42 protein-coding genes (1 of these 42 cut by a window edge) are annotated in these 55,547 nt (G+C 55.6%); 23 read left to right on the top strand and 19 right to left on the bottom strand.

Annotated elements, in window-relative coordinates; translation table 11 throughout:
* Positions 1-168: 168 nt before the first annotated feature.
* Both ACYVC2_RS13510 and topA read right to left on the bottom strand, forming a co-directional pair.
* Positions 169-2,454 carry a glycoside hydrolase family 20 protein gene (locus tag ACYVC2_RS13510; RefSeq protein WP_461102958.1) on the bottom strand — a complete coding sequence of 762 codons (2,286 nt, stop codon included), beginning with the start codon at positions 2,452-2,454 and terminating at the stop codon, positions 169-171.
* A 120-nt stretch (positions 2,455-2,574) separates the two neighbouring features.
* The gene (gene topA / locus ACYVC2_RS13505; protein WP_461102957.1) at positions 2,575-5,277 is read right to left on the bottom strand and encodes a type I DNA topoisomerase; all 2,703 of its coding nucleotides are present in this window, start codon (positions 5,275-5,277) and stop codon (positions 2,575-2,577) included.
* Between the two features lie 479 nt (positions 5,278-5,756).
* Here topA and ACYVC2_RS13500 point away from each other — a divergent pair, with 479 nt between their 5' ends.
* On the top strand, positions 5,757-6,236 hold the full coding sequence (locus ACYVC2_RS13500) for a GNAT family N-acetyltransferase (RefSeq protein ID WP_461102956.1): 480 nt from the start codon (positions 5,757-5,759) through the stop codon (positions 6,234-6,236).
* Positions 6,237-6,326: 90 nt separating this feature from the next.
* Here ACYVC2_RS13500 and ACYVC2_RS13495 read toward each other — a convergent pair whose 3' ends face one another.
* The 5 genes from ACYVC2_RS13495 to ACYVC2_RS13475 all read right to left on the bottom strand — a co-directional run bounded on the left by ACYVC2_RS13495 (position 6,327) and on the right by ACYVC2_RS13475 (position 13,675).
* Complete coding sequence (locus ACYVC2_RS13495) at positions 6,327-6,932, bottom strand: hypothetical protein (protein WP_461102955.1); 606 nt, start codon at positions 6,930-6,932, stop codon at positions 6,327-6,329.
* A 103-nt stretch (positions 6,933-7,035) separates the two neighbouring features.
* Complete coding sequence (locus tag ACYVC2_RS13490) at positions 7,036-8,505, bottom strand: TolC family protein (protein WP_461102954.1); 1,470 nt, start codon at positions 8,503-8,505, stop codon at positions 7,036-7,038.
* Positions 8,480-11,674, bottom strand: coding sequence for an efflux RND transporter permease subunit (locus ACYVC2_RS13485; RefSeq protein ID WP_461102953.1), 3,195 nt, complete (start codon positions 11,672-11,674; stop codon positions 8,480-8,482). The genes ACYVC2_RS13490 and ACYVC2_RS13485 overlap by 26 nt, the downstream gene beginning before the upstream one ends.
* Positions 11,675-11,807: 133 nt before the next feature.
* The gene (locus ACYVC2_RS13480; RefSeq protein ID WP_461102952.1) at positions 11,808-12,953 is read right to left on the bottom strand and encodes an efflux RND transporter periplasmic adaptor subunit; all 1,146 of its coding nucleotides are present in this window, start codon (positions 12,951-12,953) and stop codon (positions 11,808-11,810) included.
* A 314-nt stretch (positions 12,954-13,267) separates the two neighbouring features.
* Complete coding sequence (locus ACYVC2_RS13475) at positions 13,268-13,675, bottom strand: hypothetical protein (RefSeq protein ID WP_461102951.1); 408 nt, start codon at positions 13,673-13,675, stop codon at positions 13,268-13,270.
* 134 nt (positions 13,676-13,809) lie between these two features.
* On the opposite strand from ACYVC2_RS13475, the gene ACYVC2_RS13470 reads away from it, so the two are divergent.
* Entirely contained in the window at positions 13,810-14,346 is a 537-nt protein-coding gene (locus ACYVC2_RS13470; protein WP_461102950.1) for a GNAT family N-acetyltransferase, read from the top strand.
* Positions 14,347-14,355: 9 nt separating this feature from the next.
* On the opposite strand, the gene lepB is transcribed toward ACYVC2_RS13470, so the two are convergent.
* Both lepB and ACYVC2_RS13460 read right to left on the bottom strand, forming a co-directional pair.
* Positions 14,356-15,198 (bottom strand): signal peptidase I, encoded by an 843-nt coding sequence (gene lepB, locus ACYVC2_RS13465; protein WP_461102949.1) that lies wholly within the window; start codon positions 15,196-15,198, stop codon positions 14,356-14,358.
* Positions 15,199-15,585: 387 nt separating this feature from the next.
* The gene (locus tag ACYVC2_RS13460) at positions 15,586-17,853 is read right to left on the bottom strand and encodes an aconitate hydratase (RefSeq protein ID WP_461102948.1); all 2,268 of its coding nucleotides are present in this window, start codon (positions 17,851-17,853) and stop codon (positions 15,586-15,588) included.
* Between the two features lie 285 nt (positions 17,854-18,138).
* Here ACYVC2_RS13460 and ACYVC2_RS13455 point away from each other — a divergent pair, with 285 nt between their 5' ends.
* On the top strand, positions 18,139-18,615 hold the full coding sequence (locus ACYVC2_RS13455; protein WP_461102947.1) for a CHRD domain-containing protein: 477 nt from the start codon (positions 18,139-18,141) through the stop codon (positions 18,613-18,615).
* Between the two features lie 93 nt (positions 18,616-18,708).
* On the opposite strand, the gene ACYVC2_RS13450 is transcribed toward ACYVC2_RS13455, so the two are convergent.
* Entirely contained in the window at positions 18,709-20,223 is a 1,515-nt protein-coding gene (locus ACYVC2_RS13450) for a helix-turn-helix domain-containing protein (protein WP_461102946.1), read from the bottom strand.
* A 15-nt stretch (positions 20,224-20,238) separates the two neighbouring features.
* Positions 20,239-21,351 carry an o-succinylbenzoate synthase gene (locus ACYVC2_RS13445; protein WP_461102945.1) on the bottom strand — a complete coding sequence of 371 codons (1,113 nt, stop codon included), beginning with the start codon at positions 21,349-21,351 and terminating at the stop codon, positions 20,239-20,241.
* Positions 21,352-21,435: 84 nt separating this feature from the next.
* Between ACYVC2_RS13445 and lpxK the strand changes: the two genes are divergently transcribed.
* The 10 genes from lpxK (at position 21,436) to ACYVC2_RS13395 (ending at position 35,954) form a co-directional block, all read left to right on the top strand.
* Positions 21,436-22,500 (top strand): tetraacyldisaccharide 4'-kinase, encoded by a 1,065-nt coding sequence (lpxK, locus tag ACYVC2_RS13440; RefSeq protein ID WP_461102944.1) that lies wholly within the window; start codon positions 21,436-21,438, stop codon positions 22,498-22,500.
* A 51-nt stretch (positions 22,501-22,551) separates the two neighbouring features.
* Positions 22,552-24,552 carry a putative porin gene (locus ACYVC2_RS13435; protein ID WP_461102943.1) on the top strand — a complete coding sequence of 667 codons (2,001 nt, stop codon included), beginning with the start codon at positions 22,552-22,554 and terminating at the stop codon, positions 24,550-24,552.
* Positions 24,553-24,668: 116 nt separating this feature from the next.
* Positions 24,669-26,414, top strand: coding sequence for a GMC family oxidoreductase (locus ACYVC2_RS13430; protein WP_461102942.1), 1,746 nt, complete (start codon positions 24,669-24,671; stop codon positions 26,412-26,414).
* A gap of 83 nt (positions 26,415-26,497) precedes the next feature.
* Entirely contained in the window at positions 26,498-27,136 is a 639-nt protein-coding gene (locus tag ACYVC2_RS13425) for a gluconate 2-dehydrogenase subunit 3 family protein (protein WP_461102941.1), read from the top strand.
* Between the two features lie 415 nt (positions 27,137-27,551).
* Entirely contained in the window at positions 27,552-29,252 is a 1,701-nt protein-coding gene (locus tag ACYVC2_RS13420) for a CTP synthase (RefSeq protein WP_461102940.1), read from the top strand.
* Positions 29,253-29,336: 84 nt separating this feature from the next.
* Positions 29,337-31,190: a membrane protein insertase YidC gene (gene yidC, locus ACYVC2_RS13415; RefSeq protein WP_461102939.1), complete on the top strand. Its 1,854-nt coding sequence runs from the start codon at positions 29,337-29,339 to the stop codon at positions 31,188-31,190.
* 76 nt (positions 31,191-31,266) lie between these two features.
* Positions 31,267-33,057 (top strand): ABC transporter substrate-binding protein, encoded by a 1,791-nt coding sequence (locus ACYVC2_RS13410; protein ID WP_461102938.1) that lies wholly within the window; start codon positions 31,267-31,269, stop codon positions 33,055-33,057.
* 68 nt (positions 33,058-33,125) lie between these two features.
* Entirely contained in the window at positions 33,126-34,418 is a 1,293-nt protein-coding gene (gene hemL, locus ACYVC2_RS13405; RefSeq protein WP_461102937.1) for a glutamate-1-semialdehyde 2,1-aminomutase, read from the top strand.
* A 92-nt stretch (positions 34,419-34,510) separates the two neighbouring features.
* Positions 34,511-35,518: a glycosyltransferase family 2 protein gene (locus ACYVC2_RS13400; protein ID WP_461102936.1), complete on the top strand. Its 1,008-nt coding sequence runs from the start codon at positions 34,511-34,513 to the stop codon at positions 35,516-35,518.
* Between the two features lie 79 nt (positions 35,519-35,597).
* Positions 35,598-35,954, top strand: coding sequence for a hypothetical protein (locus tag ACYVC2_RS13395; RefSeq protein ID WP_461102935.1), 357 nt, complete (start codon positions 35,598-35,600; stop codon positions 35,952-35,954).
* Between the two features lie 55 nt (positions 35,955-36,009).
* Here the strand turns inward: ACYVC2_RS13395 and ACYVC2_RS13390 are convergent, their stop codons facing one another.
* The gene (locus ACYVC2_RS13390) at positions 36,010-36,168 is read right to left on the bottom strand and encodes a hypothetical protein (RefSeq protein ID WP_461102934.1); all 159 of its coding nucleotides are present in this window, start codon (positions 36,166-36,168) and stop codon (positions 36,010-36,012) included.
* Between the two features lie 166 nt (positions 36,169-36,334).
* Here ACYVC2_RS13390 and hisS point away from each other — a divergent pair, with 166 nt between their 5' ends.
* Entirely contained in the window at positions 36,335-37,702 is a 1,368-nt protein-coding gene (gene hisS, locus ACYVC2_RS13385; RefSeq protein WP_461102933.1) for a histidine--tRNA ligase, read from the top strand.
* 105 nt (positions 37,703-37,807) lie between these two features.
* Positions 37,808-39,793 (top strand): KUP/HAK/KT family potassium transporter, encoded by a 1,986-nt coding sequence (locus tag ACYVC2_RS13380; RefSeq protein WP_461102932.1) that lies wholly within the window; start codon positions 37,808-37,810, stop codon positions 39,791-39,793.
* Between the two features lie 45 nt (positions 39,794-39,838).
* On the opposite strand, the gene cobA is transcribed toward ACYVC2_RS13380, so the two are convergent.
* On the bottom strand, positions 39,839-40,591 hold the full coding sequence (gene cobA, locus ACYVC2_RS13375; protein WP_461102931.1) for a uroporphyrinogen-III C-methyltransferase: 753 nt from the start codon (positions 40,589-40,591) through the stop codon (positions 39,839-39,841).
* Between the two features lie 85 nt (positions 40,592-40,676).
* A complete protein-coding gene (locus ACYVC2_RS13370; protein WP_461102930.1) occupies positions 40,677-42,827 on the bottom strand; it encodes a nitrite reductase in 2,151 nt (716 codons plus the stop codon).
* A 414-nt stretch (positions 42,828-43,241) separates the two neighbouring features.
* Here ACYVC2_RS13370 and ACYVC2_RS13365 point away from each other — a divergent pair, with 414 nt between their 5' ends.
* A complete protein-coding gene (locus ACYVC2_RS13365) occupies positions 43,242-44,003 on the top strand; it encodes a hypothetical protein (protein WP_461102929.1) in 762 nt (253 codons plus the stop codon).
* Between the two features lie 118 nt (positions 44,004-44,121).
* Here the strand turns inward: ACYVC2_RS13365 and ACYVC2_RS13360 are convergent, their stop codons facing one another.
* Positions 44,122-44,370: a hypothetical protein gene (locus ACYVC2_RS13360; RefSeq protein ID WP_461102928.1), complete on the bottom strand. Its 249-nt coding sequence runs from the start codon at positions 44,368-44,370 to the stop codon at positions 44,122-44,124.
* An 82-nt stretch (positions 44,371-44,452) separates the two neighbouring features.
* Between ACYVC2_RS13360 and ACYVC2_RS13355 the strand changes: the two genes are divergently transcribed.
* From ACYVC2_RS13355 to ACYVC2_RS13335, 5 genes are all read left to right on the top strand, one after another.
* Positions 44,453-45,496, top strand: a complete 1,044-nt coding sequence (locus ACYVC2_RS13355) for a tetratricopeptide repeat protein (protein WP_461102927.1) — start codon at positions 44,453-44,455, stop codon at positions 45,494-45,496.
* A gap of 194 nt (positions 45,497-45,690) precedes the next feature.
* Positions 45,691-46,029: a PadR family transcriptional regulator gene (locus ACYVC2_RS13350; protein ID WP_461102926.1), complete on the top strand. Its 339-nt coding sequence runs from the start codon at positions 45,691-45,693 to the stop codon at positions 46,027-46,029.
* Between the two features lie 18 nt (positions 46,030-46,047).
* Positions 46,048-46,392, top strand: a complete 345-nt coding sequence (locus ACYVC2_RS13345) for a hypothetical protein (protein WP_461102925.1) — start codon at positions 46,048-46,050, stop codon at positions 46,390-46,392.
* Positions 46,393-46,610: 218 nt separating this feature from the next.
* The gene (locus tag ACYVC2_RS13340) at positions 46,611-46,940 is read left to right on the top strand and encodes a PadR family transcriptional regulator (protein ID WP_461102924.1); all 330 of its coding nucleotides are present in this window, start codon (positions 46,611-46,613) and stop codon (positions 46,938-46,940) included.
* A gap of 2 nt (positions 46,941-46,942) precedes the next feature.
* Positions 46,943-49,600, top strand: coding sequence for an ABC transporter permease (locus ACYVC2_RS13335; RefSeq protein WP_461102923.1), 2,658 nt, complete (start codon positions 46,943-46,945; stop codon positions 49,598-49,600).
* Positions 49,601-49,673: 73 nt separating this feature from the next.
* On the opposite strand, the gene ACYVC2_RS13330 is transcribed toward ACYVC2_RS13335, so the two are convergent.
* The 4 genes from ACYVC2_RS13330 to menD form a co-directional block, all read right to left on the bottom strand.
* A complete protein-coding gene (locus ACYVC2_RS13330; RefSeq protein ID WP_461102922.1) occupies positions 49,674-50,450 on the bottom strand; it encodes a hypothetical protein in 777 nt (258 codons plus the stop codon).
* A 98-nt stretch (positions 50,451-50,548) separates the two neighbouring features.
* Complete coding sequence (locus ACYVC2_RS13325) at positions 50,549-51,706, bottom strand: acyltransferase family protein (RefSeq protein WP_461102921.1); 1,158 nt, start codon at positions 51,704-51,706, stop codon at positions 50,549-50,551.
* A gap of 213 nt (positions 51,707-51,919) precedes the next feature.
* Positions 51,920-52,303 carry a hypothetical protein gene (locus ACYVC2_RS13320; protein WP_461102920.1) on the bottom strand — a complete coding sequence of 128 codons (384 nt, stop codon included), beginning with the start codon at positions 52,301-52,303 and terminating at the stop codon, positions 51,920-51,922.
* Positions 52,304-52,390: 87 nt separating this feature from the next.
* Complete coding sequence (menD, locus tag ACYVC2_RS13315; protein ID WP_461102919.1) at positions 52,391-54,133, bottom strand: 2-succinyl-5-enolpyruvyl-6-hydroxy-3-cyclohexene-1-carboxylic-acid synthase; 1,743 nt, start codon at positions 54,131-54,133, stop codon at positions 52,391-52,393.
* A gap of 179 nt (positions 54,134-54,312) precedes the next feature.
* Between menD and ACYVC2_RS13310 the strand changes: the two genes are divergently transcribed.
* Both ACYVC2_RS13310 and ACYVC2_RS13305 read left to right on the top strand, forming a co-directional pair.
* Entirely contained in the window at positions 54,313-55,257 is a 945-nt protein-coding gene (locus tag ACYVC2_RS13310; RefSeq protein ID WP_461102918.1) for a hypothetical protein, read from the top strand.
* A protein-coding gene (locus ACYVC2_RS13305) for a bifunctional folylpolyglutamate synthase/dihydrofolate synthase (RefSeq protein WP_461102917.1) crosses the window boundary here: on the top strand, positions 55,257-55,547 show its beginning. 996 nt of this gene lie beyond the right edge of the window; the window shows 291 of its 1,287 coding nt (coding positions 1-291); the start codon lies at positions 55,257-55,259; its stop codon lies beyond the right edge, outside the window. Before ACYVC2_RS13310 ends, ACYVC2_RS13305 begins: the two co-directional genes overlap by 1 nt.

Genomic DNA, 55,547 nt, shown 5'->3' with positions numbered 1-55,547 from the left:
GGCATGGGGGTTAGGGCATAGGGGTTGGGGGCATAGGGGTTGGGGGCATAGGGGTTAGGGGCATAGGGGTTAGGGGTTAGGGGTTGGGGGCAAGGGTAAAGGGGTTAGGGGCAAGGGTAAAGGGGGTAGGGGAGTGTTTACCCTAACCCCCAACCCCTATGCCCTATGCTATTCAACCACAATCTCGTCCGTCGCGAACCAGGTTTTTTCGCCCGCGTTCGGGTGCCCGGCGGGGCAGACACCGACATTTTTCGCCCGGATGCGCACATAACGAGCCCGGGCCGTTTTGAAGTCGGCCACAACCGGCAGAATATCCCACGGACCGTTCAGGTCATACCGAATCGGCTGCGTAATGGCTTCCTTGTACTCATTCCCATCTTTCGATAAGGCAATATCGACCGACGTGGGCGGGAAGTTCTTTTCCAAAATGACTTTCAGGAAATTTAGCGAAACTTTCGTCACGCTGGTCACGTCGCCCAGATCGACGGTCACGTCCATGTCTCCGAAGAAATTGGCCCACTGGCGTCGATCACGCGGGGTTTCGCCCCGAACGCCATCAGTCAGTTTGGTCAGGCTCTTGTCGCTGTTGTTTTCGAGCAGAATGGCGTAGGTGTAGGGCTTATTCTTGCCTTTGTGAAGCGTGAACGTCTGGGTCAGACGGCCGCCAGCAGGCGTCATAGCCCGCAAGGTAGTGGTTTTGGTCAGGGTAATCGGCCCGATATACTCGGTGCTTTGCTCGTTCGGCTCTTTACCGTTCAGGGTATAAAAAATCCGGCTGTCGGCATCCAGTTTTTTCAGCACCACCTGCAATTGCCCCTGCTCACTGGGTTGGGTAACGGCGCTGATGTCGAACAGTCGTTTCGCATAATTGACGTTGGTCAGGCGGGGCAGGTGGTTTTTTAGTCGCTGGGCAAAATCCTCGAAATTATGAGGCCCGGCCTGCATCCAGCCGATTTCGGCCAGCGCAATGGCCCGCGGAAAGACCATGTATTCCACCGCTTCAGGTGTAGGCGTGTATTCCGTCCAGATGTTGCCCTGCACCCCCAGAATGTATTTCTGTTCGGCCGCCGACAATTCGGCGGGCATCGGTTCGTAGGCATAGACCTGATCGAGGGGCAGATACCCACCAATGGCCAGGGGTTCGGTCGCCGGGTTGCCCTGGTAATAATCCAGGTAGCAGGTGCCGGTGGGCGTCATCACGACGTTATGTTTCTGTTTGGCGGCCGCAATACCGCCCTCGGTGCCCCGCCAGCTCATAACCGTAGCATTCGGAGCCAGCCCACCTTCCAGAATTTCATCCCAGCCGATAATCGCCCGGCCTTTGCTGTTGACGAATTTCTCGATGCGCCGGATGAAATAACTCTGAAGCTCGTGCTCGTCTTTCAGGTTGTTTTTCTTCATCAGTTCCTGGCAGAACGCACTTTGTTTCCAGGCCGTTTTGGGGCACTCGTCCCCGCCGATATGAATGTATTTGCCCGGAAACAGCGCCATCACTTCCGTCAGTACATCCTGCAAAAAACCGAAGGTTTTGTCCGACGGGCAGAACACATCGTCGAAGACCCCCCATTTCGTCGCGACTTTATAGGCCTTGGTCGGTTCGCAGCCCAGCTCGGGATAAGCGGCCAGGGCACCCAGGGCGTGCCCTGGCATTTCGATTTCCGGAACGATGGTAACGAACCGGCTCTGGGCATAACGGATCACGTCGCGAATCTGCTCCTGGGTATAGAAACCACCGACGGGTTTACCATCGAACTGCTGGGGATAATTCTGGAAATATTGACCCACAACGGTTTCGGCCCGTTTGCTGCCAATTTGGGTAAGTTTCGGGTATTTTTTGATCTCGATCCGCCAACCCTGATCGTCGGTCAGGTGCCAGTGAAACGTATTCTGCTTGTGCATAGCCAGCAGATCGATGTATTTCTTGACGAAGGCGACGGGCATGAAATTACGCGAAACGTCCAGGTGTAGCCCCCGGTAACTAAAGCGTGGCCTGTCGGTGATGGCGCAGGCGGGCATGGTCGGAGCAGAACTCGGGGCTCCGGGGGCGGGGAGCAACTGCCGCATGGTTTGTGTCGCGTAGAAGAGGCCTTTTGGCGTGGACGCTTCGGCCAGCACCCGACCGGGCGAAACGGTTAGTTTGTAGCCTTCGTCGCCCAGAGCCAGAGTTTTGTTCAGCGACAGGAAAATATGGGCTCCTTTAGCCAGCGACGGACTGGTTGCCGCCACCGGAAGCGTTAGCCCGTTGGCCGCCTTGACCTGACCGGCGAAGGTTTGAGCCACTGCTTTTACGCCTGCGTCGGAAGCCGGGCTGACCACGATGCGCGTTGAAGCGGTCAGGGTAAACTGACCATTCTGACCCGAGAAGCGCGCAGGAAACGGAATGAGGTTATATTGGTTTTCAGGTTGAGCGAAGCTGGTTAACGAGAGAAAAAGAAAAAAAAGAATTTGTTTCATGCGTGAAAGCCGATTCGCGAATGGTTCGACCCGCAAAATAGCGAGGAATTTTTAAAGACGGGTAAAAACAAAGGCCTTCCCGGTCGGAAGGCCTCATGTATCGCGTCTGGGCTGGCGTATTTACTTTTTCGACGCCGTTTTTTTAGCGGCTGCCGGTTTTGTCGTAGCTTTTGCCTTGGCGGGAGCTTTAGTCGCCGTTGCCGTCGCTTTTTTGGCTGGCGCTTTGCCGGCTTTAGCGGGGGCGGGTTCGTCGCCGGCCAGTTTGAGGCAGTCTTCCAGGCTCAGCGAGGCCGGGTCGATGTCTTTCGGAATCTTGACGTTCCGTTTGCCCACGGCCAGATACGGTCCGTATTGGCCATTGACCACTTTCACGGCCGGATTCTCCGGAAACTCTTTGATGTATTTGGCTGCTTCAGCCTGCCGTTTGGCCAGAATCAGCTCGACGGCGCGGTCGAACGTCAGCCCGGCCGGCGATTCGTTCCGCGGAATCGAGATGTATTTGTCATCGTGCTTGACGTACGGTCCGAACCGACCTTTGCCAGTGGTGATGGGCTTTCCTTCGAATTCGCCGATGGTTTCGCTCACTGCTTCGGCCCGCTTCTGCTGAATGAGCTGAATGGCGCGGTCGGCGTCGATCGAGTACGGGTCATCCTCCCGCGTCAGCGACACATATTTGTCGTCGTGTTTGACATAGGGCCCAAATTTGCCAATCCCGATGATCATGGGTTTATCCTCGAAATAACCGACTTCCCGTGGCAACGCGAACAAGTCCAGCGCTTCCTGTAAGGTGATGGTTTCGATGAGCTGTCCGTCGCGGAGGTTGGCATATTGGGGCTTCTGCTCGTCGGTCGTTTCGCCGATCTGGGCGTAGGCCCCGTATTTACCCAGCCGGGCCGACACTTTCTTGCCGGTTCTCGGGTCGATGCCCAATTCGCGCGCGCCCGTTTTGAACGACACGATCGAGGAACCCTGAATTTCTTCGATGTTCTTATGAAAATCTCCGTAGAAGCCTTCCAGCATTTTCTGCCAGTTCATGCGTCCGTCGGCGATCTCGTCGAAATCTTTCTCCACGGTGGCCGTGAACTGATAATCAACGATATCCGGGAAATATTCGACCAGAAAATCATTCACCACAATACCGGTATTGGTCGGGAACAGCTTGGCTTTTTCGGAGCCAAAGGTTTCCTTGCCGCTCGTCTCGCTGATCTGATCCTGCTGAAGGGTGAACTCGGTATATTTCCGTTCCTGGCCGGGTTTGTCCTGCTTGACTACGTATCCGCGGTTGATGATGGTCGAAATCGTCGGAGCGTAGGTCGAGGGGCGCCCAATGCCCATTTCTTCCAGTTTCTTCACCAGCGATGCTTCGGCATAACGCGGTTGCGGGCGGGTAAATTTTTCCGTCGCTTTCATCTGGCCCAGGTTCAGGATCTGGCCGATGGTCAGCGGAGGCAGCATACCCTTGGCGTCTTCGTCGCTATCCTCGTCGTCTTTCGATTCGAGATAAACCCGCAAAAACCCGTCGAACTTGATGACCTCGCCCTGCGCAACGAGTTCGTTGGGAAAGGGAGTATTCGGAGCCGGCGCAACTGGGGGGGCAACTGCCTGATTCGCCGGGTCGAAATCCTCACCAAAAACGTCGAAGCTAAGCTCCTGGCTTCCGGCCGCAGCGCCATTCGCAAATCGAATACTGATTGTTACGGTGGTCCGTTCGAGTTGCGCATCGGCCATCTGAGAGGCAATCGACCGCTTCCAGATCAGCTCATACAGCCGTTTCTGATCCCGGTCGGCGCCCGCATCGCGGTCGTTGAAGTTAGTTGGCCGAATCGCTTCGTGCGCTTCCTGCGCCGACTCATTTTTCGTCTTGAACTGCCGGGTCTGCACATACTTCGGGCCAAAATCGGTTTCGATTTGTGCTTTGGCGTTGGTTATGGCTTCCTGCGACAGATTCGTAGAATCCGTCCGCATGTATGAGATCTTACCGGCTTCGTAGAGGTTCTGGGCAATCCGCATAGTACGGTCGACCGAGTAACCGAGTTTGCGGGAGGCTTCCTGCTGCAGCGTCGAGGTGGTAAACGGAGGAGCCGGTGATTTTTTGGCGGGGCGGGTCTCCAGGCTTTTGATCGTGAAGGTCGCGCCAATACAAGCTTCCAGAAACCGCCGGGCATCGCCCGCTGCCGGGAAATTCTTCGGTAGTTCGGCGTTGAGGACTTTATTGCCATCGACGATGAATTGAGCCGTCACTTTAAACGACGACTTCGCCGAGTGTTTATCGATTTCGCGTTCGCGTTCCACCACGAGCCGAAGCGCTACCGACTGCACCCGACCGGCGGATAGCCCCGTGCTGCCACCTTTGATCTTGCGCCAGAGCACGGGCGAAAGTTCGTACCCAACCAGCCGGTCGAGCACACGCCGGGCCTGCTGAGCGTTCACCAGGTCGACATCGATGGTGCGGGGCGACTTGATGGCGTTCTGTATGGCGTTCTTCGTTATTTCCCGAAAAACGATGCGCTTGGTGTTGTCGCGCAGCCCGAGGGCTTCTTTCAGGTGCCACGAAATGGCTTCGCCTTCGCGGTCGTCATCCGTCGCCAGCCAGACTTCCTCCGCCGACTTAGCCAAGGACTTCAATTCACTGACCAGCTTTTTTTTGTCGGGTGAAATCTCGTAGGACGGCCGAAATCCATTCGTCACGTCGACGGCGAGCCCATCTTTAGGCAGGTCGCGCACGTGGCCGAAGCTGGATTTAACGGTGAAGTCTTTACCCAGGTAGCCTTCAATGGTTTTCGCCTTCGCCGGCGACTCCACAATGACTAAGTTTTTTGACATGATACGTTGTTCAGGTTGACAACACTTCCGCTGCCGTTTGCTGCGAAGCGTCTGTATGGACAGGTCGACGGTTTTGTCTGCGCGGGCCGGACAATAGGTCGCAGCCAGTGGTTCCGGGCCAAATATAGACGCAAAAGCACTGACTTATGCAAGTCAGAACGGGTTCGCTGCAATAAAACAGGGGGATTGCCGGGTTGTTTGGAGTGCTATAAACAAGTAACAATGCCGGAGCACTCCCAGTTCGCTCCGACTGAACAAAAACCATATAAATGAGCCGGAAAGGCCATTTTTTATGGTCGGCTTAGGCCGCACAGGCTCTATGAATATCTCTTTTACGAGACTGTCGCAGCGGCAAAAAAAATACTCAAGTTGGGGCGACTATATTCTATTGGTGAACTATTTGCGGGGACCGGATGGCCGGATTGATGAAAAAATAAGTAGACTTACGGCCAGGACATTACCCCATACTAGAGTCAACTATGCCAGATGCCTTGCCTATCGATAAAGCCCTTACGTTCCGGCTGGCTACCGAAGCGGATCTGGAAGCTATCGTTCAACTGCTTGCTGATGATACGCTGGGAGCTCTGCGGGAACAGCAGACCGGGCTGTCGGAGGCTTATCGAAATGCTTTCAACGCCATCGCCACCGACCCGAATCAGGAACTGACAGTCGTGGAACGGAACGGCGAACTGGTGGCGACCTTTCAGCTCTCATTTATTCCGTATTTAACCTACCAGGGCGGACGGCGGGCGCAGATAGAAGCTGTACGGACTAAATCGACTTACCGTGGCCAGGGCATCGGGACGAACGTGTTTGAATACGCCATCCGGCGCGCTAAGGAAAAGGGGTGTCATCTGATTCAACTAACGACGGATAAGCGCCGGCCCGACGCCATTCGGTTTTATGAGTCGCTGGGGTTCGTAGCTACGCACGAAGGCATGAAACGTAAACTTGAGTAAAGAGATTGATTCAACACAGAGGCACGGAGAACACAGAGCCATATTAATCTCCGAGTTCTCCGTGCCTCTGTGTTGAATCAATCTTCTCGTTTACTTTGCCGTGGGCAGGCCGATCTGCAAACCGACGTTCAACGTAAAGAATTTGGAGGTCCTGTCGAAGTTGACGTTGCCCAGGTTGCCCACGGTGGCGCTGCCGTTTTTATTCCCAAACATAAGGTTGTAAGCTCCTTCGGCAAAAATCCCCAGGTTGCCCAGGGCCAGCACCAGGCCTACTTTGGGCGCAACACCTACGTTGGTAGAGGTCACTTTACTGGTTTCCTGACTGTTGAACTTAATTCGGTAGGCCGTCGAATACACGCCTGCTTCGGCGCCGATGTACGGGCGCAAAACACCATCCGTGAAGTAATAATCGATCATGCCCGTTACGGGTATGATTCCGGCCGAATACTCCAGCGTTTGCCCAACGGCGCTGAAACTCCGGGTTTCGCCAAAGGCTTTGACGCCGATGCCTACGTCGAACTGCGACGACAGATAGATCTTGGCGAAGAGCCCACCCCCATACAGGGTATTCGAACCTTCCACGTCGCTGGACGCCAGCGAGCCATGCGCGCCCACCGAAAATTGAGCCCGTACGGGCGTCAGGGCCAAAAGACCAATGACCAGCGTGACCGCTAAACCAAAGAAAAAACGTTTCATGATGTATGGTAATTAGGTGAGTGATACGATTATAACCCATCGGAGAATTCATTGTTTATGGCCGTGGCAAACCGTCGACAAAACAGAGAAGATCCTGCGATCGTTACCAGCCACCCCCGACGGCCCGGTACAGATCGACCAGGGCCAGAAACTGCGCCCGCTTGGTATTGATCAGCGACAGTTGCGCTTCCAGCACATTGCGCTGGGCGGTAATGACTTCCAGATAGGTTGCGTAGCCATTGGCGAACAGCTCGTTGGAGGTCGTGGCGGCCTGCCGCAATACGGCCACTTCCTGCCGTTGGACATTGGCTACATTCCGGTAGTTTTCTAACCCTTGAAGGCTGTTGACCACTTCTGAAACACCCGTCAGCATGGTCCGCTGGTAGGCGTAATACGCTTCGCGGCTCTGGGCGGTGGCAATGGCCAGGTTTCCTCTCAGCAGCCGGCGGTTGACTATCGGCGCCGTCAGCCCACCCAGTACGCCCAGGGCGAGTGATTGCGGATTGAGCAGTACTTCGGGCCGAAAGGCGTTGACGCCCACGTAAGGCACCAGGTTGAGCGACGGCAGAAACTCGGCCCTGGCCACCGCTACATCGACATGGGCGGCTTCCAGTTCGCGCTCAGCCTGCCGAATGTCGGGCCGACGACGGAGCAGCTGCACCGGAACCCCCGCGGAGACGTTGGCCGGAACGGCCTGCTTCTCGATAGAGGCCCCACGTGCAATAGGCTGCGGGTAGCGCCCCAGCAGGACATTGAGTTGGTTTTCGGCCGTGACGATGTCCTGCAGCACACGCCCTTCCAGCGCCCGGGTGTTTAGCAACTGCGCTTTGAACTGCTGCACGGCCAGTTCGGTCACCCGGCCGGCTTCTTTCTGCACCTGGACCAGTTCGAGGGCTTTCTGCTGCAAGTCTACGTTATCGCCAATGATCTCCAGCTCGGCATCCAGTGCCAGCAGGGAATAGTACAGCCGGGCCACGTCGGCCGTCAGGGCGGTCACGATCAGGTTGCGGCCTTCCTGCGAAGCCAGCATCCGCGTAAAAGCCGCGCGCCGACGGTTGCGGAGTTTACCCCAGATGTCGATTTCCCACGAGCTACGCAGTCCCAGCAAAAAATCCGGCGTTGGGTTCGGAATACGGCTGGCACCGGACACGTTTCCCGACAGGTTGGTGTCGTAGTTCCCCACGCCGTTGAGCGTATAGCGCCCGTACCGGTCGACAGCGGCCGTCGCCACTGCATCGACCCGGGGAGCCAGCGCACCCTGACTGATGGTGAAATTGGCTCTGGCCACGTCGATGCGCTGCAGGGCAATTTTCAGATCCAGATTCCGGACCAGGGCCGTATCGATGAGCGACACCAGATTCGAATCGGCAAACAGATGCTGGTGGGGCCATCGACTGATAACAGTCGTCGAATCTGTTTGGTCCGCATTTCGTTGATTCGTATACGCCTGCGGAACGGGCAGGGCAGGAATGGGGCCCGGATTATGCATGATCCGGCAACTGCTCAGGCTACTGCCCAACAACAGCCCCATCCAGACAAACGAGCGATTAAGATTCCTGAAGAATGGCACCATTGGTATTCGTTTTTGTGGGGATTGATTCCCGTTTATCGTTATCATTCGGAGACGGTTTCGGAGCAAACCGCTGCGCCAGTTTAGCAAATAGAATATACAGACCGGGCACCAGTACCAGTCCAAAGATGGTTCCGATGAGCATGCCCCCCGCAGCCGCCGTACCGATCGACCGGTTGCCCAAAGCCCCGGCGCCCGACGCAACACAAAGCGGAAGCAGTCCCGCAATGAATGCCAGCGATGTCATCAGAATCGGACGCAGCCGCGTAACGGCCCCTTCGATGGCGGCCTGGACAATGGAAAGGCCTTCCTGTTGCCGCTGGTTGGCAAATTCGACGATCAGAATGGCGTTTTTACCCAGCAATCCGATTAGCATGACCAGCGATACCTGCGCGTAAATGTTGTTCTGCAGACCCGCCAACTGGAGGCACAGGAACGAGCCGAAAATGCCGGCGGGAAGGGATAAGAGTACTGGCAACGGCAGAAACAAACTCTCGTACTGAGCCACCAGCAGCAGGTACACGAACAGCAGACAGATGCCGAAGATGAAAATAACCTGATCGCCCGACAGCACTTCCTCCCGCGACATACCCGACCAGGCAAATGTATACCCCTTCGGCAAGGTTTTATCGGCTACTTCCTGAACCGCCCGCAGGGCATCGCCACTGCTGTAACCCGCTGCGGGTTCACCGTTCATCAACGCCGACATGTACATGTTGTAGCGCGTAATCTGCTCCGGACCGTATACCCGCTCCAGGTGAACGAAATTGGAGAACGGCACCATTTCGCCGGCGTTGTTTTTGACCCGCAGACTCAGTACATCCTCAGGCTTGGTCCGGTATTCGGGGGAGGCCTGGACCATCACTTTGTACATCTGCCCAAAGCGGATAAAATTAGACGCGTAGAAACTCCCCATCAGGGTTTGCAGGGTACCCATGGCATTGTTGATCGACACACCCTTCTGAGCGGCCTTCTCCTGGTCGACCTGCAGCAGGTATTGCGGATAGCTGGGGTCGAAGCTGGTAAAGGCGTCGGCGATTTCGGGTCGTTTTTTGAGGGCGGTAATGAAATCGTCCGCCACTTTCTTTACTTTCTGCAAATCGCCGGAGCCGGTTCGGTCCAGCAGCCGTAGTTCGAACCCGCTGGAGTTGCCGAAGCCCGGAACTGTGGGGGGCGGAAAAAACTGAATGGTCGCATCCTGAATCGTCTTCGTTTTCGCTTCCAGCTCGGCGATGATGTCGGTTACGGTCTGATCCCGTTCTTCCCAGCTTTTGAGGTTGATCATGCCCATACCATACGACGCCCCGTTGCCATCGGTCATCAGGCTGTAGCCCGCCAGCGTCGACACGTTTTCAACGGCCTCCAGCGTCGAGGCTATCCGCTGGATTTTATCCATGACGTCTTCGGTCCGCTGAACGGTAGCCCCAACCGGCGTAGTGACGTTGACGTAGATCATGCCCTGGTCTTCGGTCGGAATGAAGCCACTGGGCAGGATGGAACTGAGCCCCCAGGTACCGGCCGCGAACAGCAACAGCATGGTCAGGGTGACCACGCCCCGGCTGGCGACGCGCCGGAGCAACTTCTGGTAGCGGCCCGTCAGCGCATCGAAGCCGCGGTTGAACCGGGCAAAGAGCCGCCCGAGCCACCCCGGCGATTCCTGCCCGTGGGTCGGGCGGAGCAACAGGGCGCAAAGCGCCGGGGTGAGCGTAACGGCATTGATGCCCGAGATTACGATGGAGATGGCCAGAGTCAGCGAGAACTGCCGGTAAAAGATTCCGACCGGCCCCGTCAGGAAGGCAACCGGTACAAACACCGCCGACATCACCAGCGTGATGGCGACCAGGGCTCCGCTGATTTCGTGCATGGCAGCAAACGTGGCTTCTTTGGGTGATAGATGGGCTTCGGCCATTTTAGCGTGAACGGCCTCCACCACCACAATGGCATTGTCGACCACAATCCCGATGGCCAGCACGAGCGCAAACAGGGTGAGCAGGTTGATGGAAAAGCCAATGGCGCTCATGAACGCAAAAGTCCCTACCAGGGCTACCGGTACGGCCAGCGCACAGATCAGGGTCGAGCGCCAGTCCTGCAGAAACAGAAAGACGACCAGAAATACCAGTACGAAAGCTTCCAGCAGAGTCCGGATTACTTCGTGGATCGACGCGTCCAGAAACCGCGACACGTCGTAGGCGAAATTGTAGGTCATGCCCGGCGGGAAATTCGTTTTCTTCAGCTCCGCCATCCGCTCTTTTACGTTGCCGATAACGTCCCGAGCGTTGGAGCCCGGCCGCTGTTTCAGCATGATAGAGGCCGAGGCGCGCCCGTCGGTCTTCGAGAGTACGTCGTAGTTGAGCGAACCGAATTCAACCTCCGCTACATCTTTCAGACGCAGGATCGAACCGTTGGCTTCCGCCTTGAGCACCAGGTTTTCGTACTGTTTGGGATCGAAAAACTTTCCGCTGTAGCGAAGCACGTACTGGAGCATCTGCGGACTCCGGTCGGCGCTTTCGCCCGCTTTCCCGGGGGCCGCTTCCACATTCTGGTCCTGAATGGCCTTAATGACATCGTCGGCCGACAGTCCGTAGGCCGTCATCCGGTCGGGTTTGAGCCAGACCCGCATCGAGTATTCGCGCGAGCCCATGATGTCGACAAACCCGACCCCATCGATCCGTTTCAGTTCGGCCAGTACGTTGATATCGGCGAAATTATAAATGAATTTTTCGTCGACCGCCGGGTCTTCGCTCACAATGTTGAGGTAGAGCAGCATGCTGTTTACCTCTTTTTCGGTCGACACCCCAGCCTTGATCACTTCCTGGGGCAGTTCGTCGAGCACCGTCGTTACCCGGTTCTGGACGCTCATGGCGGCCAGGTCGGGGTCGGTACCTACGTTGAATACGACCTGAATGACCGTCGTGCCGTCGTTGCCCGATACGGAGTTCATGTACACCATATTGGGTACTCCGTTGATGGCCCGTTCGAGGGGCATGGCGACGGCTTTCGTGGCTACTTCGGCATTGGCCCCCGTGTAGCGGGCGGTCACCGTTACCGAGGGCGGAACGATGTCGGGAAACTGCGTAACGGGTAAGCCCATCAACGCCAGTAACCCCAGCAGGGTGATGAACACCGAAATGACGGCCGACAGCAACGGCCGTTTGATGAATAAATCGAACATGAGAAAGAAGTTTGGTGGAAGTGAGCGAGGGGAGCCGGGCTGGCGTGGATGGCAGGGAGTGGCATGGGGCATGGGGTGGCATTACCGCGCTATCCCCGCCATCCCTGCAACCCCCTGCCACCTTGGCCTTTCGTCAATGCTGAGCCAGGGTGGTCTGGGTGGCTACGCTGTCGACGGAAATCACTTCTGGAATGATCTGATCGCCGTCGTGCACGTTCTGAATCCCTTCATAAACCACCCGTTCGCCCGGTTGCAAACCCGAGCGGACAATGTAGTTCAACCCCACCCGGGCCTGCGGTACGAAACTCCGTGACTTCACTTTGTTGGCGGCATCGACCACGTACACGTAATTCTTATCCTGCACTTCGAAAACCGCTTTCTGCGGAACCAGCAGGGCGTCGCTGACCACATTGGGCAACCGGATCTTACCCGAAGAGCCGTGTTTCAGAACCTTCTGCGGATTCGGAAACCGGGCACGGAACGCGATCGTGCCGGATTCTTCCTCAAACACACTTTCCATGGTCTCGATGCGTCCTTTCTGCGGGTAGGGGGACTCGTCGGCCAGCATCATTTCCACCTCCTGCCCGCCTTTGCCGACCAGATTCCGGTGGCGTTTCAGAAAGCCCAGGTACTCTTTCTCCGACACGTCGAAATAAGCAAACACCTCGTGAAGGTCGGAGACTTCCGTCAGCAGTGCCCCTTCTTCGATCAGGCTGCCAATCTTAAACGGAATTCGGTTGATGACCCCATCGAACGGCGCGCGGATGCTGGCATGCGCCAGCCGGAGCGCGGCCGTGGCCTGGGCCGACTGGGCTTCATCGATCTGCGCCCGGGCGGCATCGAGTTTGGCTTTCGCCAGTTCCAGTTCGGACGGGGAGACGATTTTTTTATCGACCAGCAATTTCACCCGATCCACTTCTACTTCGGCCGTTTTTGCTCCTGCTTGGGCGCTTCGTAAAGCTGCCCGCGCTTTGTCGAGCCCCACCCGGTATTCGGCTGCATTGAGGCTGAACAGCAACTGCCCCTGATGGACCGATTGCCCTTCATCGACGTATATTTTTTCGAGAAAGCCCGATACCCGCGCCCGGATTTCCACGTTGCGAACCGCTTCCAGCGTGGTCACGTAATCGCGTTGCAGGGTAGTAGGTTGCCGGGTCAGCTGAACCACGGGAATGGTCAGTTTTTCGGGCGGATCGGTACTTCTTTCGGCGTCTTTTGTCGTACAGCCAGCCAGTAGGGCACAAGCCAGCCAGGAAGACAGACTCAGGATTTTATGCATATGATTTAGGCATCGATAGCCAGTAAGTTGTGTATAGAAAAAACCGGTAGCCGTAGCTGCCGTGGAAGTGTATCGGAAGATGGCGGATTACCCAGGCGGTTGGGGTCAGCCAGGACGTCACTGGCGGGCATGCCGTCTGGTTCAGCAACAACGCGCTGACGGATCAAATCCGACGTTAACCTACCTTAGAAAGGTCTTAGTCAGCCGCAAAAGCCCGCGGAATAGCCATAGGCTTTCGACCCGGAACCGTGTGCCGGCACCGTACGGGCTTTGGAGTCGAAAAGAAGCGATGTTCGGGATCAATCAGCCCGGCTTTATAGGCCAGCCTGTGGGGGAGGGGCAATCACTTCAGCCACGGGGGCGGGAAAATGCCGGGCTGGAAAAGGAACGCTGTCGGTCAACAGAAACCGAACCGAAGGAAATAGGGGAGCAAACGCAAACAACTGAATGAACGCGACGTCCTGCTCCAGCCCGGTAGGTTCTGATTCTTCAGCGGGCCATTGTTGGTCGGGAATAAAATCGAGAATATCGAAATAATGAGTAACCCGGTGCTCATCGGGTAAGTTAACCCCGGACACCCGCTGATGAACAGACACTTTTTTGCAACCGCTCAGCTTATCCATGGGCGTCAATCGAGCAGGACTGCTCAGGCCGATGACGTATACAGTCATCAGAAAGCAGAAAAGCTGATACACAAAAAAGTGATATTGTCGGTCAATCATAGCGTTCAGAAACCAAATTTACTCTGGCTAAACAACAATTTCAATGAAATCTGAAGCAGGCTGTCGTAAAACTTGGATAAAGTAAACACATTCAGGAATAGATTAAATTTCGATTAAAATTGTTTTAATTACTGATGACTTTTTTCCGAATCAGCCAGCCGCACCCGTACCTCACCCTGATTCAAAGCTGGTATGAGTCCGCATTTCCCCCCGAAGAACGACGTACGTTTGCTGAACTGACCAGCCTGCTCACCTGCCCGGACATGCACTTCTGTGCGCTGCTCAGCGAAAACCAGCTCGTTGGGTTTATAATTTACTGGCAGTGGGAGGATATCGTCTTCATCGAGCATTTTGCCATTGATCCTGAGCTGCGGGGAAAGCAGCTTGGACAGCAGGCTTTGGCGTATTTCAAGGAGGTAAACGCCCGCTTTCTCATCCTGGAAGTGGAATTGGCTACCGACGACATCAGTCGGCGACGAATCCGGTTTTACGAACGGCAGGGATTCTGCCTGAGCCCGTTCGATTACGCGCAGCCACCCTACCGACCGGGTCAACCCGCCGTCCCGATGCATCTGATGTCGATGCCGGCCATCGATTGGGAAGAAGACCATCGTGGGTTGAGCAACCTGATCAAAGAGCGGGTATATGAGTCGAACTGGCCAGTTGATTAATCAGGGCGTTTAGCGTTGGGTTAAATCGATTCCGATTCTGGTCAATTTCTTTCCCCACCAGGTGTAAGCTATTTTCCCCGCAATATCGGCTTTGTTGACCGGCCCTATATAACGACTATCCAACGCATTGTCCCGATTATCGGAAATCAGCATGACAGAATCGGCGGGAATGATTCTGGCTGGTACATCGTGTACTCTACCTTCCAGATGGTCTATTTTGTGAATTTGAATCGTTCGCCCACCCGGAAACGTCTCTTCGAAAGTCAGATGGGGCTCGTAATCAATGTATTTAGTAGGCAGCTCCCGGATTTTACTGGCTTTTCCATTGATGAATAAAAAATCATTCTTCATCTCAAATAAATCCCCCGGTAAAGCAACGACACGGGAAATCCAGAACTCGTGAGGTTTGGGGCTGAACATGACAATATCCCCACGCTCAAGCTTGTCAGGGCGAATCGATAAATTGGCGACGATATGATCCCCCACCTGAAGAGTTGGTTCCATGGAAGGGGTCGTGATCGTAAACATATGGGTGCCGAATCTCATCCGTTCGAAGAGCGAAGGCATACTGGCATAAACCGCTAACGCCACCAGGTATAAGCCGGCGTAAACGTACCAGCGGTTGTATTTTTGCTTTATGTAAGACTGGTGTCTTTTCGCGGTAAGAAAAGCATTGCTAATGGCGTAAATCTGCACCATCAGAACCAGTAGTATGGTGGCGGCCAGCGAGTAAAACGAAAAATAAACCCCGGCCATTCTGAAGAGGATTAAGAATCCGAAAATCAGAAAGGAATAGATACACAGGCCTTTCTTCAGTTGGCCCGTGTAAATTTGTCCGAAACCGGGAGCCATAAAACTTAAAAATGCCGCCCAAAAAGGGTTACGCGAAACGACTTTAACAGTATTGCTTTGGGGTTCCATAAATAAAAAATTTCCAATCTACTTTCCATTATGACCGGAAATTGCCGGTATGGTCAGTCGGTATCTTTACCCTACGGCTCCAACGCGTAAGGTAAAGTTTAAGTCATCGGTCGGGTATCCTCGCGTTCGCGTCAACTCTTGGCCGGCTATCCTCCAGTAATTGTGCAGCTGTCGTATCTATATACGGTTGCCCGAACCTTAAACCTATCGGACGAACTGGAGAAAACAAAAAATACCCTGTAAGCCAACACGGCCTACATAAAAAAGCGGCCAGCTACCCGGAGATAGCTGGCCGCTGGAATTAATAAAAAGTTTGGATTAAGCGTTCTGCTTCATCCGGATGATGTTCAGAGCGGCCCCGGCTTTGAACCACTCGATTTGCCCCTGGTTGTAGGTGTGGTTCACCGCAAAGGTATCCGTCGTGCCATCGGCATGGTGCAACACGATTTCGAGCGGCCGGCCGGGCGCAAAGGTCGTCAGGCCATTAATGTCGATCACATCGTCTTCCTGGATCTTGTCGTAATCGGCCGGGTTGGCAAAGGTTAACGCCAGCATACCCTGCTTTTTCAGGTTCGTTTCGTGAATCCGGGCAAACGACCGGACCAGAATCGCCCGAACACCGAGGAAACGGGGTTCCATAGCCGCGTGTTCGCGGGAAGAGCCTTCCCCGTAGTTCTCGTCGCCCACAACGATAGACCCAATGCCGGCGGCTTTATACGCCCGCTGTACGGCCGGTACTTCGCCGTACTCGCCGGTCAGCTGATTTTTTACCGTGTTGGTCTTCTCGTTGTAGAAGTTCACCGCACCGATCAGCATGTTGTTCGAAATATTATCCAGGTGACCCCGGTATTTCAGCCACGGACCCGCCATAGAAATGTGGTCGGTCGTACACTTGCCTTTCGCTTTGATCAGCAGTTTCAGCCCTTTGATGTCCGTACCTTCCCAGGCCGGGAAGGGAGCCAGCAGTTGCAGGCGGTCCGACGTGGGGCTGACGATCACCTGAACCCCGGAACCGTCGGCCGCGGGGGCCTGATAACCAGCGTCGTCTACGGCATAGCCTTTGACGGGCTGCTCGATGCCCTGGGGTTCATCCAGTTTAACCTGTTCGCCGTTTTCGTTCGTCAGCGTATCGGTCATGGGATTAAACGTCAGGTCACCGGCAATGGCGAAGGCCGTTACGATTTCGGGCGAAGCCACGAAGGCGTGGGTACTGGCGTTCCCGTCGTTGCGCTTGGCGAAGTTCCGGTTGAAGGACGTGATGATCGAGTTTTTGCGCGTCGGATCGTCCATATGCCGTGCCCACTGCCCGATGCAGGGACCGCAGGCATTGGCCAGAACCACCCCGCCGATTTCTTCGAACGTATCGAGCAGACCGTCGCGCTCCGCCGTAAACCGAACCAGTTCTGAACCAGGAGTGACCGTAAACTCAGCCTTGGTTTTCAGGTGTTTGGCCGTGGCCTGAGCCGCCACCGAAGCCGAACGGGTCATGTCTTCGTAGCTGGAGTTGGTGCACGAGCCGATCAGACCAACTTCGAGTTTGGCGGGCCAGTTGTTTTCTTTCACCGCTTTGGCAAAATTCGACAGCGGCCAGGCCAGGTCGGGCGTAAACGGACCGTTGATGTGTGGTTCCAGTTCCGACAGGTTGATTTCGATCAGCTGATCGTAGTACGTTGCGGGATCCGCATACACTTCGTCGTCCGAACGCAGGTTCTGTTTGACGGCTTCGGCAGCCTGGGCAATATCGGCCCGGCTGGTAGCCCGAAGGTAGTCGGCCATTTTTTCGTCGTAGGCAAAAATTGAGGTAGTGGCCCCAATTTCAGCGCCCATGTTGCAAATGGTTCCTTTACCGGTAGCCGAGAGGCTTTCGGCGCCTTCGCCAAAATACTCGACGATGCAGCCCGTTCCCCCTTTCACCGTCAGAATACCCGCCACACGCAGGATGACGTCTTTGGCCGAGGCCCAGCCACTCAGTTTACCCGTCAGTTTAACCCCGATGAGTTTCGGCATTTTCAGTTCCCAGGCCAGTCCCGCCATCACGTCACAGGCGTCGGCACCCCCGACTCCAATGGCGATCATGCCCAGACCACCCGCGTTGGGTGTGTGCGAGTCGGTTCCGATCATCATACCTCCCGGAAATGCGTAGTTTTCGATCACTACCTGGTGAATGATGCCCGCGCCGGGTTTCCAGAAGCCGATTCCGTATTTGTTCGAGATGGACGACAGGAAGTCGTACACCTCCTTGTTTTTGTTCTTGGCGATGTCCAGATCCTGTTCGGCCCCTACTTCCGCCTGAATCAGGTGATCGCAGTGTACCGTCGATGGAACCGCCACCTTAGGCCGACCAGCCTGCATAAACTGCAACAGCGCCATTTGGGCCGTCGCATCCTGCATGGCTACCCGATCGGGGGCAAAATCCACGTAGGCTTTCCCCCGCTCAAACGCCTGACTGGGCGTTCCGGCAAAGAGGTGACTGTATAAAATTTTCTCCGACAGGGTCAGCGGTTTACCCACTGCCTTTCGGGCTGCTTCGACGCGCTCGCCAAGGGTAGCGTATACGCGCTGAATCATGTCTAAATCAAACGCCATAGCAAATGAAGATAACAGGTTACTGAAAGGATAATCTACAGAGATAACCAGGGAATGGAAAAAATGGATTCCGGTTATCGGATCAAAATTAGAAGATTCTGGTTCGTTTTGGAAATATTCAACCAAATGGCCTTGAGATACCCATCAATTTATAAACATTCAACCCAACAGTCCGTTATTTCACTACATTCACGCATTCATTCACGCTTAACCCGATTCATTGCTTCCTGCCATCCGGACAGTCGAGTCCAGACCGGGTATCTGGAAGCCCAACACGTAAACTGTATGAACACAAAAGACATCCTTAAGTCAGTGGCTGCCCTGCTGGTTATCGGTATGACACTTACCGCCTGTGGTGATGAAGAAAACCCGACGACCACCACACCTGCCACCCGATTTACGGCCGCTCTGAACGGAGCCAGTGAAAAACCCACGTCGACGACGTCGGCCGCTACCGGAAATTTCGTGGCTAACCTGAACGAGTCGACTCGCGTGCTGAGCTACACCCTGACCTACACCGGTCCTTTCTCGTCGTCGCTGACGGGCGGCCACATTCACCGGATCACAAGCACCACGGGAACCTCGGCCATGACCGGAGGGATCGAGATTCCTTTCGCGAACTTAACCTCACCCATCGTGGGTACGGCCGTGCTGGCCAATCAGAACCGGGTCGACAGTATGAAAAACGGATTCTACTACACGAACCTGCACACAACGGTTTATCCAGCCGGTGAAATCCGCGGAGACATTAAAAAGCAGTAAGTTTTAATGAATAATGGACAATGAATAATGTATAATGAGATGGAGTAGATCTCACATTATACATTATTCATTGTCCATTATTCTTACCAAGGATTACCGAAGCGCTTCCATAGCCTTTTTGACAGCGGCAAACTGACGCTTCTTCTGCAGGACCGTAGGAGCGGCCACTCGCTCGCGACAGTCGAATATGCCGCACCGCTCGCAGGTCTGGTTGACAACGCGGAAGGGAATATCTGTCAGCGCAGCAATGGAATGGGGAGCAGCCAGAAACTTCATTTTTTGCTTCAGGGTGTCATTGACGGCAAAACACATCGACACGCTCATGTTCTGCTGGAACTGCGGCTGAAACGGGTGAGCTACCGAGATGATCAGGTACTGAAGTCCCGAATCGGCGTATTCGGAGAGCTGCGCCCGACAGAGCGTTCCATCGAACCCTTTCTGCTGTTGCATAAACTGGAGTTCCTGCAGAATGGTCCAGGCAATCCATCGGCGGCAGAAATGCTCATCGACAATCCCGCGGGGGCCCTGTTGCCGCGACAGGTGCATTTCTTTCGTCAGCTGAAACGTGGTTTGGCCCGGAACGTGGTTGAAGCGGTAGAAAAACAACTGATCGATACCAAACTGACTGGGGAGTACATTGCTGAGTCGGTAAAAGAACCGTTCGGGTGTAGCCCCAAACTCGGCGATGAGTTGCAGAAACGCATCGTTGCTCCAGGTATCGCGGGCGAACAGATCCTCCAGCTTCGCTACCAGGGCATCCCGCCGAATGAGAATCGCTCCCGCAAAATAAGACGCTTTGTAATTATTTAAAATCTGTTCGAACGACTCCGCTTCGACCCAGGAGTAAGTGTAGGGCCGGTTTTTCAGGTGCATGAACTCGAACCCCACTTCCCGCGCCAGAATAAATGACCGCTGCTCGACCGATAGACCGGCGTTGAGATGCAGGGTGCGGGTTTCGGGCCGAAAGACGGACCGCAGGGAAACCAGTTCGGGCTGAGTCAGCGGGTCGAAATACTCGATATGAACCGCATACCGGGTTTTGAGCAGATTGCTTAGCAAGGTTTCCGTTACCGGCTGCGGACGGACATTGCCCGTTGCGGGAGCGAATTCGGCCAGAAACCGGTCGGCATCCGCTTCGATTTCGGGGAAATGATTGTCGAGCAGTTCCTGATACGACCGCAGCATGGTCAGGTACAATTGCTCGACGCTCATGTTGTAACTCAGCGCGATGTCCATGAAGGTGCGGATCATGGCACTGACTTTGGCCGGTGCTTCGGCCAGCAACTCCAGCAGATCGGCCGGGTCGATGCCAAACAGCTCCAGCGGGATCTCAGTCAGGAATTTAGAGCGAAGCAAGTCCGAAATGGGTTCCAGCTTTTTGCTCAGCTTCAGCGATACCAGCGTGTCATAGTCGACCTGCATGGCATTGGCCAGGGCCGAGATTTTATCCGCTTTCGGGTATTTGCGCCCTTTCTCAATCTCGGTGACATACGAAACCGACAGCCCCGATTGCTGGGCCAGTTCGCTGACGGACAACCCCCTGTCGAGCCGGAGCTGACGGAGTTTGAGGCCAAAAAGCAGGCGAATATGATCGGCAGGTAAGTTCAACGGATGCGAAATATGTTAGTGGGGCCCCGATCCGGAATCCGTCGACAGGAGCGAAGTCAGATTCCAGGGGTGAGCCAGATTATATGTAAGGTGACCGTCTTCAACAACCAGTGGACTGTCGATGTTGTTTCTGTACAACTGTCCGGTACCCAGCCCCTGGGGTAAAAGGTGCTTGAACTGCGCCGTATACTGGGCAATGGCATTCAGACCGATGTTCGACTCCAGAGCCGAGGTGATCCACCAGCCGATGTTGAGCCGCCCAGCCAGTTCGATCCACTCGTCGCAGTGCCGAAGCCCGCCCAGTAGGGTTGGTTTAAGAATAATGTACTGCGGGCTGATTTTTTTCAGCAGCCGGAATTTATGCACGTACTCCATCTGCCCGATCAGTTCTTCATCCAGGGCGATGGGCAGGGGGGAGTGCTGGCAGAGATCGGCCATCAGCTCGGGTTGCCCGGCCCGGATGGGCTGCTCGATGGAGTGCAGCCCGTAGGTCGCGAGTCGTTCGAGTTTCGCCATCGCTTCGTCGGGCCGGAAGGCCCCGTTGGCATCCACCCGCAGGGCAATCTGGTCAGCCGAAAACCGCTCCCGAATCATGGCCAGCAGCTCGCATTCCTGTTCGAAATCGATGGCTCCGATTTTCAGCTTGATGGTCGTAAACCCTGTCCGGAGCTTGTCTTCGATCTGCTGGCGCATAAACGCCGGATTGCCCATCCAGATCAGGCCGTTGATAGGCAGTGCGCGCTGGCCGGCCGTAAATTCCGATGGGTGAATGATGCGGCACCCGCCAGACAGGTAATCGAGCATGGCGGTTTCGAAGCCGAAGAGAATACTCGGAAACTGCGGGCTGATGAGCTGATTCAGCACTATGGGTATGTTCCAGCGAAACAGCTGTAGGTCCAGGTCGGTAAACTCCTGACAATATTGCCGAAGCTGAGCTTCGAAATCGGGTCGGTCGTCGTAACTAAGGCCGGGAAGCACGCCACATTCGCCGTACCCGACCACGGTTGGATTATCGGTGTCGACCAGACGAATGAAGTAGGAGGGTTTTTCCGTTAGGGTGCCGCGCGACGTTCCCGCTTCGAAGCGAAACTGCAACGTGTATTTCAGAAAGTCGGCTTTTAAACTCATTGCGGAGAACGGCGGAGACGGGTATTCCCAATCCTAAAAATACTACTTTTGGCGGCTTAAGCGGGCAATATTACGAAATTATTAATGAACCAGATACTCCTTAAATGGTTACTCATGCCATTCGGTGGACTTTATGGACTAGTTGTCCGTTGCCGTAATTGGCTCTATGATAGTCACTTATTTCAATCGGTTCGGCCTCAGGTGTACAGCATCGGCATCGGGAATCTTACCGTTGGGGGAACGGGGAAAACGCCAATGATCGAATTTTTGATTAAACGGTCCTTAAAATCGGAAACGGGAGCCGATGGGGCGACGGCCACGCTGAGCCGGGGATACGGACGAAAAACCCGGGGCTTTCGGATCGCCACGGCCGCCGATACTGCCGAAACCATTGGCGACGAACCCCGGCAGCTATACCGAAAATTTGCCCCGATGGTGCGGGTGTGCGTGGGCGAACGGCGGGTAAAAGCCATTGGGGCCCTGCTGCAGGCGCATCCGGAAACCCAACAGGTGCTGCTGGACGATGCTTTTCAGCACCGCGCGGTCCGGCCGCACCTGACTATTCTGCTGATGGATTATAACCGGCCCTTTTACAACGACCATCCGTTTCCGGCCGGTCGCCTGCGCGAACCCCGAATCGGTGCTCGTCGGGCCGACGCAGTCGTGGTAACCAAATGCCCGGCCAACCTCTGGGCAACGGAACAGCAGCGGATAAAAGACCAGATTCAGCGGTATACGCGCCTGGAAACCCCCATTTTTTTTGCCAGCCTGCAATACGGTCGCCCCGTATCCTTCGCGACCGGGCAACCGCTGCCCGAGCTGCGGGAGGTGGTCCTGCTGTCGGGACTGGCCAATGCCGATCCGCTGGAACAGTACGTACGCCAGGCGTATACCCTGCATCGGCATTACCGTTTCGCCGACCACTACCCCTACACCCGGCCGGAGCTGGCCCAGCTTGTCGGGACCCTGCCGCCCGGAACAAGCGTGCTGACCACGGAAAAAGACTGGGTGAAACTCGACGCCCTGCTCACCCCGGCCGAACGGATGGCCTGGCCGCTGGCGTACCTGCCCATTGCGACGCAGTTTCTGCCCGATCAGGCGTCGGCATTTGACCAGTTTCTGGCCATGAATTCCCTTAAAAATCGTTAACTGAACCGGTCGGATTTCGGCTGTCCGGGGTTTTGGTGTACTTTTGATCTGATGAATCGGTGTTTTTTCCTCTTCCTGAGTTTAATGGCCCTCGCCCTGTCGGGTCGGGCGCAGCAGTTTCCGGGTAACACGCAGTTTCCGGGGGGAACTCCCGGCGGGTTTGGCGGGCGGCAGGCCATGCCCAGTTCTACCACCGGTACGAGCGGTATCGACGATTCGACTAAAGTGATTTACGGGCCGAAGTCTACGCGCTACAGGCTCGAAGAGGACGTGTTCAACAACCGGCAGAGACTGTACACCATGGACACGACCATGGACGACGTACACCGGTTCACGTACGTGCAGCGGAGCCAGAACATGTACCAGGATCTGGGCACCCTCGGAACGCCCATTCACCCCGTGTTCGTGCAGGCTCCCGACCAGTTGGGCGCGCAGCCGGGCTATACGGTCTTTGCTCCCTATAATTACCAGACCATGGGGGTGAAGTACTTCGATACCAAGTCGCCGTTTACGGATATGTACGTAGCCCTGGGGGGAAACAACCAGAATATCCTGCGTTTCGACATGGCGCAGAACATCAACCCCCGCTGGAACGTCGGCTTTGACGTACAGCGGTTTACGGCGCAGAAGCATTTCGGGACCACCGGCAATTCGGATCCGTTCAAACTGCTGGCCCAGAACTGGTCCGTGTTATTGCACACCAACTACCGGTCTAAAAACGATAAATATACCCTGCTGGCTCATTTCAACAACATGAACCACAGCGTCGATGAGCAGGGCGGGCTGGTACCGGGTACGATCGTTACGGGTACGCCCATTATCGGCGATGCCCAGCTGCGAAGCGGCAGTACCACCACCCAGGGACCACAGGGGCCGCATGGCTGGGAAATCCGCAATGGCCTCCATGCCTACCAGCAGTACGTACTGGACAAAGGGTTTCAGTTTTACCACCGCTTCGACTACCGCATCCAGAAGAATTTTTACCAGGACGATACCCTGCGGCTAAACCAGTCGTACCCCGTTGGCGACAGCTTCCGGCAGTTCTATCCGTCGATACTGGGCGATACCTCGCGGGTATTTCAGCTTTCGCGCTTCCGGCTCTTCGAGAACCAGTTCGGCCTCAAGGGTATCGCGCAGTACAAAGGGGCATCGTTCAATTACCGGGCTTACCTGCGCATCCGGAACTACCGGCAGCATACCTTATATAATACCTCGCGGACCAATTTTAATGAGTACGATATTCCGCGGACCGAAACCTTCGTGGGGGGCTGGCTGGGGTATTATTTTCCGGATAGCCTGTCGCAGGTTACGGCCGAGCTGGAGTACCAGGTCGGGGGCGGCTACCGGTTGCAGGGCCAGTTCGACAGCAAATTCCTGACGGCTGGTTATTCCTCGATCTTTACCGATCCGACGCTGTTGCAGGAACGCTACCAGAGCATGATTTTTATCTGGCGGAACAACTTCAGCCTGCGGGGCTACAATCATGCCTGGGGGAAACTGAACCTGCACTACAAGAACCTGCGGCTCGAACCCCAGGTGAATTATTACCTGCTAAGCAACTACATTTATTTCGACGAGAAAGCCATGCCGCAGCAGGCTGCGGGTTCATTCAGCGTACTGCGGACCGGACTGGATTATCACCTGCCTTTCGGGAAGTTTCTGCTGGCCGGACAAGCCTATTATACCGTTCAGTCGCGGACGGATATTCTGCGGAGCCCCCCGCTTTTCCTGAATGCCCGCCTGCAGTACGAATTTCTGTACGCCAAAGTGCTGTATATCCAGACCGGCATCGACCTGCATTACAAGTCACCGTATTATGCCGATGCCTACATGCCCGTTACGCAGCAGTTTTACCTGCAGAATCGCCAGCAGGTGGAAGGCTACGTGCTGGCCGACGTGTACGCCAACCTGCGCGTGAACCGAACCCGGCTGTTCGTCAAACTGACCCACGCCAACCAGGGCCTGTTTGCCCCCGGCTACTACGTCGCCCCCGACTACCTGATGGTGAGCCGGGGCTTTGCCTTCGGGGTTGACTGGTATTTATTTGACTAAATCAGGTAGAGGAACGCCTTTTTATGCTTATTTAGAGGTGCGAAATCCGGTTTGTTTCGCATACGATCCGTAGCGTCTATTTTCTTACTCACAACAATCAATCGATTACGTTCTGCATGGACCCATTTCACATTCAAAAAGCACCCACTCAATACGACGTAGCCATTGTCGGTTCTGGCGCGGGGGGCGGTATGGCCGCCTACATGCTGGCCAAAGCCGGTGCAAAGGTCGTTCTGCTTGAAGCAGGTGGCTATTTTGACCCGGCCGACCCTAAATACATCACCCAACTGAAATGGCCCTGGGAGTCGCCCCGACGCGGAGCGGGTACGACCCGTGCCTTCGGTGATTTCGATGCCGCCTGGGGAGGCTGGGACATTGAAGGTGAGCCGTATACCAATGCCCGTGGATCGGACTTTCAGTGGTTTCGGTCGCGGATGCTCGGTGGTCGAACCAACCACTGGGGACGGATTTCGCTTCGGTTTGCCCCGGACGATTTCCGCCGGAAAAGCATGACCGGGGTCGGTGAAGACTGGCCCATCAGTTACGACGACATCAAACCCTTCTACGACCGCGTGGACCGGATGATCGGCGTGTTTGGGTCGGTGGAAAATATGCCCTCCGAACCCGACGGGATTTTCCTGCCCCCACCCAAACCGCGGCTGCACGAGCTGATGATCCGGAAAGGAGCCCGTAGCATCGGTATTCCAGTGATCCCTTCCCGGCTGTCGATCCTGACCAAACCCATCAACAACGAACGCGGGCAGTGTTTTTACTGCAGCCAGTGCGGACGGGCCTGCCAGGCGTATGCCGACTTCTCCTCGTCGTCGGTGCTGGTCAAGCCCGCCATGAAAACGGGCAACGTGACCCTGATCAACGGGGCCATGGTGCGTGAGGTGATGACCGACCCGGCCACGGGGCTGGCGACGGGAGTTAGCTACGTCGATACGCAAAGCCTCCAGGAAATCACCATCAAGGCAAAATCGGTGGTACTGGCCGCCAGCGCCGGTGAAACCGCACGTCTGCTGCTGAACTCGAAATCGAGCCGTTTCCCGACGGGGCTGGCCAACAGCAGCAACGTCGTCGGAAAATACATCAACGATTCGACGGGTGCCTCGCGGTCGGCGTTTATCCCGGCCCTGATGGACCGGAAGCGCTACAACGAAGACGGAGTAGGAGGGATGCACGTCTTTACCCCCTGGTGGCTCGACAACAAAAAGCTGGATTTCCCGCGCGGTTACCACATCGAGTACTGGGGCGGCATGGGCATGCCCGCCTACGGGTTCGGCTGGGGCGTGGAAGAGCTGAACAGCATGATTCCCGGCCGCGACGGCAAGATGAAACCCGGCGGTGGCTACGGTGCCGCGCTGAAAGATGATTACCGCCGATTCTATGGTGCGTATGTCGGGATGGCCGGTCGGGGCGAACCCGTTCCGCTGGAAAGCAACTACTGCGAAATCGATCCGAACGTGGTCGACAAGTACGGTATTCCGGTGCTGCGGTTCAACTACAAGTGGTCGGACTACGAAATCAAGCAGGCCAAGCACATGCAGGAAACCTTCGAGCAGATCATCCACTCGATGGGCGGGATCGCACTGGGCCGTAAACCCGATGCCTCGAACAACTACGGGCTGGCGGCTCCGGGACAGATCATTCACGAAGTCGGAACGGCCCGGATGGGCAATGACCCCAAAACGTCGGTGCTGAACAAATACCAGCAGGCCCACGACGTGAAGAATCTGTTCGTGGTCGATGCGGCTCCGTTCCCGTCGCAGGGCGATAAGAACGTGACATGGACGATCCTGGCCTCATCGATGCGGACCAGTGAATACCTGATCGATCAGGTTAAACAAAAGAACATCTAAACCCAATCCTCTCCGTGCTCTCCGTGTCTCCGTGTTTAATCTTTTAACACAGAGGCACGGAGGACACGGAGGAATAGACGACTATGAAACGCAGAGATTCGCTAAAAGCCCTTTCGCTGACCGGTTTTGGTCTGGCAGTTAGTCCCGTTGAAGCGGCCGTTCCGGCGCCACCCGATCAGAAACCTCTGAAAATTCCGGGCGGTCGCCAGAAGTTCGAAGCCGAGCGCGATGCGAAGCTGATGGCCGAGAAGTTTTTTACCCCCCACGAGCTGCAAACCGTCACGGTACTGTCGGACATCATCATCCCCGCCGACGAACGGTCGGGGAGCGCTTCGCAGGCGGGTGTTCCCGCTTTCATCGAATTCATGATGAAAGACCAGCCCCGCAACCAGACGCCCATGCGCGGGGGGATTCGCTGGCTGGATAACACCTGCACCAAGCGCTACGGCAAGCCGTTCGTACAATGCACGAAAGCTCAGCAGATCGAGCTGGTCGACCAGATTGCGTATCCGTCGAAAGTGAAACCTGACATGAGTCAGGGCGCGTCCTTTTTCAGTCTGATGCGGAACATGACCGCAACGGGTTTTTATACCAGCCAGATGGGAATCAAAGACATTGGCTACGTCGGTAACGTCCCCAACCAGTGGGATGGTGTACCCGACGACGTACTGAAGCAGTACGGCTTGGCCTATGAAGAGCGCGAGCTAACGCAGGGGAAATAAATTTCCGGTTTGTAAAAAACGCCAGTGCGACGATCACTAAAGGATCGTCGCACTGGCGTTTTTTTAGGTTTCTGTACGTCATCGGCCTGTTGCCTGCTGAACCGATGGTATCATGCGTGTGGGGTTCGGCACTGCCGGTCATGGACTCGATAGCTGACCGCAAGTCGTTGAGTAGGTTCATTTTGGCCACGATCGACTGGGGAAAGTGCTCTGAAAGAAGACTGCCGATTACCGATCAGGAGAGCTGGCGAAAGGCAAATCGATCCACAAGCGATTCGTCGGGCTAATCACCATCAGATCAGGCCGATTGTTACCTTTTCGTAAAAACTCCTAAACTTTTCCCGGAGAAGGGTGCCCGTTCCTGGTAAAGTTTCCGTACTTTTACATCCCGTAACGACCAAAACAGGTTTCACTCATGGCGGCTACGGGACCAAAATCCGCGAAATATATTTTTGTTACGGGCGGGGTAACTTCATCACTTGGCAAGGGCATTATTGCCTCTTCACTGGCCAAACTCCTGCAATCACGGGGCCTTACGGTAACGATCCAGAAATTCGATCCGTATATCAACATCGACCCCGGTACACTGAATCCGTACGAACATGGCGAGTGCTACGTCACCGACGACGGAGCCGAAACTGACCTCGACCTGGGGCACTACGAGCGGTTTCTGAACCGGCCGACGTCGCAGGCAAACAACATCACGACCGGCCGCATCTACAACAACGTCATCACCCGCGAACGCCGGGGGGATTTCCTCGGAAAAACCGTTCAGGTCGTACCGCACATCACCGACGAGATCAAACGCAACATCCGCCTGCTGGGGGATACCGGCGAGTACGATATCGTCATCACCGAAATCGGCGGCTGCGTGGGCGACATCGAATCCCTGCCGTTCGTCGAAGCGGTCCGGCAGCTCAAGTTCGAGCTGGGCGAACACGACACCCTCGTCATTCACCTGACGCTGGTGCCGTATTTGCAGTCGGCGGGCGAACTGAAAACCAAGCCTACCCAGCACTCCGTGCGGATGCTGCTGGAGAATGGGGTTCAGCCCGACATCATCGTGTGCCGCACCGAACACCCGCTGCCCCAGGAGATTCGCCGGAAAATCGCGCTGTTCTGCAACGTGCAGGTGAGTTCGGTCATCGAAGCGATCGACGCCGGGACGATCTACGATGTGCCACTGCTGATGCAGAAAGAGCGGCTCGACCAGCGCACCCTCTACATGCTCGATCTGTACAACGACAAGGACGCGGACCTGGATGCCTGGAAGGCGTTTCTGGGCCGGCTGAAAAACCCTGGTGACAGCGTCCGGATCGGGCTGGTGGGTAAATACGTAGAGTTGCACGATGCTTACAAGTCCATCGCCGAGTCGTTCATTCATGCGGGGGCCACGAACGAATGTAAAGTACAACTCGAATGGATTCAGTCCGAAACCCTGGTCGACGAACACCACTGCGCTGAAGTATTGAGCCAGCTCGACGGGGTACTCGTTGCCCCCGGCTTCGGCGAACGGGGCATCGAAGGAAAAATCAACGCGGTGCGGTACGTACGCGAACACAATATCCCGTTCCTGGGTATTTGCCTGGGCATGCAGATGGCCGTGATCGAATACGCCCGGAACGTGATGGGTATCCAGGACGCTCATTCGACCGAAATGGAGCCTCATACGCCCAACCCGGTCATCAGCATGATGGAAGCCCAGAAAACCGTTACCGACAAGGGCGGAACCATGCGGCTGGGAGCCTACGCCTGTAAGCTGAAGCGAGACTCGCTGGCGCATCAGATCTACGGAAAAAACCAGATCAGTGAGCGCCACCGCCACCGGTACGAGTTCAACAACGATTACCTGGAGGCATTTGAGAAAGCCGGGCTTCGGCCAACGGGGATCAACCCGGACACCGGGCTGGTCGAAATCGTTGAATTGAGCAGCCACCCTTGGTTCGTTGGGGTTCAGTTTCACCCCGAACTGAAAAGTACGGTGATGAATCCGCACCCGCTGTTCGTTCAGTTTGTTCGGGCTGCGCTCACGTACCGCCAGCAAAAACAGGCCGAACCGGCTTCTACATCAGACATTTCAACCGCCCGTGTAGAAACGGCCGATGTGGTTGATTAACCGGGTAGATTCCCGTAATTTTGCAAAAAAAGTCGCTGGTTGGCAGGCGTTGTCCGTCGACCAGCGACTGTGACTTACTTCTAAATGGATCGCAATCAACTTATTGGCATTGTCCTGATTCTGGCGATGCTGGTTGGCTACCAGCTACTGGTACCAAAACCCGCGCCCGATAAGGCACCGGCTCAAAAAACACAGACGACTAAACCAACCACCGAATCGGGGGCGAAGGCCGCCATCAACCAGGCTGAACAACCGCTCGACTCGGCGGCTGCTCAGGCTAAATTCGGCGATTTCGCCACCGTCGCCACTGGTGAGGCCCGCGACGTGGTCGTCGAGAATAAAGATATCAAAGTGACATTTACCACCCAGGGCGGGCGGGTCAAGGAAGTTGTTTTAAAGAACTACAAAACGTACGATCAGAAACCACTGGTCCTGATCGACAACCAGAGCAGCAGAACCCTGCTGGAGTTGCCGACGAACCGGGGAAAGGTGGATCTGCACAAATTGTATTACCAGACCAGCGCCCAGAGTGGTAGCGTGAATGGTCAGCCACAGCAGGTAGTTTTCCGGGCGGAAGTGGCGCCGGGTGAATCGGTCGAGCAGACCTACACGATTCCGGCCGAAGGGTACGTTCTCGATTATGGCCTGAAACTGAACGGGTTAACCAATACCGTCACCAACGACAACATCCGGTTTTTCTGGGAAGATAAAATGCGGCAGTACGAAAACGACCTGACCAACAACCGCCGGGCCGCTACCATCAATTACCTCACTGCCGACGAGAATTTCGAGAACCTGAAAGAAGGGGAAAGCAACGAAGAGGCCACCGTCGAAGAGCCCGTACAGTGGTTCACCATCAAGCACAAGTACTTCCTGTCGGGGTTTGTCTCGGCGCATGGCCCCTTGACCAAAGCCTCTTTCAAAACCCTGGTCAACCCGGCCGACAGCAGCGTGGTGAAAACGGCTGTTGCCGACGTAAGCCTTCCCATGGCCGATGTAAAGTCGGGCAAAGGGCAGTATAAGTTTTATTACGGACCGAACGATTTTCAATTGCTGGGCAGCGTGGCTCCCGAGTTCGACCGGAACGTTTACCTAGGGTATTCGATCCTGAAACCGATCAACAAATACTTTTTTGTGCCGGTCTTCAACTTCCTGGAGAAGTTTATTTCGAACTACGGCTTGTTGATTGTGGCACTGGTGGTGTTTGTTAAATTGATTCTAACACCGTTAACTTACAAGTCATACGTGAGTATGGCCAAGATGCGGGTGCTGCAGCCGGAGCTGAATGAGATGAAAGAGCGCGTCGGCGACGATATGACGAAGCAGCAGGCCGAGCAGATGAAGTTGTACCAGGAAGTAGGGGTCAGCCCCCTGAGCGGGTGCGTGCCCGTGCTGGCCACCATGCCGATTCTATTTGCGCTGTTCATGCTCTTCCCGAACCTGATCGAACTGCGGCAGAAGTCCTTCCTATGGGCCAACGACCTGTCGACCTACGATGCCTTTATTACCTTCCCGACGCTACCGTTTATCGGGAGTCACCTGAGTTTGTTTACGGTTCTGATGACGGCTTCCTCGATCGCCTACGCGTACTATAACAACCAGACGACGCCTACCCAGCCCGGACCGGTTAACATGAAAGCGCTGAGCTATGTGTTTCCGCTGATGTTTATGTTCGTGCTCAACTCGTACCCCGCCGGGCTGACCTTCTACTACTTCGTGTCGAACGTGGTGACCATTACCCAGCAGCAACTGATCCGGCGGTTCGTCGATGAGGCTAAAATCAAAGCCGTGCTGGACGAAAACCGGCGGAAAAACGCGACGGGTCAGGGAAAGAAACCCGGTGGTTTTCAGGCCCTGCTGCAACGGCAGCTGGCAGCCGCCGAAGAAGCCCGTAAACAGGCCGAAGAAGCACAACGGCGGGCGAAGCAGAAAAAATAATCCATTCACCTTCGAATCTGGTTTTACACAAAAGCAACGCTTGGGCGTTGCTTTTGTGTAAAACCCCTGATAGCACATGACGAGTAGGGTTAATAGGCTTATCCTGACTATGGTGATCAGCTTCGGCTGGCTGTTCGGCGAATCTGTGCGTGCCCAGGTGTCGCCCGATATGCAGAAGCGGTACCAGACAGCCGTGCGGCTGGTGCAGGCTGGCGATTACGAACGGGCAAAACCGGACCTGAACGCGGTCATCCAGCAACGCGGCCCCCTGGCCCCCTATGCCAATTATTATTATGCGCTGGCCGCTTTTCGCCAACGGAATTTCACCCAGGCCCGGATGAGTATCCGCCAACTGATGGAAGGGTTTCCGAACTGGCGCAAGATGGACGAGGCTAACTACCTCTTTGCGGCCACCTGTCTGGAAATGGGCCAGTATGAAGATGCCCTGAACGCCCTGCAAAAAATAGGTGACCCCGGCCTGCGGTCGGATGTCGCGAAACTTGAACAGGCCTTCATCCCGCGGCTGACGGACCTGAACCGACTGAAGCAGCTCAATAAAACTTACCCTAACGATCGGACCGTTGGCCTGGCCCTGATTGACCTGATTCAGCGGACGGCCAGCGATAAAGACGATCTGGAACTATCCGACCGGCTGACAAACCGCTTCGGAGTGCCAGGAAATATCCCGACACAGGGTACCTCTGCCACAACGGGCGCTCAATCGGGCAATCGGCCTGCGACGCCGACAGCCCCGGTGAACCGGTCTCCGCGGGCTAAAGGCTATTATAACGTGGCGGTAATGTTTCCGTTTCGGCTGGATGAGTTTGACCCGGCCAGAACTACCCGCTCCAATCAGTATGTATATGACCTGTACAACGGGATAAAACTGGCCAAAAGCAAGCTGCAGGAAGAAGGGATCGTCGTCAATCTGTTTGCCTACGATCTGGAAAACGACGCCAATAAAACCCTTGAACTGGTCAACAGCCCTTCGTTTGCCCAGACCGATCTGATCATCGGCCCCCTATATGTCGAACCGAACCGCATCGCTTCGGCCTACGCGAATCAGAACAACATCCTGCTACTGAACCCCATTGCGACCTCCAGCGAGCTGGTGGCCAACCAGCCCTGGTCGTTTCTGGCACAGCCCTCGCTGGCTCAGCAATCGCAGAAAGTGGCCGAATTGGTCCGGAGTTTGAACGGCGGCCGACGGGCGGCCGTTTATTTCGGTCCGTCCCGGAAAGATTCGCTGCTGGCCGCGGCTTACCTGAGCGAACTGCAACGACAAAATTACCAGATCGTCGACTTTCGAAAGCTGGTTGGTAACGCTCAGGCCATGGCCAATGCCATGCAGTTTCCGGGACTTACGGCCTCCGCTCAGCCGGGTAGTACTACGGCGGTTCCACCGATAACCCTTAGTCATGTCTTCTTTGCCAGCAGTAACGACGAGGATGGTGTCCGGTTGCTGGATGCACTCAGCCGCCGTCGGGTCATCGGCCCGCTGATAGCGTCGGCGTCGGCCTTCGATTTATATAAAACATCTATCTCGTCGCTCAATCGGCGGGATTTATACCTGCTGTACCCTGATTTTATCGATGCCTCCCGTGAACCGGTCAGCCAGTTTCAGGAGCAGTACGTGGCGAAACGCAACACGATCCCGTCGGTTTTTGCCAGTGAAGGGTACGACATGATGCTGTTTTTCGGGCGGCAGCTGGCGAAAAACAACACCCCCCTTCGGAACCGGTCGGGGCTGCGCTCCGATACCGACGATTACCTGTTATCCGGATTCGATTATACTCAAACCAACGACAACCAGATCGTGCCTATCGTAAAATACGAAGAGGGCCGGTTGGTGAAAATTACTGAGTGAATGAGTGAATAAAACGTGCGACAGTCATTCACTCATTCTTTCCTTCACTCATTCACTCATTCAACACAATGACGACGAGCGAACAACTTTTCGAAAAAGCCAAAACCCTGATTCCCGGCGGTGTCAATTCGCCGGTGCGGGCATTTCGGGCCGTGGGCGGTAGCCCCCTATTCATCAAGTCCGCCAAAGGCGCGTATCTCTACGACGAAGACGGGCGGGCGTATATCGAGCTGATCAACTCCTGGGGGCCTATGATTCTGGGGCATGCCTTCGAGCCCGTCGAGAAAGCAGTTCGCGATGCTATTCAGGACTCATTCTCGTTCGGTGCACCAACCCGCAAGGAAGTTGAGATGGCCGAGCTGATTACCGCCATGGTCCCATCGGTCGAGAAAGTGCGGATGGTCAATTCGGGTACCGAAGCGACCATGGCGGCCATTCGGGTAGCCCGCGGGTTTACGGGTCGCGACAAACTCATCAAGTTCGAAGGCTGTTACCACGGCCACGGCGACTCATTTCTGATTGCCGCGGGCAGCGGGGCCATGACCATGGGCACACCCGACAGCCCTGGGGTGACCAAAGCGACGGCTGCCGATACCCTGACGGCCCCTTATAATGACCTGGCGGCCGTGGATGCCCTGTTTGAAAACAACCACAATCAGGTGGCTGCGGTCATTCTGGAACCCGTAGTCGGAAACATGGGCTGCGTATTGCCCGAGCCGGGTTTTCTGGAAGGAATCCGGGCACTGTGCGACAAACACGGGGCACTGCTGATTTTCGATGAAGTGATGACCGGCTTCCGGCTGGCCCAGGGGGGCGCGCAGGAGCGGTTCGGTATCCGGCCGGATCTGACCACCCTGGGGAAAATCATCGGGGGCGGGATGCCGGTCGGGGCCTACGGCGGCCGGGCGGAGATCATGAACATCGTGTCGCCGGCCGGCCCGGTCTACCAGGCCGGTACATTATCGGGCAATCCGATTGCCATGTCGGCGGGACTGGCGATGCTGCGGCACCTGCAGGGGCATCCGGAGGTATATACCCGCCTGGAGACGATCGGCGAGCGGTTGACAACTGGGTTCCGGTCGACCCTGGAAAAAATGGATCTGAATTACACCATCAACCACATCGGGTCCATGTTTACCTTGTTCATGACCGAACGGCCGGTGACGAATTTCTCAGAAGCAAAAACCTGCGATCTGCCGACATTTGGGCGGTATTTTCACGCCATGCTCAAGCGGGGAGTCTATTTAGCTCCCTCTCAGTATGAAAGTTTATTCCTGTCCGTTGCCCTGACCGATGAGCTGGTCGATCAGATCATCCAGGCCAACGAAGAAAGCCTGCTGGAAATAATTAGTAATGAATAATGGACAATGAATAATGGATAATGAAGGCCTTTTCGCCCGCCAGGCATTATCCATTATTCATTGTCCATTATTCATTACCCACTACCCATACTATGTATTTTTCCGTTATCATCCCCGTTTATAACCGCCCGGACGAACTGCGCGAACTGCTGGAGAGTCTGACGAAACAAACGTACCGGAATTTCGAAGTGCTCGTGATCGAGGACGGCTCGACTCAGAAAGCCGACCGGGTGGTGACGGAATTTGCCGGTCAGCTTGCCATCCGGTATTTTTTTAAAGAAAATTCAGGGCAGGGATTTACGCGGAATTATGGTTTCGAGCGGGCGACGGGCGAGTATTTCGTTATTTTCGACTCCGACGCGCTGGTGCCCCCTCATTACTTCGCTACGGTCAACGATCACCTGACCGCCCATTGGCTCGATGCGTACGGTGGACCCGATCGGGCGCATCCTAGTTTTACCCCCGTTCAGAAAGCCATCAGTTATTCCATGACTTCGCCTTTTACGACGGGCGGCATCCGGGGCAGTAAGAAAAACCTGGGCGGCACGTATCATCCGCGCAGTTTCAACATGGGACTGTCGCGGGCCGTGTGGGAACGAACCCGTGGGTATACCCTGAGCCGAATGGGAGAGGACATCGAGTTCGCGATCCGGATCATTCAAAATGGGTTCCGAACGGGGCTGATCCCGGAAGCCTATATTTTCCACAAACGCCGAACGAGTTTCGGGCAGTTTTTTCGGCAGCTGCGTTTTTTTGGCCGCGCCCGCATCAACATCGCCCGCTATTATCCTGGTGAGCTAAAGCTGGTGCATACATTTCCGGCTCTGTTTACCCTGTTTGTCGCTTTTGTGCCGATCTGGGCCTTTGTCAGTCCGGTTTTGTTTGGCGCGTCGGTTGCGGTACTTGGGGTATTTGCCCTGCTCAATTTCATCGATGCCTGGCGTAGGGAACAAAGCCTGCAAGTGGGGTTGCTCAGTGTGGAAGCGGCCTTTGTACAACTGATCGGCTACGGCATCGGTTTTCTAAGCGAGGGCTGGAAACGCCTGCGCGAACCCCGCCATTTTCGGGAGACCGGGGCCACCATCGATTATCCGTCGTAGATAGGTCGCCGGCCCGGCCTGAACCGAATAAACCCGGATTTCTGTTCGTTATAGTAGTACGCTCCTTTCCGCTTATTCCATGGCAAAGCTTGAAAAACCGCCCGGTCAACGATTAGTCAAACGCATGAGCACCCGAACCAAGGGGCTCATCGTGGCTCCTTTGGGATTGTTGCTGTTCAGCGCGGGGCTGTGCGTGTTCAGCGAAGCCGCCGAGGTCCGGCACCAGGGGGCACCGGTTCGGCAATGGTTGTTGTGGGGGATTTACAGCCTGATCCTGATCAACGGTGGTCTGTTGCTCTTTGGGCAGGCCATTCGCTACCGGGCGCAGCTGGATTATCGTCGGTTCGTCCGCCGGGAAATGAAAAAGCGGGATCGGGAATGGGCCAGACTGCTTCAGAAACGAAAAACCTCGCCGGGAAAAGGCGAGGTTAAGTAAATTGGCGCGGGCTCCAGTCTGTTGACTCATGCCCAAATTGTCATCCGGTGGGCGCTTATTTCGAGGCCTGTTTTTCGGCAAAAGAAGCCTTGATCGCTTCTACATCCACATTTTTAATGACGGGCTTGCGCAACAGTTGCTTGATTGCGTTGGTTTTGTTGTTCGCAATGGCGCGGTTCCGCCGAGCCTTCCGTTTTAATTCAGTTACTGCCATGATGCTATCGTTTTACTAGATCGGTTCGAAATGGAGCCGCAAAAATACGGTTTTTTTTCACAGGTTCGCTGCATGAAGCAAATTTTTATAGTCTTCGGGTCACTTCCGTTGTGAAGATTCAGCCAACGCGTGTTCATCCTGTAGGCCTGTCGCTTATTTTTGCGCCATGCAAAAACCGACATTACCCAAAGGAACTCGTGATTTCGGGCCGGAGCAGATGCGCAAACGGCTTTTTATTCTCGATACCATCCGCCAGACCTTCCAGCAATTTGCCTTTCAGCCCCTCGAAACCCCGTCGATGGAAAACCTGTCGACGCTGATGGGGAAATACGGCGACGAGGGGGATCAGCTTTTGTTTAAAATCCTGAACTCCGGCGATTATGCCGCCGGCCTGACTGAACTGGACGTAGCTCAGGGATCGAAAAAACTGACCCCGAAAATTGCTGAAAAAGGGTTGCGCTATGATTTGACAGTACCTTTCGCCCGGTACGTAGTCATGAACCGGAATGCCCTCACGATGCCGTTCAAGCGGTATCAGATGCAACCCGTCTGGCGGGCCGACCGACCCCAGAAAGGCCGCTACCGGGAATTTTATCAGTGCGATGCCGATGTGGTGGGCACCGACTCGCTGCTTTGCGAAGCCGAAATCGTGCTGATGATCCACGAGGTATTCCGGAATCTGAAGGTCGACAATTTTACCCTTAAACTCAATAACCGGAAGATCCTGGCGGGTATCGCCGAGGTCATCGGTGCGCTGGGGCAGGAGGGGACGCTTTCCGTAGCGATCGATAAGCTGGATAAGATCGGTCAGGAGAAGGTACTGGATGAGCTGCGATCGCGAGGGTTTTCAGACGCATCCCTGGCGCAACTGGCGCCCCTGTTTACGGTCGAAACCAGCCACCCAAGTGGAGTCCTTGAGCAGTTACAGACCTGGCTGAAATCCTCCGAAACGGCGCAGCAGGGCATTCGCGAACTTAAAGAAACACTTTACTTAGTCGACCAGTTCGGGCTTGCCGACGCCCGGGTGGAGATCGATCCGACGCTGGCGCGTGGCCTGTCGTATTATACCGGAGCGATTTTTGAAGTGAAAGCGAATGGCGTGCAGATCGGCAGCGTCAGCGGAGGGGGGCGTTACGACAACCTGACCGGTGCATTTGGCATGCCGGGTGTGTCGGGCGTCGGGATTTCCTTTGGTGTAGATCGGATTTATGACGTAATGGATGAACTGCAACTCTTCCCGGCCAACACCAGCCAGGGGACGCAGGTACTCATCGTACCGTTCGATGCCGACGCCCGGGTGGTTGCCCTGCCCCTGGTGAGCCGGCTTCGCTCCACCCGCATCCCGGCCGAAGTGTACCCTGATATAGCGAAGGTGAAGAAAATGCTCGACTATGCCAATGCCAAAGCCATCCCGTATGTGGTACTGATTGGCTCCGAGGAGGTGCAGACCGGACAATTGACGATCAAAAATATGCTCAGTGGCGAGCAGACGAAAGGGACGACGGATGACCTCCTTCGGATCCTACAGCCCTGATTCGGTGCTCTATTGCCTTACTTTAATCGGGTTTTAATGGATGAGCCGTTCGAAAAGTGGTTTACCTAGCAGTCCACCTTCCCGTCAGCAGGCAATTCCGTAGCTATGGCCGCACATTCGATCAACAAAGTATCACCACAGGGGCTGCTGGTAGCCATCGGGATTGTTTTTGGGGATATCGGCACTTCGCCACTGTACACCCTGTCGGCCGTCATGCGGGGGCGGGAACTGTCCGAAACCCTGGTCTTGGGTACTCTTTCCTGCGTGATCTGGACGCTTACCCTGCAAACCACGATCAAATACGTAGTTATTACCCTGCGGGCCGATAACAACGGAGAAGGGGGGATTTTTTCCCTCTACGCGCTGGTGCGGAAACATGCGGGGCCGTGGCTGATGTACCCAGCCATTATTGGCGGGTCGTTTCTGCTGGCGGACGGGCTCATTACGCCCCCTATTTCCGTAGCCTCGGCGATCGAAGGACTCCTGATCTTCGAACCCAAACTCGATACGGTGCCGATCGTCATCGGGATTCTGGTGGTGCTGTTTATCGCACAGCAGTTCGGTACCCAGCAACTGGGTCGCCTGTTTGGGCCGGTGATGCTGGTCTGGTTTTCATTTATCGGGGTCATCGGTTTCCTGAGCCTGCTGCATTACCCCATGGTGCTGAAGGCCATTAATCCGTGGTACGGTGCCCGATTTCTGATCGAGTACCCCGGCGGATTCTGGCTGCTGGGTGGGGTGTTCCTCTGTACGACCGGGGCCGAAGCGCTGTATTCGGATATGGGTCACTGCGGGCGGGGAAATATTCGGATGAGCTGGGGGTACGTGAAGCTGACCCTGCTGCTGTCCTACGCCGGCCAAACGGCCTGGCTGATGCAACACCTCGGAAAATCACTCAGCGACACCAGTCCGTTCTATAGTATTGTCCCGCCGTCGCTGGTGGTGTTCAGTATTATCCTGGCCACGCTTGCGACGATCATTGCGTCGCAGGCGCTCATTAGTGGGGCATTTACCCTCGTTGGAGAAGCCATGCGGCTGAGTTTCTGGCCCCGGCAGCGGGTAGCGTACCCCTCCGACGAGCGGGGACAGCTCTACGTTCCCTTCGTCAACTGGGGACTAATGGTTGGCTGCATCCTGATCGTGCTGCATTTCCGCGAATCCAAGAATATGGAAGCCGCGTTCGGGCTGGCCGTGACGCTGACGATGCTGATGTCGACCGTTCTCATCAACGCCTATCTGCGGCATAAAAACGTCAATTCCCTGGCGACCGGGCTGATTACGGTCGTGTTTTTAATCGTCGAGACGACGTTCCTGATCGCCAACCTGGTGAAGTTTGAAGAGGGGGGCTGGATATCCATTACCCTGGGGCTGTTGCTGATGGCCATGATGTGGTTCTGGCACCAGGGCGAGACGATCGTGCAAAGCTTTATCCGGTACGACTCCCTGCCGGATAACCTGCCAATTCTGAAAGCACTAAGCAACGATTTCGAGATCCCGAAGTTTGCCACCCATCTGGTGTACATGACCACCGCCCCCGACGCCCGGGAAATCGAAGCAGAAATCCTGTACTCTATCCTGAACCGGGCCCCCAAGCGAGCGGATATCTACTGGTTCATTCACGTCGTCGTTGAGGATAAACCGTATATGATGCGGTATAAAGTCGATACGCTGGCGAAAGAAGACGTTTATTTCGTGACCTTTTACCTGGGCTTCCGCATCGAACCCCGCATCAATCTCCTCTTCCGGATGGTGGTGAAAGACCTGGTCGAGAACCAGGAAGTGACGGTGGAAAGCCGCTACCAGTCGTTGAACGTACACCGGGTGCCCGGCGATTTCCGGTTTGTGCTGTTCCAGCGGTTTCTGTCCTACGACAACGAACTGTCGGCCCGTCGGCAACTGATTATGAAAGGGTATATGGCCCTGAAACACATAGCCTTATCGACGCAGGCCACTTATGGCCTGGACACCAGCAACGTCGTGACAGAAGACGTACCGCTGGTCTTATCGGCGCCCCGCTCCATGCCGCTGGAGCGGGTCATACCCCGTACCCGGAAAGCTTCCGCTCCGGAACCCACAGATGCCGGGGAATGATCGATACGACCCATAGCCTTTAAATCCGTGCCCGGCTTACAGAGGCTATTCATTCGCCCGGATTGCCGCCTGCAGCGCCTGCCCGTTAAGCTGGGGAAGCCCGGCTACGGCACCTACCACAATGATGGCTGGGTTGCCGATTCCGGTTTCGTTTACTTTGTCGAGAATATCCCGGACCGTGCCCGATACCATCCGTTCGTCGGGTAGGGTGCCGTTCTGAATGACGGCGACGGGCGTATCGGCCTTACCATAGCCAGCGAAAACCGCCACAATGTCGGCCAGTTTATGCATACCCATCAATATGACGACCGTTGCCGACGACTGAGCGGCCAGCCTCAGATCAATCGAAAACTGGCCATCTTTGGTCGTACCCGTTACCACCCAGAAGCTTTCCGAAACGCCCCGGGTGGTCAGCGGAATCCCCGCCGAAGCCGGAACCGCGTAGCTGCTGGAGAGACCGGGAATGACGTCGGTCTCGATCCCGTGCTGCCGGGCAAAGTCGATTTCTTCGTAGCCCCGTCCGAAGACGAACGAATCCCCGCCTTTCAACCGCACGACCTGCCCATACTGCCGGGCGTAGTGCACGATCAGCGGGTTGATATCTTCCTGCATGCAGGAGTACGCGCCCCGGCGCTTGCCTACATACACTTTAAGCGTATCCGGGCGACAGTATTCCAGTAAATCGGGATGCACCAGCGCGTCATACATCACCACATCGGCCTGCTGCAACGCCCGGATTCCCTTTACCGTAATCAAATCCGGATCGCCCGGACCCGCTCCTACAAGAGTAAGTTTCATCGTTTAATGGATAATGATTAATGAATAATGGATAATGAGTGGAGTAGGCTAACTTTTCATTATTCATTATCCATTATTCATTGGTTTAGCTGTCCTGCGCTTGGGATAAGGTTTGCAGTTCGGGCAAGCCTTCCCGTTCGATCTGACCTTCCCGGTAGGCCTGAACGGCTTGCAGGAACGCTTCGGCCTGCGCCAGGAACCGACTGGCAAACGCTTCCGATGGCTCCTGCCGGTTGATGCTGAATACCAGGTTTTTAAATTCGCCTTCGGCCTGATGGAAATCCGTTTCACCCAGGAATGCCCGGTCAAAATCGCTGACGATGCCGTGTTGGGTGTTCGTGGGAATATCCCGGCTCATCAGACCCGCTTTGGCGCCGGTGATGAAAACGTTATAGGCATGGTACAACGCGTCGGCCCAGCGGCTTTCGGCGAGGGCTTCCCGCGCCCAGCCGAGTTTGTCCGAAGCTTCGGTCAGGGTCGTGGCGACCAGGTCGATGAGAACGCTGGCGCACTCACCAATTCCTACTTCCGTCACGTACTGTTCGGTATGATCCCAGTCGATGTAATCGCTGTCAACCAGGGTTTTCAGATCGGCGAGCGGTTTCAGCAACTGGTAAAAATAATTTTTCCCCTGACGACCGTAGTAGTCACTGTAATATTCTCCGTCGAAGGCATTGGCGTCGAAGTCGCGCAGCAGGAACCGCAGTGAATCGGGGCCCCGTTTGGCCGGAATCTTGATCACTTTATCCGCAATCAGCCCTTCGCCTTTACCGTTGAAACCACCACCCAGCAATACCTGAAGAGCCGGGAGCACGTAAGCCCCATTCTTCAGGGAAGAACCGTGGTAGCCGATGTTCGCGACGGAGTGCTGACCGCAACCGTTCATACAACCCGAAATCTTGATTTTGATATCGTCATTGAAGACCAGGTCCGGAAACTCGTCGTGCATCAGTTTTTCCAGCGCCCGGGTGATGCCGTAGCTGCTCGAGATGGCCAGGTTACAGGTATCCGTGCCGGGGCAGGTTGTAATGTCGGCGGTGGTATCGAAACCGGGGTCGGACAGGCCCAGGGCGGTCAGGGCTTCGTATATAGCGGGTAGATCTTCGGGCTTGACGAAGCGGAGCAGATACCCCTGATTGACGGTCACCCGGATGTCGTCGGCGGCATACCGTCTGACTACCTGGGCCAGCGCCCGGGCCGTGTCGGACGACATATCCCCCAGCAGTACCCGTAGCTGTACGGCATACCAACCCGCCTGTTTCTGCTCGAAGACGTTCGTTTTCAACCAGCGGTTGAAGGCCTCGCTGCCCGCGAGCGTATCTACCGGGGGCGCATCGGGACGGGCAGCCGGGGCAGGCGCAAAGCGGCCATTGCCAGCGTTTTCGTCGACGGACAGGGCTTTTACCCGCAGGGCAGGGGTTTCTTCCCCGATCCGGCGGAGTAATTCCTCCAGGCCAATGTCGTTGAGCAGGTATTTCATCCGGGCTTTGTGGCGTTTCTGCCGCTCGCCGTACCGGTCGAATACGCGGATCACTCCTTCGATGAACGGAATCACCCGATCTTCGTCCAGAAATTCGAAGGCCGTCTGAGCCGCGAAGGGCTGCGCACCCAAGCCACCGCCCAGCATCACCTTAAAGCCCCGTCGGCCGTCCTGCAGCCGGGCCACCAGCCCCACGTCGTGCATGTAGCCGTAAGCCGAATCTTTCTCACTCGACGAGAGGGAAATTTTGAACTTGCGACCCATGTCCTGACAGATCGGATTCCGCAGGAAATAGTCGAAGATGGTATGGGCGTAGGGGGTAATGTCGAACGGCTCGTCGGGATCGATACCGGCACGGGCCGATCCCGTCACGTTCCGGACCGTGTTGCCACAGGCTTCTTTCAGGGTGATGCCCGCGTCTTCCAGATCGGCCCAGAGCTGGGGCGAATCGGCCAGTTTGACAAAGTGGAGCTGGATGTCCTGGCGGGTAGTCGCGTGCAGGTTTCCCGTGGCGTACCGATCCGATAGATCGGCAATGCGGATCAACTGATCGGCGGTGATGCGGCCGTGGGGGAGTTTGATCCGGATCATCTGCACACCGGGTTGCCGCTGACCGTATACACCCCGCGTTAGGCGGAATTTCCGGAAAGCTTCCTCCGCCATATCCCCCTGACCGAAGGAACGGATCTTCTGCTCCAGATCGAGAATGTCGCGCCGGGCGGCCTGACTTACGGTATCGGTTAGCTGGATAGCCATAAAGGTATATTGTCTATAGAATTAATCAACTATACTGGTAAAACGAAACGCTGGCTCTAACCAGCGCATCTTCATCGTACAATACTAACTATTTATTACGCCGATTGGGTTCGGTAAATGCCCAACTTCTGGTTATGGACGATAAAGAATGGTTATGAAAAGCTGCCGTGAACGCGGCTGACGCCCAGTATTGACAGGGCCTGACTGGGGGAAATGAACCCCGGAATCCGAACAAATACATACGTTGTCTGTAAACATCTATTTGGTAATTGTAGTTTTAATTCTATAAAATAAGTTGCTGTGATTGGTAAAAAAGCACGAATTGAGCAACTTTGCCGTATATTGACGCGATTTTCGGGCGAACTCTATCTAAACTACGTTGTGTGTTCAATTCAATTTATAACTCGTAAAATTATGAAAGTACGTTTTTCTTATTTTGTTCAGACGACTGCTGGACTTTTTGCCTTATTGCTCATGCTGGTGGTTTCCTGTAAAGGTCCGGAGGGCCCGGCGGGTCCACAGGGGCCAGCGGGTCCGACAGGTGCTACCGGAGCAGCGGGGGCAACGGGCCCGGCCGGTGCCAGCGGGGTAGCCGGCGCCACCGGCCCTATGGGCAACGCCAACGTTATGTATACTGAATGGAAGACCATGGATGTATCAGGTAACGTCTTCGCGCACCCCGACCTGAGCGTAGTCGATCTGTCGCCAGCCGCTACCACCAGTTCGATTCTGTCGGCTTCCGCCATTAACCAGGGGCTGATTACGGTGTACTATAAATTCGGTGCCCTGAGCTTCGATCAAACCACCCAGAATTATGTGCTCAATGAGCGGATCGCGGCCAATACCGTTCCGTACGCCAGTGTCAAAATTCCGGGCCGAACGACCAGTAAGTTTTCGGATTATACCGATTATCAGATTACCACGGATAACCTGGGCCAGAATTATTTCGCGCCTAAAATAACCCTGACAACGGGCTATTACGACAGCAGCCGGGACGCGTATACCCCGATTGCCGACGTGGCCAACAAAACCACCGATTTTTACCGGAGTTTGTTTACCACCTTGCCGCAGTACCGGATCGTTGTCGTGATGGGGAATGTGAAAAGCGGCCGACAAGGTGCGGTTGACTTCAAGGATTACGCAGCTGTCAAACAGGCCTACAACCTGCCTAACTGATCACCAGGGCAAGCAACTGGATATAAGCAAATGGTCGGCCGGACGCATCAGCGTTTCCGGCCGACCATTTGTTTTTCCGGCCCGGTACGGCTCCGCGCGAATCCGCACCGATCTCCGGTCAGAATACGTCATTCCGGTCGCCGGTGGCCTGCCAGTCGGCTGCCATTTCCTGAAAGCGGGTAGTTACCCGCTCCAGAAATTCCGAATCGAGCATCGTCGGTACCAGGGCGGGGTCCGTCAGGTCCAGTTCCTGAATCTTATAAGTCTGTTCATAGGGCCCCGATTCGATTTTGACGATATATTTGCCATTCCAGGCATAAAGACCAATGCGGAACTGGGGGTGGGGGATTTCCTGGACAAAACGCATGAGTATGGTAATGAAAAATGTACAATGGATAATGAAAAATGGATGCCGGGCATGGCTGTGCATCCGTGAGAGAACAAAAATAATGGGTCGATTCAATCGACGGGCCATTGCCTCATTATTCATTATTCATTATTCATTAATACTGCTCTCCTGTGCCGACAACACGGACGAAGCCGCTCAGTTTTTTCTGAAGGGGAATCTGCAACTCCAGAAGCGGGAGTATACCCAGGCCATCCGGTATTATACGGAAGCGCTGGCTAAAAAGCCGGACTTCGCCGATGCCTTCAACAATCGGGGGCTGGCCCGCTTCCGAAACGACGACCACGAAGGAGCCCTGGCTGATTACAGCCGGGCGATTCAGGCCGACCCTGATTTTGGCCCCGCTTACCTGAATCGGGCGGAAGTACGACTGGAAACCGGCGACGCGGCCGGGAGCCTGACCGATCTCGAACGCATCGGAAACCAATACCAGGATTCGACCTTTTACCAGACTCGCCTGGGCGATACCTACGTACGGCTGAACAAACCGGCCCTGGCGCAGGCGGCCTACGACCGTGCCCTGCAACTCCAGCCGGATAACGTCGAGGCCCTGACCAACCGCGGAGCCTTTTTCTTCAGCCAGCAAGCGTACGAACCGGCCGAACGGGACATCCGGCGGGCGCTGCAACTGAATCCAGCTCAGGATGCCGCCCTGAACAACCTGAGCCTGCTGCTGGCCCGCACCGGCCACTTTGCCGACGCCCTGTCTTACGTCGAGCGGGCGCTGGTCCGGCAGCCCCGGCAGCCGTACTACCTGAATAACAAAGCCTACCTGCTCCTGAAACTACACCGACCGGCGGAAGCGCTCCCACTGGTCGAAGAATCCCTTCGGCGCGATGATCAGAATGCCTGGGCTCACCGAACCCTGGGGCTCTACTGGCTGGACCAGCACCAGCCCGCAAAAGCCCTGCCCGCACTCCGCCGGGCCGAACGGCTCGATGCCTCGGTCGACCAGCTTTATTACGCCATCGGTACGGCCGAATGGGCCACGGGTAACTCCGGCGGGGCCTGTGAGGCCTGGCAGCGGGGCGACCGGGCCGGAGACGAACTGGCGCGCCAAGAACGGGCGCGCCACTGCCCTCGATAGCCCCCCCGTCTGCTGTCCGTTTCTGAACGACCAGCTGTCCATTTCTGGACAGCTGGTCGTTCCGTACAGTCCTGTGTTCGCGTTCTATACGGCTGCTGGCCTGTTTTGGTCCGTTTGGATCGCTATTTGCCCGACAAACACTATACTAATGACGGCCCGGCGGGCCAGCCCGGACCAAACCAGTCTAGTCTATTATGAAACGAGCCTTTTTGGGGGAGCTGGAGGAAGTGGTGCTGCTGACGGTTGCCGCCCTGCAGGAATCAGCGTACTGTGCCTCGATTACCCAAACCATCGAGCAGCAGTTGGGTCGTAGCATCAGCTTTCCTACCGTCCACACGACCCTGCAACGGCTGGCGGAGAAAGGCTACGTTTCCTCCCGGATGGGCGGAGCCACAGCCGAGCGGGGTGGGCGCCAAAAGCGGCTGTTTACCGTCACGGTGGCCGGGCAACGGGCCCTGGTCGAGTGCCGGCAGGTGCGCAGCCAGTTGTGGGGGCAGATTCCAACCGATATCGTACTGCTATGGGGCGCCTGACAAACGTAACGAGTACGTGTGGTAAACCTGAGCCTCGGGTTTGCCTGTGCGACCCTGCTCTTTACCTTCCACGCAAACCAAGCCCGGATCTACCGGATTTATACCGAACTACACAACCATAATCTCACCCACAGCACGGGCGTCCTGAATCCGATGGGGGAGCCCTTTCAAACTGGATACCAGGTCGCCGACAAGGTCGGATCGCCGTCACGGACAAGCGGTTGGTTGCTGTGTAGCCGGCAAAAGTTTGAAAAAGACGTTGCGTTTGTCGACCCGGATTTTCTGGTCATTTTTCATTTTCCCCGGCACTGGAGAAATCCCCGAACCGCCCTGCAGGATCGCAGTGTCGCTCATCAAATTTGATTCAGATTAAATTTAACCCCCTCTACAAGTACGTAGCGCTTAGCCCAACAACCGTCCAAATCTGGACAGGATACCGTCCGGAAACGGACGAAAAAAATAATACCGAAACCCTAAAACGCGCTTTTCAGGCGTCTGGAGTCGATCAAGGCGGTTGGCCTTTGATTTGCCATGCAAAAGGGAAACATATTTAATTCTTCAGTCAGATCTTCCGTCAACTTATGAAAGGTACTCAATTAGGGGAGTTCGAAGAGATCGTGCTGCTGACGATTGCCCGGCTCTACGATGATGCCTACGGCGTAGCCGTTCTGGATGAACTGAGCGAGCGCTTAGAGCGACCTGTAAGCTTAGGTGTTGTACATCGGACTATGCAGCGCCTGGAAGAAAAAGGACTACTTCAGTCCCGCTTTAGCGAACCGACCCCTGAGCGGGGTGGCCGCAGCAAACGCTTGTTTAGAGTGACCATGGCGGGCCAACAAGCCCTGCAGGAAGCGCGACGTATCCGCAATGAACTGTGGGACAGTATTCCCAAAACCGCTTTTGATTACTGATCATGAATCGAACGAATAAACCTTATTCAGGCAGACAGCTGGCTCCGCCACGCTGGGCCGAGCGGTTGCTCACCCGACTGACGGCGTCTCACCTGCGGGACGAAGTGTTGGGGGATCTGTATGAATTATTTCAACGGCGAGTCCAGCGATATGGCGTTACCCAGGCGAGGCTACTATATGGGCTGGAAACGCTGCTGCTGTTGCATCCCCGGCTCTGGCGCAAACAAGCCCAACCTTCTTATGTACGCTCGAAACCAACTAATTATTCACCACCAAACCCTATGGTTATGCTTAGCAATGATGTGAAAATCGCGTTCAGAAAACTCAGTAAGCACAAAACCTACACGCTGATCAACCTAGTGAGCCTGAGTCTGGGGATTGGCTGTGCCATTCTGATTTTTACATTAATTACCTACCATTTGAGCTTTGATACCTTCCACCCCAACCAGGAGCGCATCTATCGCATTACGACCGAGCTGCATACCCAAAAAGTGACTTACAGCACGGGCGTGCCCAATCCCATGGGCGAAGCCTTCCGAAAGGGGTATGACGTAGCCGATCAAGTCGGGCGAATTGCCTTTCTGAACGATCGAGTCGTGACGGTAACACCCCAGAAGAAGTTTGAAGAAGATCTCGCCTTTGCCGATCCGGAGTTTCTCGCCATGTTTAATTTTCCCCTTCTCCGGGGAAATCTCCAAACCGCTTTGCAGGAACGAAATACGGCCCTGATCACCGAGCGGATCGCCAAACAATATTTTGGGGATGAAGACCCGGTGGGGCAGCTTCTGCACATCGATGCGTTGGTCGTCAAGATAACGGGCATCCTGGCCAACCTGCCGCCCAACACTTATTTTCATTCCCAGATCTACCTTCCCTTTAGCAATTTGCAGGACCACAGCCCCTGGATGGTCGAAAAAGACTGGTGGTTGGGGTTCAATAAAGAGATGCAATGTTTTATCCGGCTCAAACCGGGGGTATCAGCCGATCTGGTCAATTCCAGTATTCTGCCGGCTATTTCAGCTAAATACTACGATCAGGCGAATGCCAGGCAGTTTCGATTCAAACTACAGCCGCTCGCCGACATCCATTTTAATCCCAAACTGCGGGGACAAACCGACAAAAAAAACCTGTGGACCTTTGGCTTGATCGGCTTTTTCCTGGTTCTGACGGCCTGCGTCAATTTTATTAACTTGGCCACGGCTCAGGCCCTGGGGCGTTCCCGCGAAATCGGGGTGCGCAAAGCCTTGGGCAGTGAGCGGGGCGCGGTTTTCTGGCAGTTTATAACCGAAACCGCGCTCCTGGCTGGATTGGCGCTGGTGATCGCCCTGGGCTTAGCGTATTTGGCCCTGCCGGTTGTCAATCAGTGGTTTGAGTTACAACTTGTACTCCATCCCTTCACCGACCCGGCTCTACTGAGCTTTTTGGCCGGGCTGCTGCTGATCGTCATTTTCTGTTCGGGCGCTTATCCCGGTCTGATTCTGGCTCGTTTTCAACCCGTGCTGGCGCTGAAAGGCGGCCTCTCCCAACGAGCGGTTGGCGGCTTCTCGCTGCGAAAAGGGTTGGTGGTCGCGCAGTTTGCCATCTCGCAATTGCTTATCATCGGTACGCTCATCATTACCCATCAACTGCGCTATTCTGAGCAGGCCGATCTGGGCTTTCGCAAAGAAGCGATCGTCATTCTGCCGGTGCCTGATAATAAAACCGCGAAGCTCAATACCTTAAGGGCTCAGTTTTCAGAACTATCCGGGGTAGAAAACGTAACATTTTTCAATTCCCCACCGGCCTCCGAAGCCATAGGAAGCACCACGTTTCTGTTTGATTCCCGCCCCAAAGCCGAAGATTTTAGTATAGCCACTAAATCCGGTGATCATCACTACATCCCCGCCTTCAACATCCCCATTCTGGCGGGTCGCAACCTGAATCCTTCGGACACGATCCGGGAGTATCTGCTCAATGAAACGGCCGTCAAAGCCCTTGGACTAGCCTCCCCCAAGGCGGTGATTGGCAAATCGGCGACGATTAACAACCGGCCAGGCACCATTGTGGGGGTGATGAAGGACTTTCACTTTAAGTCGTTTCACGTCGCTATTGAACCGCTTTGTCTGACCACCTGGGGTGAGGTGTACGGGAGCTGCGGGGTAAAAGTAAATCCAGCTACGCTAGGGCCGACGCTGGTGGGTCTGGAAAAAGCCTGGAAAGCCATGTACCCGGCTTCCATGTTTAGCTACCGGTTTCTGGATGAGGACATCGAGCGGTTTTACAAACTGGACACGATACTTCTCCTGCTGATTCAGGGGTTTGCAGGGATTGCGATTTTCGTGGGCTGTCTGGGGCTTTACGGGCTGGTATCGTTTATGGCGGCCCAGAAAACAAAGGAAATCGGCGTTCGGAAAGTGCTGGGCGCGAGTACCGGCAGCATCCTCTGGCTATTTGGCAAAGAGTTTTTCCAGTTGCTGCTACTCGCGTTTTTGGTGGCGGCTCCCCTGGCGTGGTGGGCCATGAAGGAATGGCTGGCCGGTTTTGTGTATCGGATCGAACCCGGCGCGGGCATTTTTATCCTGGCGATCCTGATCACGTTCCTCGTGGCGCTGCTGACCGTTGGGTTCCGGAGTGTCAAAGCCGCCCTGATGAACCCGGTAAAGACCTTACGAACTGAATAGCCCTCACCCGGGTGCTACCCCAACCCCAGGCTGGAATCCGGCCTTTGAGGCAGTACCCGGGTGGATTTTCTGCTCAGTACAGATACCGAATGATTCCCGCCTGCATGGCGCACAGCAGGGGGTTGATCACTTTCGTTTCCTCGCTGCTGAGCCGTCCCTGGGAATCGTAGGTTTTCTCGACCATCGAAATCTGCTCCGTCGAGCCGGGCAGGTGCTCGACCACTTGCCGGCGATTGCCCGCAAACTGGTGATCGAACCGGCGGAAGGGGGTGTCCGATGCGTCCAGCCAGGTTTCGCGGATGAGCACCTTGTTCCTGTACTCGTTGACCACGCGCCGGGATAATTTCTGTTGGTCGTCGTACCAGCGCTGCCCAACTTTCAGCCCATCCTGGATGTCGTAGGTAACCAGTCCGGTCAGTACCCGTTGTTCCGGATTGTGCTGATGATAATACGTACGTTCCTCTGTCAGTACCCCCTGCGCGTAGCTATATTCCGATTCGGCGGTGGCTACCCAGCGGTTGTCACTGCCGTAGAGGCCGTACCCGGTCTTGCCGATCAGCAACCCACTGGGGTCGTAGTGGTAGTCTGTGTAGGCATACCGCTCCAGGGCTCCCGACGCCATGCGGCCCCATTGCTCCATGCGGGTAAGTTTACCGGTTTGGTCGTACGCATACACTTCCTGATTGAGCGGATTCTCGCAGTTGACCGAGTTGCAAAAAAGCTTCCGGGTCATGGGGGCCTCATCGGTATATTGACTCAGTTGGGGGTCTACCCCAAATACGGCGGGGTCGCTGGATTGGCAGGCAGTCCAGCACAGACTTAGCAGCAGAAGACGTAACGGGTTTTTCATCCAGAATAACGGGCTTGGTATGGTCGAAGGACCCGGTTTCGGCCCCAACGGTTGGAATCACCGGCGGTTTTTACGGTCGGCGCCGGGGGCGCCCTGGATCAGGAAAGCAGTTTTTTTTCTGAGTGAATATGCTGACCGATCAGCTGGTTCAGTTTTCTCCGGGCCGGCAGCTCAACCAGTCGATAGGTCAGGGTCGCCACCAGGAGCATCAGGCCGACAAACCCCAGGCTATAGGCCCACACTCCCATCCAGCCGTGCGGTTGCCGGAATGACGCAAACCGTTGGGCGTACACCAGCATCCCGTACAGCAGGGGCAGGTGCATCAGGTAGAGCGAATAGGAGATATCGCCCAAAAACAGCAACGGTTTCAGGGTCAGCACCCGGTTGGCCAGGCCCCGGTTGTAGGCACTCAACAGCACCAGGAGCGCCATCAGGCTAACGGGGATGATGTCTGGCAGCGGGAGGCTCAGCGTCAGCAGGATCAGCAGACTCACCAGCCCCACCAGGACGCTTCGGTTCAAGAGCGGATACCCCCAGTTGGTGGCGTAGAGCTGATGGAGCAGCATGCCGAGGAGAAAACCGAGCAAACACCGGATAAACCCGTAATCGTAGGTAACATCGAGCGAATGTCGTTTTGTCGGGTCGGGGTATGGGGAAGCCGCCGTGGATACCGGACGGAGGTAATACAGGATAAACAGATACCCCGCCAGGATAACCAAAAGAATAACCAGGGATTTCCAGCGGGCCGGGTGTCGGAACAGCCGCAACAGCCAGGGGAACAGCGTGTACATCCACCACTCGGTGCTGATCGACCAGGACGGGGCGTTCCAGCTCAGGAACCGATTCACGCCCATCCCCTGGAGCAGCAGTAACTGGCTGGGTATGGTACCTAAATCATACAGAACATGATCGAAGGGCGTCAGAGTATGGGACGACTGGTACCAAGCATAAAACCCCAGCATGCACAGGAATGAAACCAGATGCAGCGGATAGATCCGGGCAAAGCGTGCCCACATGAACCGGCGGAACGCCGGCCAGCGAATGTCCCGGCTAAAAGTCGTTCCGTAGACATGCACCATAATGAACCCACTGAGCATAAAGAAAAAATCGACCCACAGGTAACCTTTCCGGATGAAAAACGGAATTTGGGGAGGCAGAAGCGGAAACGCGATCCCGTCGATATGCAGAAAGATCACCAGCAAAGCCGCAATCCCCCGCAGTGAGGTAAGGGAAGAAAGATAAGTACCTGGTTTCACGAACTGGCCGTTGCAAAAAAGAGGAAAAGCGGTGGCCTGCCATGGCTGGGTCAGTGAAGACCGTTGCGGACAGACGACAAAGGTAGGGGATAAACCCCAGGATTCGTTTTGTTGGAAGCGGACTTCTGGCGAAACCGGCTACGACGAACTGGAAGCGGGACAGGACCGTCCATCGCGCGTATCGCTCGCGCGATGGACGGCTTTTTCAGGCACTTATTTGGTGGGTGCGGAACTCCGTCGCTGTAGAATGTAATAATGGAACGAGTTAGGATCTAGTTGATACTGCTCGATGAGTTCCCAACCGTTTTTATACAGGTAATTCAATACCTCCGTGACGGACCTGAAACGAACCGGTTCCTGGTCGTTTACCGGCTTGAGGAACTCGTTCGATTTACGAAAATCGATTCCCTGCCCTATATCAAGCCAGACCACGGCTTCGGAAGAGGTTTTCATAACGCCCGTCAATTTATCGTAGCCCATCAACCGGATATACTGAATATCCAGCTTGTTAACGTCGACTCCGCCCACAACCACCTGCGCTTTCGTGAAGGGTAGAACCCAGAGCCAGACAACCAGTAACAGCACCGCTTTTTTCATGTAATCTACTAATCTATTTTTTCTCGTTCGATCAGACCGTTTCGTTCAGAAATAACTAAAACTATAACTGTAGTTTTAGTTATAACTTTAACTCAATATTTTTTTCAGGTATAGTTTATACGCCAGAAACTCCTGATGGTTCTGGTGTTTATCCGTGGTTAGTTCGAGCAGCTTCGCCTGCGGACCGGGCGCAAAGAAAGCGGGTAGGAGCGAAACCAGCTCGGATCGGGAATCACATACCTGATAGGTAAGGTTCGCATCGGCTGCGGTGTTGCGGGCCGTGTATCCATGAGGGGTTTCGAAATACGTTTCCAGCTCGGGCTGGCGGCCTGGTCCATCGATCATCCGGAAGATATGTCCTCCGTCGTTGTTGAGTAAGACAATCCGTAAATTCGGGGGGACGGGTGCCGACCACAGGGCATTTCGGTCGTAGAAAAAAGCGATATCCCCGATAAGCAGGGTAACCAGCCGGTCCGTCGTCAGGGCCGCCCCGACGGCTGTACTCAGGCAGCCGTCGATCCCGCTGACCCCGCGGTTGGCCGATACCCGAACCCCGGCTCGTTCCGGCACACCACATAAGTTTGCGTAGCGGACCGGCATGCTGTTGGCCAGTTGAAGCAGTGAATCGGGGGGGAGGTGTTCCAGCACCCGCTGTACCCCCGACCAGTCGGTAAGAGGCTCATCGGGTTGAGCCAGGTGCGTATCGACCAGGTGAGCGGCCTTTCGGTCGAGCGATTGCCAGCTGGTCAGATAAGCCGTATTGTCTTCTTCGTCGCTGCCCTGAAGAAACCGTTCGTAATCCATGTCGGCGAATAGCTTTTCGAGGAACGGGCGAGGCTGGGCCGGAATCAGCGTGGTAAGGCTCTGAAACGCATCCGTAATCCGGTCTGCCGCTGGTTGAACGTGCCAGTGTCGTCGGGCGGGAAACCGTCGGAAAAACGTTTTCAGGTTCCGGGTCAGGAACGAATGGCCGATGGTCAGGAGCAGATCCGGGCGCAGCCGTTCCCCCATTTGTTCATCTAACACTGTTAGAAACGTATCCGTATGGGTAATGAAGCCTTCCCGGCCCGGCACATTACTGGTTATTTCCCCAATGATGGGAACCCCGAAGGTGTCGCTAAGCTGGCGGAGGACGGCCGTCAGCGCGGGGTCGAACGGGTGCTGCCCCACGGCGATGAGGATACGTTCGCTCGCGTCCCATTCATCCCGCAGGGCGTGCCAGGTTTCAGGAGCCAGGGTCGGCTGGGCCGGCAGGGTGTCGATCGTCCGGACGGAGCCATAGTGGAAAGGTTCGTCCGGAGCGGGGTAAAAGGGTTCGCGGAGCGGTACGTTGATATGGACGGGTCCGGCCGGCGCGAGCTGGGTCAGGGTGATCGCTTCGTTGACCGTCCGTTCGATGAACCAGCGCGCGTCCGGATGCCCATAATCGGCGGGCAGATCATACCCGCGTTTGACCTGCCCACCGAATAGTCCTGGCTGGTCGATGGTCTGACCATCCTGCTGGTGGAGCCATTCGTGCGGCCGGTCGGCCGTCAAAAGCAGGAGAGGTATCTGTTGAAAAAACGCTTCAGCCACGGCCGGCGCGAGGTTGTACACTGCGCTGCCCGAGGTACAGATCACCGCGACCGGGCTCTGGCTTTGCTGGGCCATACCCAGGGCAACGAATCCAGCCGAGCGTTCGTCGGCCAGGACGCGGACCCGAAGGTTGGGGTGACGGGCGACGGCCAGGGTCAGGGGAGCCGAGCGCGAACCGGGGCACACTACGATTTGGGTGATGCCGCGCTGGTAGAGCAGTTGGGCGAGGTCGACGATGGGTTGAAGGACGGGCATAACGATGCAGGAGATTCTACCTGCAAACATAATCGGTAAAGGGCAGGACCTGTCTGGCCATCGGTTTAGTATTTTCCGTTACTTTGCTAAAAACTACCTGCCGAGTCGCCCGGGATTATAACGAAGGGGGAGGCATCGACGTTATACTCTAAATCTGTCAGTAACCCAACTCCTGGTCTATGAACCGCACTACGTTCGAGAACGAAGACGACATCCGGGTAAAATCCTTTGCCGGTGCCCTCATCATCAATGTGCTGCTGGTGGCGGTACTGCTGCTGGTGCATCTGTCGCAAACGATACCGAATCCACCCCCGATTCAGTTCGTGGAGGTAAACTTTGGCACCGACACCCGCGGGAGTGGCCGGATTCAAACCCATAACAAGCCATCGAATTCACCTAATCCGGAAGAAGTAAAACCCGCAGAGAAACGTCCGGAACCGAAAACAAACCCCATTCCGCGGGTCGAACGCACGCACGTGACCCCCACGCCCAGGATAGCCGATGCTAAACCGGCTAAAGTGGCGACGGAAAAGCCCCTGATCGTCAGTAAGGCGGAGAGCCCCGTGACCACACCCGAGCGGCCCGAACCCAAACGGGTCGAAGCGCCGAAGGAAACCGCCCCCGTAGAGCGGCCGGCCCCGCCCGCCCCGGTCAAAAAAGCCGAAACTGTAAATAACGATGCACTTTTCAAGAAATCGTCGGGCGGGGGGGGCTCGAACGGCACCATAGGCAAAGCCTCCGGCACCGGGGGCAACAGCAACGGAGACGATGCCAGTGGGGTAGGTGACAAGGGAAACCCGAATGGTAAAATCAATGCCAAAGAGTTTTACGGGACCCCGGGCGGAGCCGCTACGGGGGTCGCCTTTGACGTGTCGGGCTGGTCGATGGCCAGTAAACCCAGCGTCAACGACGAGTCGGACGAAACGGGTAAGATCGTCTTCCAGATCAAGGTAAACGGCGACGGCGAGATCATGTCGGTGCGGCAGATGCAGAGTACGGTCAGCCCTTCGGTGAGTGAACAATACCGAAAAGCGGTCCAGCGACTCCGACTCCGGCCCAAGGGAGCCGCTACGCCACCCAGTGCCACCGGAACCATTACGTTTATCATCAAGGCTAAAGATTGATGGAGTACGCGGCAGCGCTCGACTACCTGTATAGCCGGCTCCCGGTTTTTCACCGGATCGGACCGAAAGCGATCAAACCGGGGCTGGGGAATACCCTGGCCCTGTGCGACGCGTTGGGAAATCCCCAGCGGCAGTTTCGCAGTATTCATGTGGCCGGTACCAACGGGAAAGGCAGTACGTCTCACATGCTGGCGGCCATCTACCAGTCGGCGGGCTACCGGGTTGGGCTGTATACCTCCCCCCATTTGAAGTCATTTACCGAGCGCATCCGGCTCAATGGTGTACCGATG

The sequence above is a fragment of the Spirosoma koreense genome (genome assembly GCF_054777875.1).
Note: the sequence above shows the minus strand (reverse complement) of the source record. Positions and strands in the feature narration are given on the sequence as shown.

Bases quoted from the DNA above. Each gene is read 5' to 3' on its own strand.
- ACYVC2_RS13510 (WP_461102958.1), bottom strand. From the start codon at position 2,454: ATGAAACAAATTCTTTTTTTTCTTTTTCTCTCGTTAACCAGCTTCGCT.
- topA (WP_461102957.1), bottom strand. From the start codon at position 5,277: ATGTCAAAAAACTTAGTCATTGTGGAGTCGCCGGCGAAGGCGAAAACC.
- ACYVC2_RS13500 (WP_461102956.1), top strand. From the start codon at position 5,757: ATGCCAGATGCCTTGCCTATCGATAAAGCCCTTACGTTCCGGCTGGCT.
- ACYVC2_RS13495 (WP_461102955.1), bottom strand. From the start codon at position 6,932: ATGAAACGTTTTTTCTTTGGTTTAGCGGTCACGCTGGTCATTGGTCTT.
- ACYVC2_RS13490 (WP_461102954.1), bottom strand. From the start codon at position 8,505: ATGGTGCCATTCTTCAGGAATCTTAATCGCTCGTTTGTCTGGATGGGG.
- ACYVC2_RS13485 (WP_461102953.1), bottom strand. From the start codon at position 11,674: ATGTTCGATTTATTCATCAAACGGCCGTTGCTGTCGGCCGTCATTTCG.
- ACYVC2_RS13480 (WP_461102952.1), bottom strand. From the start codon at position 12,953: ATGCATAAAATCCTGAGTCTGTCTTCCTGGCTGGCTTGTGCCCTACTG.
- ACYVC2_RS13475 (WP_461102951.1), bottom strand. From the start codon at position 13,675: ATGATTGACCGACAATATCACTTTTTTGTGTATCAGCTTTTCTGCTTT.
- ACYVC2_RS13470 (WP_461102950.1), top strand. From the start codon at position 13,810: ATGACTTTTTTCCGAATCAGCCAGCCGCACCCGTACCTCACCCTGATT.
- lepB (WP_461102949.1), bottom strand. From the start codon at position 15,198: ATGGCTCCCGGTTTCGGACAAATTTACACGGGCCAACTGAAGAAAGGC.
- ACYVC2_RS13460 (WP_461102948.1), bottom strand. From the start codon at position 17,853: ATGGCGTTTGATTTAGACATGATTCAGCGCGTATACGCTACCCTTGGC.
- ACYVC2_RS13455 (WP_461102947.1), top strand. From the start codon at position 18,139: ATGAACACAAAAGACATCCTTAAGTCAGTGGCTGCCCTGCTGGTTATC.
- ACYVC2_RS13445 (WP_461102945.1), bottom strand. From the start codon at position 21,351: ATGAGTTTAAAAGCCGACTTTCTGAAATACACGTTGCAGTTTCGCTTC.
- lpxK (WP_461102944.1), top strand. From the start codon at position 21,436: ATGAACCAGATACTCCTTAAATGGTTACTCATGCCATTCGGTGGACTT.
- ACYVC2_RS13435 (WP_461102943.1), top strand. From the start codon at position 22,552: ATGAATCGGTGTTTTTTCCTCTTCCTGAGTTTAATGGCCCTCGCCCTG.
- ACYVC2_RS13430 (WP_461102942.1), top strand. From the start codon at position 24,669: ATGGACCCATTTCACATTCAAAAAGCACCCACTCAATACGACGTAGCC.
- ACYVC2_RS13425 (WP_461102941.1), top strand. From the start codon at position 26,498: ATGAAACGCAGAGATTCGCTAAAAGCCCTTTCGCTGACCGGTTTTGGT.
- ACYVC2_RS13420 (WP_461102940.1), top strand. From the start codon at position 27,552: ATGGCGGCTACGGGACCAAAATCCGCGAAATATATTTTTGTTACGGGC.
- yidC (WP_461102939.1), top strand. From the start codon at position 29,337: ATGGATCGCAATCAACTTATTGGCATTGTCCTGATTCTGGCGATGCTG.
- ACYVC2_RS13410 (WP_461102938.1), top strand. From the start codon at position 31,267: ATGACGAGTAGGGTTAATAGGCTTATCCTGACTATGGTGATCAGCTTC.
- hemL (WP_461102937.1), top strand. From the start codon at position 33,126: ATGACGACGAGCGAACAACTTTTCGAAAAAGCCAAAACCCTGATTCCC.
- ACYVC2_RS13400 (WP_461102936.1), top strand. From the start codon at position 34,511: ATGTATTTTTCCGTTATCATCCCCGTTTATAACCGCCCGGACGAACTG.
- ACYVC2_RS13395 (WP_461102935.1), top strand. From the start codon at position 35,598: ATGGCAAAGCTTGAAAAACCGCCCGGTCAACGATTAGTCAAACGCATG.
- ACYVC2_RS13390 (WP_461102934.1), bottom strand. From the start codon at position 36,168: ATGGCAGTAACTGAATTAAAACGGAAGGCTCGGCGGAACCGCGCCATT.
- hisS (WP_461102933.1), top strand. From the start codon at position 36,335: ATGCAAAAACCGACATTACCCAAAGGAACTCGTGATTTCGGGCCGGAG.
- ACYVC2_RS13380 (WP_461102932.1), top strand. From the start codon at position 37,808: ATGGCCGCACATTCGATCAACAAAGTATCACCACAGGGGCTGCTGGTA.
- cobA (WP_461102931.1), bottom strand. From the start codon at position 40,591: ATGAAACTTACTCTTGTAGGAGCGGGTCCGGGCGATCCGGATTTGATT.
- ACYVC2_RS13370 (WP_461102930.1), bottom strand. From the start codon at position 42,827: ATGGCTATCCAGCTAACCGATACCGTAAGTCAGGCCGCCCGGCGCGAC.
- ACYVC2_RS13365 (WP_461102929.1), top strand. From the start codon at position 43,242: ATGAAAGTACGTTTTTCTTATTTTGTTCAGACGACTGCTGGACTTTTT.
- ACYVC2_RS13360 (WP_461102928.1), bottom strand. From the start codon at position 44,370: ATGCGTTTTGTCCAGGAAATCCCCCACCCCCAGTTCCGCATTGGTCTT.
- ACYVC2_RS13355 (WP_461102927.1), top strand. From the start codon at position 44,453: ATGGGTCGATTCAATCGACGGGCCATTGCCTCATTATTCATTATTCAT.
- ACYVC2_RS13350 (WP_461102926.1), top strand. From the start codon at position 45,691: ATGAAACGAGCCTTTTTGGGGGAGCTGGAGGAAGTGGTGCTGCTGACG.
- ACYVC2_RS13340 (WP_461102924.1), top strand. From the start codon at position 46,611: ATGAAAGGTACTCAATTAGGGGAGTTCGAAGAGATCGTGCTGCTGACG.
- ACYVC2_RS13335 (WP_461102923.1), top strand. From the start codon at position 46,943: ATGAATCGAACGAATAAACCTTATTCAGGCAGACAGCTGGCTCCGCCA.
- ACYVC2_RS13330 (WP_461102922.1), bottom strand. From the start codon at position 50,450: ATGAAAAACCCGTTACGTCTTCTGCTGCTAAGTCTGTGCTGGACTGCC.
- ACYVC2_RS13320 (WP_461102920.1), bottom strand. From the start codon at position 52,303: ATGAAAAAAGCGGTGCTGTTACTGGTTGTCTGGCTCTGGGTTCTACCC.
- menD (WP_461102919.1), bottom strand. From the start codon at position 54,133: ATGCCCGTCCTTCAACCCATCGTCGACCTCGCCCAACTGCTCTACCAG.
- ACYVC2_RS13310 (WP_461102918.1), top strand. From the start codon at position 54,313: ATGAACCGCACTACGTTCGAGAACGAAGACGACATCCGGGTAAAATCC.